Source organism: Bradyrhizobium sp. AZCC 1578 (genome assembly GCF_036924675.1).
GTDB lineage: Bacteria > Pseudomonadota > Alphaproteobacteria > Rhizobiales > Xanthobacteraceae > Bradyrhizobium.
In genome coordinates, this window is sequence record NZ_JAZHRZ010000001.1 from 2608126 (window position 1) to 2665796 (window position 57671).

General features: G+C 64.0%; 51 protein-coding genes (2 of these 51 only partly in view). 39 read left to right on the plus strand and 12 right to left on the minus strand.

What is annotated here, in order from left to right; all coding sequences use genetic code 11:
* The 4 genes from V1290_RS12565 to V1290_RS12580 form a co-directional block, all read left to right on the plus strand.
* Positions 1-173: the final stretch of a TRAP transporter small permease gene (locus V1290_RS12565; RefSeq protein WP_334364692.1), read on the plus strand. The gene continues 373 nt to the left of window position 1, outside the view; 173 of the gene's 546 nt are visible here — the last part of the coding sequence; its start codon lies beyond the left edge, outside the window; its stop codon occupies positions 171-173.
* A gap of 1 nt (position 174) precedes the next feature.
* The gene (locus tag V1290_RS12570) at positions 175-1482 is read left to right on the plus strand and encodes a TRAP transporter large permease (protein ID WP_334364693.1); all 1308 of its coding nucleotides are present in this window, start codon (positions 175-177) and stop codon (positions 1480-1482) included.
* A gap of 14 nt (positions 1483-1496) precedes the next feature.
* Positions 1497-2471 carry a TRAP transporter substrate-binding protein gene (locus tag V1290_RS12575; protein WP_249734513.1) on the plus strand — a complete coding sequence of 325 codons (975 nt, stop codon included), beginning with the start codon at positions 1497-1499 and terminating at the stop codon, positions 2469-2471.
* Positions 2472-2910: 439 nt separating this feature from the next.
* Positions 2911-3702 carry a calcium-binding protein gene (locus V1290_RS12580; protein ID WP_334364694.1) on the plus strand — a complete coding sequence of 264 codons (792 nt, stop codon included), beginning with the start codon at positions 2911-2913 and terminating at the stop codon, positions 3700-3702.
* A 65-nt stretch (positions 3703-3767) separates the two neighbouring features.
* Here V1290_RS12580 and V1290_RS12585 read toward each other — a convergent pair whose 3' ends face one another.
* Positions 3768-4535, minus strand: a complete 768-nt coding sequence (locus V1290_RS12585; RefSeq protein WP_334364695.1) for an SDR family oxidoreductase — start codon at positions 4533-4535, stop codon at positions 3768-3770.
* Positions 4536-4568: 33 nt separating this feature from the next.
* On the opposite strand from V1290_RS12585, the gene V1290_RS12590 reads away from it, so the two are divergent.
* Positions 4569-4712, plus strand: a complete 144-nt coding sequence (locus tag V1290_RS12590) for a hypothetical protein (RefSeq protein ID WP_334364696.1) — start codon at positions 4569-4571, stop codon at positions 4710-4712.
* Here the strand turns inward: V1290_RS12590 and V1290_RS12595 are convergent.
* The gene (locus V1290_RS12595) at positions 4705-5340 is read right to left on the minus strand and encodes a TetR/AcrR family transcriptional regulator (protein WP_334364697.1); all 636 of its coding nucleotides are present in this window, start codon (positions 5338-5340) and stop codon (positions 4705-4707) included. The two genes, V1290_RS12590 and V1290_RS12595, sit on opposite strands and share 8 nt — an antisense overlap.
* 260 nt (positions 5341-5600) lie before the next feature.
* Between V1290_RS12595 and V1290_RS12600 the strand changes: the two genes are divergently transcribed.
* The 23 genes from V1290_RS12600 (at position 5601) to V1290_RS12710 (ending at position 31379) form a co-directional block, all read left to right on the plus strand.
* On the plus strand, positions 5601-6602 hold the full coding sequence (locus tag V1290_RS12600; protein ID WP_334364698.1) for an alpha/beta fold hydrolase: 1002 nt from the start codon (positions 5601-5603) through the stop codon (positions 6600-6602).
* A 249-nt stretch (positions 6603-6851) separates the two neighbouring features.
* Positions 6852-8015 carry an MATE family efflux transporter gene (locus tag V1290_RS12605; protein WP_334364699.1) on the plus strand — a complete coding sequence of 388 codons (1164 nt, stop codon included), beginning with the start codon at positions 6852-6854 and terminating at the stop codon, positions 8013-8015.
* Positions 8016-8224: 209 nt separating this feature from the next.
* The gene (locus tag V1290_RS12610; protein ID WP_334364700.1) at positions 8225-9475 is read left to right on the plus strand and encodes an ABC transporter substrate-binding protein; all 1251 of its coding nucleotides are present in this window, start codon (positions 8225-8227) and stop codon (positions 9473-9475) included.
* Between the two features lie 139 nt (positions 9476-9614).
* Positions 9615-10442, plus strand: a complete 828-nt coding sequence (locus V1290_RS12615) for an AraC family transcriptional regulator (protein WP_065745730.1) — start codon at positions 9615-9617, stop codon at positions 10440-10442.
* A gap of 129 nt (positions 10443-10571) precedes the next feature.
* Positions 10572-11582 (plus strand): branched-chain amino acid ABC transporter permease, encoded by a 1011-nt coding sequence (locus tag V1290_RS12620; protein ID WP_334364701.1) that lies wholly within the window; start codon positions 10572-10574, stop codon positions 11580-11582.
* Position 11583: 1 nt separating this feature from the next.
* Complete coding sequence (locus V1290_RS12625) at positions 11584-12666, plus strand: branched-chain amino acid ABC transporter permease (RefSeq protein WP_334364702.1); 1083 nt, start codon at positions 11584-11586, stop codon at positions 12664-12666.
* Positions 12659-13441: an ABC transporter ATP-binding protein gene (locus V1290_RS12630; RefSeq protein ID WP_334364703.1), complete on the plus strand. Its 783-nt coding sequence runs from the start codon at positions 12659-12661 to the stop codon at positions 13439-13441. The genes V1290_RS12625 and V1290_RS12630 overlap by 8 nt, the downstream gene beginning before the upstream one ends.
* Positions 13434-15662, plus strand: coding sequence for an ABC transporter permease (locus V1290_RS12635; protein WP_334364704.1), 2229 nt, complete (start codon positions 13434-13436; stop codon positions 15660-15662). The genes V1290_RS12630 and V1290_RS12635 overlap by 8 nt, the downstream gene beginning before the upstream one ends.
* A gap of 2 nt (positions 15663-15664) precedes the next feature.
* Positions 15665-16498 carry a phosphoenolpyruvate hydrolase family protein gene (locus V1290_RS12640; RefSeq protein WP_334364705.1) on the plus strand — a complete coding sequence of 278 codons (834 nt, stop codon included), beginning with the start codon at positions 15665-15667 and terminating at the stop codon, positions 16496-16498.
* Between the two features lie 24 nt (positions 16499-16522).
* The gene (locus V1290_RS12645; RefSeq protein ID WP_334364706.1) at positions 16523-19432 is read left to right on the plus strand and encodes a flotillin family protein; all 2910 of its coding nucleotides are present in this window, start codon (positions 16523-16525) and stop codon (positions 19430-19432) included.
* A 9-nt stretch (positions 19433-19441) separates the two neighbouring features.
* Positions 19442-19879 (plus strand): SRPBCC family protein, encoded by a 438-nt coding sequence (locus V1290_RS12650; protein WP_057842976.1) that lies wholly within the window; start codon positions 19442-19444, stop codon positions 19877-19879.
* Position 19880: 1 nt separating this feature from the next.
* On the plus strand, positions 19881-20324 hold the full coding sequence (locus V1290_RS12655; protein ID WP_213289246.1) for an SRPBCC family protein: 444 nt from the start codon (positions 19881-19883) through the stop codon (positions 20322-20324).
* A 16-nt stretch (positions 20325-20340) separates the two neighbouring features.
* On the plus strand, positions 20341-21159 hold the full coding sequence (locus V1290_RS12660) for an FAD binding domain-containing protein (protein ID WP_334364707.1): 819 nt from the start codon (positions 20341-20343) through the stop codon (positions 21157-21159).
* Positions 21160-21165: 6 nt separating this feature from the next.
* Positions 21166-21645: a (2Fe-2S)-binding protein gene (locus V1290_RS12665; protein ID WP_334364708.1), complete on the plus strand. Its 480-nt coding sequence runs from the start codon at positions 21166-21168 to the stop codon at positions 21643-21645.
* Between the two features lie 10 nt (positions 21646-21655).
* The gene (locus tag V1290_RS12670; RefSeq protein ID WP_334364709.1) at positions 21656-23236 is read left to right on the plus strand and encodes a xanthine dehydrogenase family protein molybdopterin-binding subunit; all 1581 of its coding nucleotides are present in this window, start codon (positions 21656-21658) and stop codon (positions 23234-23236) included.
* Between the two features lie 2 nt (positions 23237-23238).
* Positions 23239-24261, plus strand: a complete 1023-nt coding sequence (locus V1290_RS12675; RefSeq protein WP_334364710.1) for a xanthine dehydrogenase family protein molybdopterin-binding subunit — start codon at positions 23239-23241, stop codon at positions 24259-24261.
* A gap of 8 nt (positions 24262-24269) precedes the next feature.
* On the plus strand, positions 24270-25151 hold the full coding sequence (locus tag V1290_RS12680; protein WP_334364711.1) for an AAA family ATPase: 882 nt from the start codon (positions 24270-24272) through the stop codon (positions 25149-25151).
* Complete coding sequence (locus V1290_RS12685; protein ID WP_334364712.1) at positions 25148-26266, plus strand: vWA domain-containing protein; 1119 nt, start codon at positions 25148-25150, stop codon at positions 26264-26266. Before V1290_RS12680 ends, V1290_RS12685 begins: the two co-directional genes overlap by 4 nt.
* Positions 26263-27153, plus strand: coding sequence for an amidohydrolase family protein (locus V1290_RS12690; protein WP_334364713.1), 891 nt, complete (start codon positions 26263-26265; stop codon positions 27151-27153). Before V1290_RS12685 ends, V1290_RS12690 begins: the two co-directional genes overlap by 4 nt.
* Positions 27154-27206: 53 nt before the next feature.
* Complete coding sequence (locus V1290_RS12695) at positions 27207-28055, plus strand: MBL fold metallo-hydrolase (protein ID WP_334364714.1); 849 nt, start codon at positions 27207-27209, stop codon at positions 28053-28055.
* A 19-nt stretch (positions 28056-28074) separates the two neighbouring features.
* Complete coding sequence (locus V1290_RS12700) at positions 28075-29652, plus strand: isochorismatase family protein (RefSeq protein ID WP_334364715.1); 1578 nt, start codon at positions 28075-28077, stop codon at positions 29650-29652.
* Positions 29653-29665: 13 nt separating this feature from the next.
* On the plus strand, positions 29666-30292 hold the full coding sequence (locus V1290_RS12705) for an FMN-dependent NADH-azoreductase (protein ID WP_334364716.1): 627 nt from the start codon (positions 29666-29668) through the stop codon (positions 30290-30292).
* A 73-nt stretch (positions 30293-30365) separates the two neighbouring features.
* On the plus strand, positions 30366-31379 hold the full coding sequence (locus tag V1290_RS12710; protein WP_334364717.1) for a zinc-dependent alcohol dehydrogenase family protein: 1014 nt from the start codon (positions 30366-30368) through the stop codon (positions 31377-31379).
* 36 nt (positions 31380-31415) lie between these two features.
* Here V1290_RS12710 and V1290_RS12715 read toward each other — a convergent pair whose 3' ends face one another.
* Positions 31416-32300 (minus strand): DUF2066 domain-containing protein, encoded by an 885-nt coding sequence (locus tag V1290_RS12715; protein ID WP_334364718.1) that lies wholly within the window; start codon positions 32298-32300, stop codon positions 31416-31418.
* 529 nt (positions 32301-32829) lie between these two features.
* Here V1290_RS12715 and V1290_RS12720 point away from each other — a divergent pair.
* Genes V1290_RS12720 through V1290_RS12735 form a run of 4 tightly spaced genes read left to right on the plus strand, consistent with a single transcriptional unit; the run spans position 32830 to position 36978 of the window.
* On the plus strand, positions 32830-33900 hold the full coding sequence (locus V1290_RS12720) for an efflux RND transporter periplasmic adaptor subunit (RefSeq protein WP_334364719.1): 1071 nt from the start codon (positions 32830-32832) through the stop codon (positions 33898-33900).
* A 47-nt stretch (positions 33901-33947) separates the two neighbouring features.
* Positions 33948-34628, plus strand: coding sequence for an ABC transporter ATP-binding protein (locus V1290_RS12725; RefSeq protein ID WP_028347190.1), 681 nt, complete (start codon positions 33948-33950; stop codon positions 34626-34628).
* Complete coding sequence (locus tag V1290_RS12730; RefSeq protein ID WP_334364720.1) at positions 34625-35785, plus strand: ABC transporter permease; 1161 nt, start codon at positions 34625-34627, stop codon at positions 35783-35785. The genes V1290_RS12725 and V1290_RS12730 overlap by 4 nt, the downstream gene beginning before the upstream one ends.
* Before the next feature lie 2 nt (positions 35786-35787).
* Positions 35788-36978, plus strand: a complete 1191-nt coding sequence (locus V1290_RS12735) for an ABC transporter permease (RefSeq protein WP_334364721.1) — start codon at positions 35788-35790, stop codon at positions 36976-36978.
* Between the two features lie 5 nt (positions 36979-36983).
* Here V1290_RS12735 and V1290_RS12740 read toward each other — a convergent pair whose 3' ends face one another.
* Positions 36984-37961 (minus strand): Bug family tripartite tricarboxylate transporter substrate binding protein, encoded by a 978-nt coding sequence (locus V1290_RS12740; RefSeq protein WP_334364722.1) that lies wholly within the window; start codon positions 37959-37961, stop codon positions 36984-36986.
* A 224-nt stretch (positions 37962-38185) separates the two neighbouring features.
* Between V1290_RS12740 and V1290_RS12745 the strand changes: the two genes are divergently transcribed.
* The 4 genes from V1290_RS12745 to V1290_RS12760 all read left to right on the plus strand — a co-directional run bounded on the left by V1290_RS12745 (position 38186) and on the right by V1290_RS12760 (position 43814).
* On the plus strand, positions 38186-39130 hold the full coding sequence (locus tag V1290_RS12745) for a LysR family transcriptional regulator (protein WP_334364723.1): 945 nt from the start codon (positions 38186-38188) through the stop codon (positions 39128-39130).
* A 350-nt stretch (positions 39131-39480) separates the two neighbouring features.
* On the plus strand, positions 39481-42159 hold the full coding sequence (locus tag V1290_RS12750; RefSeq protein ID WP_334364724.1) for an alpha/beta hydrolase fold domain-containing protein: 2679 nt from the start codon (positions 39481-39483) through the stop codon (positions 42157-42159).
* Positions 42160-42355: 196 nt separating this feature from the next.
* The gene (locus V1290_RS12755) at positions 42356-42856 is read left to right on the plus strand and encodes an L-2-amino-thiazoline-4-carboxylic acid hydrolase (protein ID WP_334364725.1); all 501 of its coding nucleotides are present in this window, start codon (positions 42356-42358) and stop codon (positions 42854-42856) included.
* 106 nt (positions 42857-42962) lie between these two features.
* The gene (locus V1290_RS12760) at positions 42963-43814 is read left to right on the plus strand and encodes a phytanoyl-CoA dioxygenase family protein (protein WP_334364726.1); all 852 of its coding nucleotides are present in this window, start codon (positions 42963-42965) and stop codon (positions 43812-43814) included.
* Between the two features lie 177 nt (positions 43815-43991).
* Here V1290_RS12760 and V1290_RS12765 read toward each other — a convergent pair whose 3' ends face one another.
* Together V1290_RS12765 and V1290_RS12770 are read right to left on the minus strand one after the other, a co-directional pair.
* Positions 43992-45656 (minus strand): flavin-containing monooxygenase, encoded by a 1665-nt coding sequence (locus V1290_RS12765; RefSeq protein ID WP_334364727.1) that lies wholly within the window; start codon positions 45654-45656, stop codon positions 43992-43994.
* A gap of 169 nt (positions 45657-45825) precedes the next feature.
* Complete coding sequence (locus V1290_RS12770; RefSeq protein ID WP_334364728.1) at positions 45826-46557, minus strand: gamma-glutamylcyclotransferase; 732 nt, start codon at positions 46555-46557, stop codon at positions 45826-45828.
* Between the two features lie 204 nt (positions 46558-46761).
* Between V1290_RS12770 and V1290_RS12775 the strand changes: the two genes are divergently transcribed.
* Positions 46762-48354, plus strand: coding sequence for a gamma-glutamyltransferase family protein (locus V1290_RS12775; RefSeq protein ID WP_334364729.1), 1593 nt, complete (start codon positions 46762-46764; stop codon positions 48352-48354).
* Positions 48355-48493: 139 nt separating this feature from the next.
* Here the strand turns inward: V1290_RS12775 and V1290_RS12780 are convergent, their stop codons facing one another.
* The 5 genes from V1290_RS12780 to V1290_RS12800 all read right to left on the minus strand — a co-directional run bounded on the left by V1290_RS12780 (position 48494) and on the right by V1290_RS12800 (position 53274).
* On the minus strand, positions 48494-49708 hold the full coding sequence (locus V1290_RS12780) for a DUF1236 domain-containing protein (protein WP_334364730.1): 1215 nt from the start codon (positions 49706-49708) through the stop codon (positions 48494-48496).
* Between the two features lie 114 nt (positions 49709-49822).
* A complete protein-coding gene (locus tag V1290_RS12785) occupies positions 49823-51115 on the minus strand; it encodes an NAD(P)/FAD-dependent oxidoreductase (protein WP_334364731.1) in 1293 nt (430 codons plus the stop codon).
* A gap of 10 nt (positions 51116-51125) precedes the next feature.
* Positions 51126-51857, minus strand: coding sequence for an amino acid ABC transporter ATP-binding protein (locus V1290_RS12790; protein WP_334364732.1), 732 nt, complete (start codon positions 51855-51857; stop codon positions 51126-51128).
* Positions 51854-52507, minus strand: coding sequence for an amino acid ABC transporter permease (locus V1290_RS12795; RefSeq protein WP_334364733.1), 654 nt, complete (start codon positions 52505-52507; stop codon positions 51854-51856). Before V1290_RS12795 ends, V1290_RS12790 begins: the two co-directional genes overlap by 4 nt.
* Positions 52507-53274, minus strand: a complete 768-nt coding sequence (locus tag V1290_RS12800; RefSeq protein ID WP_334364734.1) for an ABC transporter substrate-binding protein — start codon at positions 53272-53274, stop codon at positions 52507-52509. The genes V1290_RS12795 and V1290_RS12800 overlap by 1 nt, the downstream gene beginning before the upstream one ends.
* Before the next feature lie 161 nt (positions 53275-53435).
* Between V1290_RS12800 and V1290_RS12805 the strand changes: the two genes are divergently transcribed.
* Positions 53436-54131 (plus strand): cupin domain-containing protein, encoded by a 696-nt coding sequence (locus tag V1290_RS12805; RefSeq protein WP_334364735.1) that lies wholly within the window; start codon positions 53436-53438, stop codon positions 54129-54131.
* Positions 54132-54148: 17 nt separating this feature from the next.
* Positions 54149-56446, plus strand: coding sequence for a molybdopterin-dependent oxidoreductase (locus tag V1290_RS12810; RefSeq protein WP_334364736.1), 2298 nt, complete (start codon positions 54149-54151; stop codon positions 56444-56446).
* A 154-nt stretch (positions 56447-56600) separates the two neighbouring features.
* Here the strand turns inward: V1290_RS12810 and V1290_RS12815 are convergent, their stop codons facing one another.
* Positions 56601-57671 carry the 3' portion of a D-amino acid dehydrogenase gene (locus V1290_RS12815; protein WP_334364737.1) on the minus strand. 195 nt of this gene lie beyond the right edge of the window, so the window shows 1071 of its 1266 coding nt (coding positions 196-1266); its start codon lies off the right edge, out of view; it ends in the stop codon at positions 56601-56603.

A 57671-nucleotide genomic window follows, 5' to 3' on the forward strand; every position in this document is an offset into this window, starting at 1 on the left:
CGGTGCCGCTGTGGATTCCGCAGCTCGGCTACAGCGGCGGCCTCGCGATTCTTTTCATCGCCTTCGTGGATGAGCTGATCCATGTGCTGCGCGGCTTTGCGCCGCGCTACGAATTGCCGAAGGCGCAGAGCGCCGAGGAAATCGTCGAGCGTGCCATGCAGAGCGGGGTCTGAGATGGAGCTGCTTTCCATCGCCGCCATCCTGCTCGGATTCCTGGCGCTGCTGCTCGGCGCCGGCGTCTGGATCGCCGTCGCCCTGATGGCGACGGGATGGGCCGGCATGCAATTCGCCGCCGGCGGCATTCCGGCCGGCAGCGTGCTGGCGACGACGGTGTGGGGCAACAGCGCATCCTGGTCGCTCGCGGCGTTGCCGCTCTTCATCTGGATGGGCGAGATCCTGTTCCGCACGCGCCTGTCGGAGGAGATGTTCCGCGGGTTTGCGCCGTGGCTGAACTGGCTGCCGGGCCGGCTCATGCACGTCAATGTCCTCGCCTGCGGCGTGTTCGGTTCGGTGTCGGGATCGTCAGCCGCGACCTGCGCCACGGTCGCCAAGATCGCCCTGCCCGAATTGAAGAAGCGCGGCTATGACGAAGGCTTGAGCCTCGGCTCGCTCGCCGGTGCGGGCACGCTCGGCATCCTCATCCCGCCGTCGATCACCATGGTGGTCTACGCCGTGCAGGCGAACGTCTCCATCATTCAGGTCTTTCTCGCCGGCTTTCTGCCGGGCATGTTGGTGATGGCGCTCTATTCCGGCTACATCGCGATCTGGTCGCTCGCCAATCCGAAAAGCACGCCGCCGGCGGAACCGTCCATGAGCTTTCGCAGGCGCATTGCCGAGTCGCTCAATCTCATTCCTTGTCTATTGCTGATCATTTTCGTCTTTCTGTCGCTGCTGATGGGCTGGGCGACGGCGACGGAATGCGCGGCCTGGGGCGTGTTGGGGTCGCTCGCGATTGCATGGTGGCAGGGCGCGCTGACCTGGCAATCGTTCTGGGCGAGCGTCATGGGCGCGACGCGGGTCAATTGCATGATCCTGCTGATCCTGGCGGGCGCCTCCTACATGGGCACGTCGATGGCCTATACCGGCATCCCGATGGCGCTCGCGAACTGGGTGAACGGCCTCCAGCTCAGCCCCTATGCGCTGATCGCGGCGCTGACCGTGATGTACATCGTGCTCGGCACGGCACTCGACGGCATCTCCATGATCGTGCTGACCACCGCCATCGTCATTCCGATGGTGAAGCAGGCCGGCTTCGACCTGGTCTGGTTCGGAATCTTCCTGGTGCTGGTGGTGGAAATGGCGGAGGTCTCTCCGCCCGTCGGCTTCAACCTGTTCGTCCTGCAGACCATGAGCGGCAAGGATTCCAACACGGTCGCCAAGGCGGCCCTGCCGTTCTTCTTCTTGCTCGTTCTGGCGGTTGCCATCATCACGGTCTTTCCTGATATCGTGATGCTGCTGCCGCGGATCGCGTTCCCTGGCTAGAGAAAGGTATTGTCATGTTCAGACTTATAAAGACGTGCGCATTGGCCGCCTGCATCGCGGCGCTTGCCGCCCCCGCAATGGCGCAGACAAAATGGAATCTTCCGGCGGCCTATCCGGCGGACAATCCGCATTCGGTGAATCTGATCGCATTCGCCAAGGACGTTGCCGACGCCACCGGCAACAAGCTGCAGATCACCGTGCATCCCGCCGCGTCGCTGTTCAAGGCGCCGGAAATCAAGCGCGCGGTCGCAACCGGGCAGGCGCAGGCCGGCGAGGTTCTGATTTCGCTGCATGAGAACGAAGATCCGATGTTCGGCATCGACGTGATCCCCTTCCTGGCGACGAGCTATCCGGCAGCCAAGAAGCTGTGGCTCGCCTCGAAACCCGCCATCGAAAAGAAGCTCGCGTCGCAGGGACTTATGCTTCTGTTCGCGGTGCCGTGGGGGCCGCAGGGCATTTATGCCAAGAAGGACCTCAACACGGTCGAGGATATGAAAGGCTTGAAGTGGCGCGCCTATAACGTCGGCACCTCGCGCATCGCCGAACTTGTCGGCGCGCAGCCCGTCACCATCCAGGCGGCGGAACTGCCGCAGGCGCTGGCCACCGGCGTCGTGAACGCGTTCATGACCTCGGGCTCGACCGGCTACGACAGCAAGTCCTGGGAAACCATGACGCATTTTTACGATACGCAGGCCTGGATCCCGAAGAACGTCACCTTCGTGAACAAGGCCGCTTTCGATGCGCTCGACAAGCCGACGCAGGACGCGATCCTCAAGGCAGCGGCGGTCGCCGAAGAGCGCGGCTGGAAGCTCGCGGAAGAAAAGGCGAAGTGGTATCTCGAACAGCTTCAGGCCAACAAGATGAAGGTGCTGCCACCACCTCCGGCGCTGAAGTCCGGCCTCGAGAAAATCGGCGAGCAGTTGACGGCCGATTGGCTCAAGAAGGCGGGTGCTGATGGCGAAGCCGTGATCGCCGCCTACAAGAAGTAAGACCAGCATTATCTTGCGCTCGCAGCGTCCGGCGTTGATTGCCGGACGCTGCCATTTCACGGACGACGCCCGCTTACCCGAAATGATAATGCTGCCGACAAGTATCCTTCGATACATCCTTAGGTAGACGAGTAATTATTTCTTAGGAGCATCGCGATACCGTTCTGGCATCTTCACAGCGTGTCGCCGCTCGCAGAGGGCGGCAACCGGGTTTGGAAATGCCGCCATGAGAGTGCTCTACAATCCTCTTTCCCCATCGTTCCGACCCTGGCAATTGCCGCAGCCGCCGGAGCCGCCGCAGCTTTTAGCCACGCTGGCGTCCAACCATCAGGCTTCATCGAACGAGAAAACGCAAAGCGGGCCTTCAACCCCGTCCACCGGCAGCATCGGGCAATCACCGGTGGTACAGGCGTTCTTGCTGCGGTTGCAGGAACTCGGAATGTCATATCGCCCGGGGACCGACGGCGACGACGCGCTGTCCGGTTGGAGCAGGACTCTCGCCGATGGCGGCGACGGCAACGATACGATCGATGCCTGGTCCGATAGCGTCGTCGATGGTGGCGCAGGTAATGACACGCTCCGTGCCTGGTCGGGATCGGCTGTCTATGGCGGCGCCGGCAACGACCAGATCGACGTCTGGTCCGATAGCGCCGTGGATGCCGGCGATGGCGACGACATGGTGCGCGCATGGTCAAATACCGTGACGATGGGTGGCGCCGGAAGCGACACGATCAGCGCCTGGTCGGAGAGCCTGGTCGATGGTGGCGCAGGGAATGACACGATCTCGGTATGGTCCGACAGCCGCGCCTATGGTGGTGACGGCAACGATTCCATCTCAGCTCTCGTCGGCAGCTATGTCGAGGGCGGTGCCGGCAACGACACCATCGATGCGGACAATGGAACGATCGTTGCCGGCGGTACCGGCGACGATACGATTCGCGCTGACCGGGGCTCCACAATCCTGTTCAACGTCGGCGACGGCAAGGATACCATCTTCACCAACCGCGACGTTACCATCAAACTGGGCGAGGGCTTTTCGGCCGAGAATATGAACGTCACGATATCAGGAAACGTCGCAACAGTGTCCTTCGGAGACGGGTCGGACCAGTTGACGTTGGATATCGGCTTCTATCCGGTAAACCTCTCCTTCGCCGATGGCTCAAGCGCCGAAATCAAGGTCGACGCGTTCAGTGCCTTGCGTGCGCGGTCAGGCGAGGCGAAACCGGCTTGACCGCAGCCAGGCGCGAAATGCTCCTTGAAGACTTGTGCCGGGCGGCGTGAAAGAAGCGCCAACAATTAAAGACAGGTCGTGATGCCGCCGTCGACGTAGAGCGTATGCCCGTTGACGAAGGACGAGGCATCTCCCGACAGAAAGACGGCGGCGCCTATCAGTTCGTCCACGTTGCCCCAGCGCGAGGCCGGCGTCCGCTTTTCAAGCCACGCTGAAAATTGGAGATCGTCGACCAGCGCTTGATTCAGCGGGGTCTTGAAGTAACCCGGCGCGATGGCATTGATCTGCAGTCCGTGCCTGGCCCAATCGGCGCACATGCCGCGCGTGAGGTTCTTGATCGCTCCCTTGGTAGCGGTGTACGGGGCAATGCCCGGGCGGGCCAACTCGCTCTGAACCGACGCGATGTTGATGATCTTGCCCTTTCCGCGCGGGATCATGTGGCGCGCGACGGCCTGGCCGACGTAGAAGGCGCTCGAGACATTGGTCCTGAGCAATTGCTCCCACTTCTCCGCGGGAAAATCCTCAAGCGGCGTGCGAAACTGCATGCCGGCGTTGTTGACGAGAATGTCGATTACCCCGACCGTCCGTTCGATTGTCGCAACTCCTTCGCGGACATCGTCGGCCACGGTGACGTCGAAACCGGCGACCGCAACCTTGTGCCCGGCTGCGGTCAAGCTTGCGGCGGCGGCCTCAAGCTTGCTGCGCTCCCGTCCGTTCAGGACCACGGAGGCGCCATGCTCGGCGAGCCCTCGCGCGATGGCAAGGCCGATCCCCTGGGACGATCCTGTGACGAGCGCTCGTTTGCCGGCCAGATTGAACAGTTCAAATGCCACGGCGGACCTTCTCCATGCGTGCAGGTGGGTCGGATGGACGTAGAAATACCGCACACCGCGGTCAAGCCAAAACGGCAGATCATCCAAGATGGTGAGCGTACCGGCGAAGTTGCCGGCCGCACGAATCTTCTTGACCGCAAAATCCACCCGCCGGCGAAGACAGGCGATTTCACCTGAATTTTGGATAAATGTTTAGAAACCCTGTCGTTGCCGCGTGGGCCCGCCGCGCGATTTCGGCGGCACTCGGGCAATCGGCCACTTGAAGCAGCAGGCCGGTCATCAGGTCGCCCCAGAGCAGCCCCAAGAATTGTTCTGCCATCGCGGCAGGATCGCCATCGCACAGCCCGGCCGACTTGGCGTTCGCCATGATCTCTCGCAATGAATCACGCGTAGGCCGGCGAGCGAGCGAATCCAGCGCTTGTGCAACCTTTGGCGCGTGCACCGTCTCGGATATCGCCAGCCGGAACACAGCAACGACGACCGGATCGGTCGTTTCCGTCAAAAGCCTCGTTCCAAAAGCAGTAAGCACGTTGGCCAGGGTTTCCCTGTCGCGCAACTCGGGCAGATCGGCCGGCGCTTTCAACCGCCGGGCGCGCTCGGTGATGCAGGCGACCAGCATCGCTTCCTTGTTGCCAAACAGCGAATAAAGCTCGCGTTTCGACACGCGTGCGCGCGTCGCAATCTCCAGCGTGCTGGTCTGCGCATAGCCGCCCTCCATGAATGCCGAAAGCGCCGCGCCGAGAATCCGCTTCCGGACTGCGGCTCCATCGGTTTCTTCCTCGCGCGGCTTCATCTTCGGACTCATCGACGTCATTTCCCTCTTGACTTGGTACCTACTGGTACCATACATCGCTCATTGGGTACCAGACAGTACCAAAACTGGTTGTGACGGTAAAGGATCGGCGGCGTTCACCCACTCGCTGCGAGTACGCCGGCTTGGCCTGAGGAAAGACCATGAACAGACGCCAGCTACTAGCGGCGGCCTTGGCACCGCTCGCATTGCGAGTTGCCCCAGGCGCGATCTCGTCAAACGCATCAGCAGCAACTTCGGAGCGGGATGGAAAAATGAGCAAGGCCACGCAACGAATCATCGAATGCAACGGCATCCGCATCAATATTGCCGAACAGGGCGAGGGACCGCTGGTGCTGCTGGTGCACGGCTTTCCTGAATCCTGGTTCTCCTGGCGGCATCAGATCGATGCGCTTGCTGCCGCCGGCTTCCGTGTCGTCGCTCCGGACCTGCGTGGTTACGGCAAGAGCGACGCGCCGCAAGCGATCGATCAATACACGATCCTGCATCTCGTAGGCGACATGGTAGGCATCCTTGACGCCTTGGGTGCGGCGACCGCCGTCATCGCCGGTCATGATTGGGGTGCCAGCATCGCCTGGCAGGCAGCTCTCATGCGGCCCGACCGCTTCCGGGCGGTCGCAGCCCTCAGCGTCCCGTTCCGCCCGCGCGGCAAAGTGGCGCCGACCAGTCTCATGCCGCGCACGGAGACGGCGCAATTCTACCAGCTCTATTTCATGGAGCCCGGACCGGCCGAGGCGGAATTGGGGCGCGATCCGCGCGCGACCATTCGCAACATGCTGTTCGGAGCGTCCGGGGACGGCGTAGCCGCGGCTCGCGCGGCCGTCGCTGCGGGCGAGCCCGCGCCGAACCTTGGCATGGTGCGGAAGGGCGGCGGATTTCTGCAAGGACCCGGCGCCCTCAAAATCCTGCCATCCTGGATCAGCGAAAGCGACATCGACTTTTATGGCGAGGAGTTCAAGCGAACCGGTTTCCGGGGCGCGCTCAATTACTACCGCAACATCGATCGCAACTGGGAAATCACGGGTGCTGTGGCCGGCATGCAAGTGTCTGTACCGGCGCTCTACATCGCGGGCGATTGTGATTTCCTGCTCTCGTTTCCCGGAACGGACCAGTTGCTCGCCAACCAGAAGAACTTCGTTCCCGGCCTGCGCAAGATTCAGATGCTGCCCGGCTGTGGCCACTGGACCCAGCAGGAGCGGCCGAACGAGGTCAGCACCGCGCTGATCGAGTTTATTCGAACCCTGCCGAGCCGATGATGACGACCCTGACGCCGCAATCGTCGTTGCCGCGACCGGTGGCCGTGGCCGGCAGCGTGAAAGAAAACGAAGCGGCGAAGGTCAAGCAGAGGTCGATGCTCGAGGGCCCCGTGCTGCCGACGCTGCTGACGCTCGCTCTGCCGACGCTCGTGGTCATGGTCGTGCAAACCCTGGTCGGGGTCGCGGAGACCTATTTCGTCAGCTTCCTCGGGACGGAAGCGCTGGCGGGCGTCAGCCTGGTGTTTCCCGATGCAGATGATGTCGAACGGCGGCATCGGTGGTGGTGTTGCATCGGCAATCGCGCGTGCGATGGGCGCCGGCAAGGTGGCGGAAGCCGAGGCGCTGGCGCTCAACGCACTCGTTCTCGCCATTGCTTTCGGAGTGATCTTTGCCGCCGCCGAGTGGCTGTTCGGCGAGGCTGTCTACCGCTTGCTCGGCGGTCAGGCAGGAGCCCTCGGCGCAGTTCTCGAATATGGCCACGTTATCTTCTTCGGGGCGATCTTTGTCTGGATCGTCAGCCTTCTGGCGGCGGCTCTTCGTGGCGCAGGCAACACGGTCGCGCCGGCGGCCGTCATTCTGCTGGGCGTGTTCGTGCTGCTTCCGCTTTCGCCGGCCTTGATCTTCGGCTGGGGCCCCTTTCCGCGGCTCGGCGTACCGGGAGCCGGCGTTGCCGTCGTCGTCTACTATCTCGTTGGTGCGCTCGTGTTGATCGTTTACATGCGCTCCGCCCGGGCCTCGTTGCGACTGCCGTTCGACGTGCGCCTCATCAAGTGGCGGCAACTTGGCGATATTCTTGGCGTCGGCGGGTTGTCGGCCATCGGCACCATTCAGTCCAATTTGACTGTCGTCCTGGTCACTGGCGCCGTCGGGCTGTTCGGCACTGACGCCATCGCAGGCTACGGAATTGCATCGCGCCTCGATTACATCCAGATTCCGCTGCTCTTCGCGCTTGGCAGCGCAGCGCTCACGATGGTCGGGGTCAACATCGGAGCGGGCCAGATCAGGCGGGCGGAGCGCATCGCCTGGGTTGCCGCGTTTTTTGCGGCCGGTGTCACCGAACTCCTCGGACTTGTCGTGACGATATTTCCACACGCCTGGCTGACGCTGTCTAGCACGGAGCCTGAGGTTCTGGCCGCCGGTTCGATCTATTTCCGCAATGTAGCCCCCTTCTACGGCGTGGCGGGTCTTGGAATGCTGCTCTACTTCGCGGGCCAAGGCGCCGGCCGCGTGATGTGGCCGGTTTTCGGCGGAACCGTCCGGCTGCTCGTCGCGGCGGGAATTGGCTGGCTCGTCGTTGCCTATCTTGGCGGCGGATTGCGGGAGCTCTTCATTACCGTTGCCGCGGGCTCGATCGTTTCCGGGGGCATCGTCGCATCTGCGCTTTGGCTCCGTGGCTGGGGGCGGACCGGCTAGGCTCCGCTGGCTTCGCCAGCCTCGGCATCTCGTCGCGGCGCAGCATGCAAAATGAGACTACCGGTCAAGTTGCAGCGGGCGAAGCTGCGTGCGCCGCCCCAGTCATCGGCTAGCTTTTCGCCCGGCGGTCCCGGTCGCAATGCACTGTGAAGGGCATGGCGATTTCGGAACGACCTATAGAAAAACTGGCGATACAAGGGAGGGGTTCGATGTTTAGAAGCTGTGCGGGACTGGTCGCGCTGAGCAGCCTGTTGCTTTCCGGCGCCGCCTTAGCTCAAGAGAAGATCAAGGTCGGCGTCACCGCGACCCTCGAAGGCACCTATACGGTGCTCGGCGAGGACGGAATCCGCGGGCATCAAACGGCGATCAACACGCTCAGCAAGAAGGTCGGCGACAAGGAAATCGAATTCATCATCGCTTCGACGGATGCCACGCCAGACTCCGCTGTCCGCGCCGTGCGCAAGCTGATCGAACAGGACAAGGTCCAGATCCTGCTCTCGCCCTTGTCCGGAGACGAAGGCATCGCAGTCAAGAACTTTGCCAAGACGCGCCCCGAGCTGACCTTTGTGAATGCTGCTTCCGGCGCGCAGGAAACCACTTATGTCGATCCGGCGCCGAACTTCTTCCGCTACAACATGGACGGCGCCCAGTGGCAGGTGGGCCTCGGCAAATACGCTTACGAAACCAAGGGTTACCGAAAGATCGCAACGGTGGGCGAAGACTATTCGTTCATCTACACCCAGGTGTTCGGACTTGTGCTCGAGTTCTGCGGGGCCGGCGGACAAGTCACTAACCGGCAATGGGTGCCGCTCGGCACCAAGGACTTTGCCTCCGTCATCGCCGCCCTGCCCGACGACGTTGATGCAATCTATCTCGGCCTTGGCGGCGCGGATGCCGTCAATTTCCTGAACCAATATCAGCAGGCCGGCGGCAAGGCGCATCTGATGGGCGGCTCGATCATGGTCGACCAGACCATCCTCTCCGCCAAGGGCAACGCCAAGAATGCGCTGCTCGGCACCATCGCCGCGAGCGGTCAGGCCGATACCTGGGAGGATGCGGGCTGGCAGAAATTCGTGAAGGCTTATCAGGACGCCTTCCCGCCGAACAAGCGGTTCCCGAGCCCGTCACTGCTCGCCACCAACTACTACAACTCGACGATGGCGCTCATACTCGCGCTGCGCCAGGTCAACGGCGACCTCAGCAACAATCAGGCCAAGCTCAAAGAAGCCCTCGCCAAGATCGAACTCGACGCGCCCAACGGCAAGATCAAGCTCGACTCCAACCGCCAGGCGATCGGAACCAACTTCGTCACCGAAGTGGTGGATGACGGCAAGGGCGCCCTCTTCAGCAAGGTCGTGAAGGTGATTCCGAACGTGAACCAGACGCTCGGCTACGACCCGGCAGTGTTCTCCAAGATCGGGCTGCCGAGCCGGACGGTTCCGGAGTGCAAGAAGTACTGAGTTCTTCGCATCTGCGAACGGGCCCCGGTCACGCCGGGGCCCCGGGCGCGGCCGGGCAGCATGTGATCTTCCCTTGCATTCTCGCGGCGGATGTTGAACGCTGATTGAAAAGACAAGAACATCCCGCGGGAGGGAAGGCATGAGCAAGGCTCTCGCCGTCTTCCACGGCCGGTTCGGTCGCGCGACGGTCTATCAGTTGAACCGCCCCTTCAACATGCATGCGCATCGCGAAGGGCACCTGATTTTTCATGTCGGTGGAACGCCAGCCCGCATTGATGTGTGCGATGAGCGATGGCTGCTTGCGGAAGACTCCATCGTTGCCGTCAACCCCTGGGAACCGCACAATTTTGTTCCGACGGACATGGAGAACGGGGCGATCTTCTTCGTGCTTTACGTTAACGCCGAATGGTTCGCCCCCGACGCGGCCCGCGCCCACAGCCTGCGGTTCGGCCGCACCTGCTTCAAGCGTACGGCCACGCTCGACAGGCATATTCGCCGCTCTGCCGCGCTGGTGTGCGGCGCGCCTTCGCTGAGCAGCCTCGACTGCGAACTCAGGCAGTTGATCGACAGTTGTTATGACGAAAGCTGGCAGACGTCCGAGCCGGTGCAGGAGACGCGCACCGCCACCGCCGTCACCGACTTTCGCGTCCGCAAATCCATCAAGCTGATGTCCGAAAGCCCGGGCGCCGAGATCGAGCTGGATTCGATCGCGCGGGCCTCCGGGCTGTCGCGCCCGCACTTCTACCGGCTGTTCCGCACCCAGACCGGCGTCACGCCAAACCTCTACCTCAATACACTGATCATGGAACAGGCGCTGGACGCCCTGGTCGCGACCGAAGTGCCGATCGCCGATATCGGCTTCGATCTCGGCTTCTCCTCCCAGAGCGGCTTCACCCGCTTCTTCGCGGCCAATGTCGGGATGGCGCCGACTGAATACCGCCGCGCCGCCAAAGTCTTGCGCCCCTGAGCGTATCCGGCGCGAAAAGATACTGACAATCAAGTGCAAGGTCCGCGGCGCCGTTAGGATGCCCCAAAACGCGAGCCGAAACGGCCGCGGCGTCTGGGAGGACGGTATGGCGACGGCCGGGCTGCTACCGTGACAAGATTTATCGAACGCCATCCGGCATGGGCGCTGATCCTGCTGATCGCCGTCGCGGTGCTGTTGTGGCTGATCCTTGCCGTCTGGCCGCCCGGCCTTGAAGAGGCGATCGGCAGGAAGCGGGTCTTTCTCAACGCCCTGTTCAACGGCATCACGCTCGGCAGCCTTTACTTCCTGGTGGCCAGCGGCTTCACGCTCATCTTCGGCCTGATGCGCAACGTCAATCTGGCGCATGGCTCGCTTTATCTGTTCGGCGGCTACATCGGTTACGCCATCAGCGCCTGGACCGGTTCCTGGATCCTCGGCTTCATCATCGCATTTTTCGGTGTGGCGCTGGTCGGCATCGTCCTGCAGATCGGCGTCTTCCGCCGCATGGAAGGGCAGGATCTGCGCCAGACCATGGTCACGATCGGGCTCTCGATCGTGTTTGCCGATCTGATGCTGTGGGCCTTCGGCGGTGACTTCTATCAGATCCAGACGCCGAGCTGGCTGGTCGGCCCGATCGAATTGCCGCTGGTCACCGCGGTCAGATCGTCGGGTGAGGCGGTCTATTTGCGTTATCCGCTGGTGCGGCTCGTGATCCTGGTCGCGGCGATCGTGATCGGCATCGCGATGTGGCTGGCGCTCAACCGAACCCGCGTCGGCATGATGGTGCGCGCCGGCGTCGATGACCGCGACATGCTGGCGGCGACCGGCGTTCCTATCCAGCTCGTCTTCGTTGCCGTGTTCGCGCTTGGCGCCGGCCTTGCCGGCATCGCGGGCGTCGTCGGCGGAACCTTTCAGTCGCTTTCGCCCGGCGAGGATACCCGTTTTCTGCTGGCTTCCCTCGTCGTCGTCATTGTCGGTGGCATGGGATCGATCCCGGGCGCGGCGCTGGGCGCCGTCATCATCGGCCTCGCCGAGCAGCTCGGCTCCGTCTACATCCCGACTTATGCGATTGTCGTGACCTTCCTCATCATGGTGCTGGTGCTGGCGCTGCGGCCGCAGGGCCTGCTTGCGAGGCGCTGACATGTCGCTGCTCCAGGACGCCCATCCTCAGACCAGTCAGCCGGCAGAAGCGCGAGCGGCGTTGTTGGCGTGGCCGGAATTCAACAAGCCGGCTGTCTGGCTGGTGGCCGTGATCCTCTTGATCATGCCGTTCATCGCCAGCGGCTTCTTCCTGATCGAGATCTTTGCCACGACGCTGATCCTCGGGACCGTCGCGCTCAGCCTGATGTTCCTGGCGGGCTATGGCGGCATGGTCAGCCTGATGCAGCTCACCGTCGCCGGCTTTGCCGCTTACATGGTTGCGGTGTTCGGGATGAGCGCCAACACCAATATCAGCCTCGGCTGGCCGTGGTGGCTCGCAACGCCGATGGCGCTCATTCTGGCCACCGCGTTCGGCACGCTCGGTGGCGCGCTCGCGGTGCGCACCGAGGGCATCTACACCATCATGATCACGCTCGCGATCGGCGCGGCCTTCTACTATTTCACCAACCAGAACTGGGCGATCTTCGGCGGCCACACCGGCATCAACACCATCGCCACGCCGCGCTTCTGGGGCATCGACTGGCGCTCCGATATCCCCTTCTATTACGTCACGCTGGGCGTCGCGGCATTTTGCTACTTCGCCGTTCAGTATGTCTCGCGCGCGCCGTTCGGCCTCGCGCTGCAGGGCGTGCGCGACAATCCCCGCCGCATGGCGGCGCTCGGCTTCAATGTTAACGCGCACCGCGTAGCGGCCTACGCCTTCGCGGCCTTCATCGCCGCACTCGGCGGCGTGTTGCAGGTCTGGAACTACCGGCAGATTTCGCCCGGCTCGGTCAGCGTCGGCGCCTGCATCGACATCCTGATCATCGCTGTAGTCGGCGGCATCACCCGCCCCATCGGACCCTTCATCGGCGCCTTCATCTTCGTCATCCTGCGCACCTTCGCGCTCGATCTATTGGTCAAGCTCGGGCTCGACGGCAATCGCTTCCGGCTGCTGATCGGCCTCGGCTTCCTCGCCATCGTGTTCTGGTCGTCGGATGGCGTGATCGGGCTATGGGAGCGGTGGCGCCGTGGCGCAGCCGCCGTCGATAAACGTGCGGGCGGAGGCCACGGCCATGGATAGCGCCGCGCCACGCTTTTCTGCTGTCGGCGCCGGCGCCGCGCTGGAGCTGCGCGGCGTGACCCGGCTGTTCGGCGCGCTCGCGGCGCTGACCGACGTCACCATCACGGTTCGTCCGGGCGAACGCCGCGCCGTTCTCGGCTCCAACGGCGCCGGCAAGACGACACTGTTCAATTGCGTGACCGGCGACTTTCCGCCGTCCTCCGGCACCATCCGCTTCTTCGGCGAGGACATTACCCACTTCCCGCCTTATGAGCGTATCAGGCGCGGCTTGCGCCGCACGTACCAGATATCGGCACTGTTCCCCGGCCTTACGGTGAGGGACAACGTCTACCTCGCCTGCCGCGGCGTTTCTCGCGGGCGATTCTCGCCGCTGCGCCCTGGGGCGAACGATGCCCTCATGCATGCGACAGAGGCACTGATCCAGGCGGTGCACCTGACATCAATCAGCGAGCAACGGGTCGCGGAACTCGCCCATGGCCAGCAGCGGCAGCTCGAGATCGCGCTCGCGCTCGCCGGCGCGCCGCGCTTCATCCTGTTCGACGAACCGGCCGCGGGCCTGTCACCCACCGAGCGGCGCGAATTGATCGATATCCTGACGTCGCTGCCCGCCCATATCGGCTACATCATCATCGAGCACGACATGGATGTCGCGCTTCGCGTCGTCGAAAGCGTCACGATGATGCACAACGGCCGTGTCTTCAAAGAAGGCCTGCCGCACGAGATCGAAGCCGACCCGGAGGTGCAGGAACTCTATCTGGGGGCCGGCCATGAGTGATTTCAGCCGTTCAGCACCTGCACTCGAAGTCCGGGGTCTCGACGTTTACTACGGCCATTCCCATGCATTGCAGGGCGTCGACCTGACTCTCGATTCCGGCGTGTTCTCGGTGGTCGGCCGCAACGGCATGGGCAAGACCACGCTGTGCAAGACCATCATGGGCTTGTTGCGGGCGAGCGGTGGTTCGGTTCGCGTCCGCGGCGAGGACATCACCCGCCTCAGCCCGGCCCGGATCGCGCAAGCAGGCGTCGGTTACGTACCGCAAGGACGACGGCTGTGGCGCTCGCTCAGCGTGGACGAACATCTGCGGCTGGCGGCCGGGATGCGGCGCGGCGTCTGGACCATCGATCGCATCTACGAGACGTTTCCCCGCCTTGCCGAGCGCAAAGATCATGGTGGCGGCCAGCTCTCGGGCGGCGAACAGCAGATGCTGGCGATCTCGCGCGCGCTTCTCACCAATCCGCACCTCCTCATCATGGACGAGCCGACCGAAGGCCTTGCGCCTGTCATCGTCGCCCAGGTCGAGGAAATGCTGGTGCGGCTTGCCGAAGACGGCGAGATGTCGGTGCTGGTGATCGAGCAGAACATCGGCGTTGCCACGGCGATTTCGAAGAACGTCGCGATCATGGTCAATGGCCGCATAAATCGCATCATCGACTCCGCGCGCCTTGCCGCCGACCGCGAGTTGCAACAACGTCTGCTCGGTGTGGGAGTCGTTGGAGTCCACGCCGAGCCGGAAGCGGATATTGAAGCTACCGATGCGAGCGCGGAGAAGGCGCGCCCCTCCCCGCCGCGCGCCCCGGGCACGGCGCCAATCCGCATCTATATCTCCAATCCCACGCTGCCGACGCGCTGGTCGCAGCCGGCACCGATTGCGCGCATTGAGGCTGCAGCGCGCACGCTTTCGACCGGAGTTACGCGTATCGAAGACGCAGCTCGGCAAAAGCGTCAGATAGGCGCGAGCGTCGTATCGGGACCGCCCGTCGTGCTCGTCGTTGGCACTCTCGATACCAAGGGCGAGGAGCTGCGCTTCGTCCGCGACGTGATCGCCGGACACGGTTTGCGGACGCGCCTGGTCGACGTGTCCACCAGCGGCAAGCTCGCCACCTGCGACGTCTCCGCCCAGGAAATCGCGCTCAACCACGGCCGCGGCGGGTCGAGCGTGTTCGGGTCCGACCGCGGCGCGTCGGTGACCGCGATGGCCGATGCCTTCGCCAATTGGCTGCGCCGTCAGAACAGTGTCGCAGGCATCATTTCGGCCGGCGGCTCCGGCGGCGCCTCGCTGGTCGCGCCGGGCATGCGCGGCCTTCCCGTCGGCGTGCCGAAACTCATCATCTCATCCGTCGCATCGGGAGACGTCGGCCCTTATGTCGGACCTGCCGATATCGCGATGATGTATTCGGTCACCGACGTGCAGGGGCTCAACTCGATCTCGCGTGCCGTGCTCGCCAACGGCGCCAACGCCATCGCCGGCATGGTGAAGGCGCGTCTCGAAAATCAAAGCGCGGCCGAGCGTAACGCGCGGGTTGCGTTGCCCGCTGTCGGCATCACCATGTTTGGCGTGACAACACCAGCCGTGCAGAAGATCGCCGCCGATCTCCGCAGTGATTTCGAGTGTCTCGTCTTCCACGCCACCGGCGTCGGCGGCCGCTCGATGGAAAAGCTGGTCGATTCCGGAATGCTCGCGGCCGTCGTCGACCTCACGACGACGGAAGTCTGCGATCTCCTGATGGGTGGCGTGTTCCCGGCAACCGCCGACCGCTTTGGCGCGATCATCCGCAGCCGCGTCCCCTTCATCGGTTCGGTCGGCGCGCTCGACATGGTCAATTTCGGTGCGCCCGACACCATCCCCGAACGCTACCGCCAGCGCAAATTCCACGTTCACAATCCGCAGGTGACCTTGATGCGCACCACGCCGGAAGAGAACGACCGCATCGGCCGCTGGATCGGCGAAAAACTCAACCGGATGGACGGGCCGGTGCGCTTCTTCCTGCCGGAAGGCGGCGTTTCCGCGCTCGACGCCCCTAGCCAGCCGTTCTGGGATCCGGAAGCCGACGCGGCGCTGTTTACAGCGCTGGAACGCAGCGTGCGCCAGACCGGCAACCGCCAGCTCATCCGCATCAGGCGCCACATCAACGAACCCGAATTTGCATCCGCCATCGTCAACGCGCTCCGTCCTCTGATCGGACGCCCGGGGACACGTCGGAAAGTCGCGAGGTGACCATGGCGAAGTTCGAACGTTCAACCATCCTGAAGAAGTTTCGCAACATGGCCGCCAAGGGCGAGCCGATCGTGGGCGGCGGCGCGGGCACCGGCCTATCGGCCAAATGCGAGGAAGCCGGCGGTGTCGACCTGATCGTGATCTACAATTCCGGCCGCTACCGCATGGCAGGACGCGGCTCCCTCGCCGGACTGATGCCCTATGGCGACGCCAACGCGATCGTGCTGGAGATGGCTGGCGAAGTGCTCCCCGTCGTCACCCGGACGCCGGTACTGGCGGGCGTCAACGGCACCGACCCGTTCCGCGACATGGACAGTTTTCTCGATCAGTTGAAGGCGCTCGGCTTTGCCGGCGTGCAGAACTTTCCGACCGTCGGCCTGATCGACGGCGTATTCCGTGCCAACCTCGAGGAAACCGGAATGTCCTATGCGCTGGAGATCGACATGATCGCCAAAGCACGCGACAAGGACATGCTCACGACACCCTATGTGTTCAGCGAGAGCGAAGCCGCGGCAATGGCGATCGCGGGCGCCGACATCATCGTCTGCCATCTCGGCCTGACCACCGGCGGCGCGATCGGTGCGCATACCGCGCCGAAGCTCGAAGACTGTCCGGAACAGATCGACACCTGGGCAGCAGCCGCGCTCAGCGTCAATCCGGACATTTTGGTTCTGGCCCATGGCGGCCCGATCGCCGAGCCCGCCGACGCCGACTTCATCATGAAACATACGCGCAAGTGCCACGGCTTCTACGGCGCCTCCTCGATGGAGCGCCTGCCGGTGGAGCGGGCGCTCACCGAACAGGTTCGTAAATTCAAGGCGATCGGCGCGCGATAACGCCGAGACCAAAGGGAGGAAGAGATGTCGGGGACTCTGGTTGGCGAATTGATCCTCTGGCTCATCGTCGCGATCATCGTGATCGCCATTGTCGTTTATATCGTGAACTGGCTCTACCACCGATCGTCGAAGGAAGTGTCCTTCGTCCGCACCGGTCTCCTGGGCGAGCGCGTGGTGATCAACGGCGGCGCCTTCGTGCTGCCGTTCATTCACGACTACACGCCCGTCAACATGAACGTGCTGCCGATGGGCATCGTGCGGGCCAAGCATGATGCGGTGATTACCCGCGACCGCATGCGGATCGACATCGAGGCCGATTTTTACGTGCGCGTGCAGCCGACCCGTGAAGCCGTCGCGATCGCCGCCGCCACGCTCGGGCGGCGCACTCTCGAGCCGGAGCAGTTGCACGCCCTGCTTTCCGGCAAGTTCGTCTCCGCCATACGTTCAGTGGCCGCCGAAATGACCATGGAGCAGATGCACGAGCAGCGCGGCGAATATGTCGCGCGAGTGAAAGCTGCCGCTGCCGAAGCGCTGGCCCAGAACGGACTTGAACTCGAATCGGTTGCCATCACCGATCTCGACCAGACGGACCTCGAATATTTCAATCCGTCGAACCGCTTCGACGCCGAGGGCCTCACCCGGCTGATGGAGGACATCGAGGCCAAGCGCAAGCTGCGCAACGACATCGAACAGGATTCGATGATCAAGATCCGAGCCCGCAACCTCGATGCCGAGCGGCAGGCATTGGAGATCGAGCGCGAGAGCGAGACCGCCCGCCTCGAACAGGAACGCGACATCGAGATGCGCCGGGCGCTGCAGCGCACCGAAGTAGCTCGCGAGCGCGCGTTGCGCGAGACCGAAGCCGAGCAGGCGCAGATCGCCGCCCGCGAGGCGATCGAAAAGGCGCGCATCGCCAACGAACTCGCCATTGCCGAAGCGCGGATCGCCTCCGAGCGCGAAACAAGGCACCGCGAGATCGAGCGCACGCGCGCCGTCGAGGAGAAGGAGCTGCTGGCGCGCGAGGAAATCGAAAAGGCCAAGATCGCCAATCAGCGCGCGGTCGATACCGCCCGCATCGCTTCCGAGCGAGAGGTGCGGCAGCGCGACATCGAGCGCACGCGGACCGTCGAGGAGGCCGAGATCACGGCACGCGAAGCAATCGAGAAGGCGCGCATCCAGCAGGACCGCGCCGTCACCGACGCGCGGATCGCCAACGAGGAAGAAACCCGCCGGCGCGAGATCGAGCGCACCCGCGCGGTCGAAGAAGCCGAGATCGCGGCGCGCGAGGCGACCGAAAAAGCACGCATCGCCCAGACCACGATCGTCAACGTCGAACGCATTGCGTCCGACGAGCGCACCCGCGCGCTGGAAATCCAGCAGGTCCGCACGATCCAGGAAGCGGAGATCGAGGCGCAGAAGGCCGTGGAAGCCGCACGGATCGCACGCGAACGGACACTCGCAGCCGAGCGGATCGCCGCCGAGCACACCACGCGCAAGCTGGAAATCGAGCGCAACCAGGCGCTCGAGGTCGCAAGTATCTCGGCGCGAGAGGCGACCGAAGCCTCCCGCATCGCCCAGGAAGAACGCGTTCGCTCGCTCGAAATCGCGCGCAACCGCGCCGTCGAGGAGGCCGATATCGCCTCGCGCGAAGCGATCGAGGCCGCCCGCATCTCCCAGGAGAAGGTCGTCGCCGCGCAGCGTATTCGGGCCGAACGAGAAACAAGGGGACTCGAGATCGAGCGTACCGAAGCCATCGAGGCCGCCGAACTCAAGCGGCGTGACGCGATCGAGCGGCGCCGCGTCGAGGTCGAGCTGGCGCTCGAAGCCGAGCGTATTGCCTCGTCGAAAACCCGCGAGGTGCTCAATATCGATCAGAAGAAGGCGGTCGAGATCGCCGACGAGGAGCGCGTGATTGCGCTCGCCGCCAAGCGCTCCGAGCGCATCGACGCCGATCGCCAGGTCAAGCAGGCCGAGATCAACGCGCGCAAGGAAGTCGAGACCACGGACGTCTCGCGTGAACAGGCACTGGAGGCCGCCCGGCTGGCACGCCGGCGCGCGATCGAGCAGCTTGAAGTCGGCCGTGTCCAGGCGCTGCAGGAAGCCGAGATTGCTTCCCGCGAGGAAGTCGAGCGGGCGCGCATCGCCGCCGATCGCGGCCTCGACGAAGCCCGTATCGGCCGCGAGCGAGACTTGCGGAAACTCGAGGTCAATCGCGAGAAGGACGTCGAAACGGCGCTGATGGAGAAGGCGATCGCCCTTTATCAGAAATCGCTGGAGGAGTCTGCCGCCAAGGTGGCCGCCGAGGATGCGCGGGTGCGGGCGACCGAAGCGGCCGAGCGCGTCGTCACCGCCCGCGAAAGCGAGATCGCCAAACGACAAAAGACCGTCGAGGTGCTGCTGGCGGAGAAGCGGGCCGAGGAGACCCGTATCGCTGCCGACGCCGAACGCGTGCGCGCCGCGGTCGAAGCCGAGGCGCAGCGGCTGCTCAACGAGGCCGAGAACGTGCTCACCGACCAGGCGCGCTACTCGCTGTTCCGTCGCAAGCTGCTCGACCGTATCGAGGGCATCGTGCGCGAGAGCGTCAAGCCGATGGAGAAGATCGAGGGCATCCGCATCCTTCAGGTCGACGGCCTCAATGGAGCCGGCGGCGGTGGCAATGGCGGTCGCAGCGCCACCGACGAGGTGATCGACTCGGCGCTGCGCTACCGGGTGCAGGCGCCGCTGATCGACTCGATCCTTTCCGATATCGGCGTCGAGGGCGGAAGCCTTGCCAAGATGCCCGGCCTCATTCGCGAAGCGCGCGATATGCAGGGCATCAGGGACTCCGCGCGTAAGGGCGGCCAAGGGAAGCTTGAAGGCAAGTCCGAGGCGCCTCCTGCGGTCCCCGGCCCCGGCGAACCCGCCCCTGAACGCGGACCGCGCAAGAAAGGGTGAGCACGCGTCATGGCCCGGGTGTACGTTTCCACCGTCGTCAACGCCCGCAACGACCGCGTCTGGGCGCGCGTGCGCGACTTCAACGGGTTGCCGAACTGGCATCCCGCGATTGCGGAGAGCCGCATCGAGGGCGGCGAGCCCGCGGACAAGATCGGATGCGTGCGGGATTTTCGCCTGCGCAACGGCGATCGTATCCGCGAAAAGCTGCTCGGGCTCTCCGACTATGACATGTTCTGCACCTACTCCATCCTGGAGTCCCCGATGGGCGTGGAGAACTACGTCGCGACGCTGCGGCTGACGCCCGTGACCGACGGCGACCAGACCTTTCTGGAATGGACGGCCGAGTTCGACTGCGCTCCCGAGCGTGAGAACGAACTCGTCAGCAACATCGGGACCGGCGTGTTCCAGGGCGGCTTTGATGCGCTCAAGCGTGCCTTCGGAGGCTAGCGTGCCGCATATCGTCAAAAGCACGATCCTCGACGCGCCGACAATCGCGGTCTGGAATGTGCTGCGCGATTTCAACGGGCACGACCGCTGGCATCCTGAGGTCGCCACCAGCACGATCGAGCGCGCACAGGCCGCCGACAAGATCGGCTGCGTGCGGCGCTTCAAGCTGCAGGACGGCTCGGAGCTGCGCGAACAACTGCTCGCCCTATCCGACCTCGAACAGACCTTCAGCTATTGCCTGCTCGATACGCCGATCCCGATGTTCAATTATGTCGCCCATGTCCGCCTGCTGCCGGTCACCGACGGTGACCGCACGTTTTGGCATTGGGAATCCAGGTTCACCACGCGGCCTGCCGATGCCGAGCGGCTGACGCAGATGGTCGCGGAACAGATCTATCAAGCCGGCTTCGACGCCATTCGCCGGCACCTGAAGGAGGCCGCATGAAAGCGGAGGTGAAGCCATGCCCGTCACGGTGAAGACATTCGCGAATTTTGGCGAGGCGGCGTCGGCGTTGTCGTCCGACCGCAGCGCGCGCTATCTCGGCGGCGGCACCCTCGTCATGCGCGCCCTCAACGAGGGCGATGTCTCGATCTCCACCGTCGTGCGCGCGACCGACCTGGCGCTGACCCGCATCGACGTCGCAAGCTCGCGCGTCACGATCGGCGCCGGCGTCACTTTTGCGAGAATTCTGGCCGAGCGCGAACTCGCCTTTCTGCACGCGCCTGCGCGCTCGATCGGCGGGCCGGCCGTGCGCAACATGGGCACCGTAGGCGGCAATCTGTTCGCGCCCAGCCCCTACGGCGACTTCACCGTCGCCCTGCTGGCGCTCGACGCGACAGTCTCCGTCCAGGGCGGTCTTGGCGCCCGCGACATGCCAATCGAAGAGTTCCTGCAATCCCGCGAACGGCAGAGCGGCGCGCTGGTGCTGGCGGTCGCGTGTCAGCGGCCTGCAAGCGCCGACGCCTTCCGCTATCGCAAGATCGCCCGCATCAAGCCGAAGGGCGGCTCGGTGATTACGCTGGCGGCGCACCTGCCTTCGAGCGGCGGCCGCGTCTCAGGTGCGCGCATCGCGCTCGGCTCGATGGCCGCAACGCAAATTCGCGCAAGGGCCGCCGAGCGGGCGCTGGAGGGCCGCGCGCTTGACGACGCGGCGATCAACGCCGCTGCGGCGGTAGCCGCCGAAGGCGTGTCACCCTCAGATAATGCCCTTGGCAGCGCCTGGTATCGCCGCGAGATCGTCGGCGTTCATCTTCGCCGCCTGTTGTCCGGCCTGGAGTAAGCCTTCATGACCAAGACCGCCCTGCAATTTCGTCACAATGGCCGCGACGTCGCGCTATTCGTCGACGGCGGCGTCAATCTGCTGGTCGCGCTCCGCGAAGGAATCGGCGACATGACGCCGAAGTTCGGCTGCGGCCAGGGCGGCTGCGGCGCCTGCAGCGTGCTGATCGACGGCGAGTTGCATCTTTCCTGCCTGACGCTGGCGGAGACCGTGAACGGCCGCTCGATCGAAACGCTCGACGGGCTGAAGGACGGACCCAACCTGCATCCGCTGCAGCGCGCCTTCATGGAGCAGTTCGCGGCCCAGTGCGGCTACTGCACGCCGGGCATGCTGATGGCCGCCAAATCGCTGCTCGATCGCAATCCGTCGCCAACCCGCGCCGAGGTCATCGAGGCGATCTCCGGCAATATCTGCCGCTGCACGGGCTACGAGCCGATCATCAATGCCGTGCTCGCCGCCGCCACGAGCGGACGCGCCCGCGCCTGAGGGAACCGCCATGCTGGAACTGCGCAAGGACATCTTCGCCGACGAGCGCGACGATAACCTGAAGGAGATCGGGAAAGGTACGCAGCGCCAGGACATGCTCGGCCATGTCACGGGCACTTCGACCTATTTCGACGACCATAAGCTGCAGGGCATGCTGCATCTCAAAGTGCTGCGCAGCCCGCACGCGCATGCCCGCTTGCGCCGCATCGATACGATGGAAGCGGAACGATCCCCCGGCGTGCGGCGCATCATTCGCGGGGCCGACGTGCCGCGCAACCTCAACACCCTGCTCAGCCTGATCAATTTCGGCAAGGACGACGAGCCGTCGCTCGCGGTCGACAAGGTGCGCTACAAAGGCGAGCCGATCGTCGCCATCGTTGCCGACAGCCCGCGCGAAGCTTACGAGGCGATGGCGAAAGTGCGCGTCGACTACGAGCCGCTGCCGACGGTGTTCGACGTCGAGGAGGCGCTGAAGCCGGGCGCGCCCGTCGTCAACGAGACCTACCCAAAAAACACCTTCATCTATCACGACGTCTACGATCATCAGAAGCTGCGCTTCGGCGACGTCGAGCGCGGCTTTGCCGAGGCCGATCATGTGCTCGAACAGCGCTATCAGATGTCGCCGATCGAGCATGCGCCGACCGAGACCAACGGCTCGATCGCAGCCCCCGACACCAACGGCCGCTATGTCGTCTATACCTCGACGCAGGCGCTGTTCTTCTCGCTCGACACCTGCGCCAAAATCCTCGACGTCCCCTCCAACACCTTCCACTTCATCGGCGGAACCGTCGGCGGCGGCTTCGGCGGCAAGGTGGACACGCTCACCGAACCACTCGCCATTCTCGGCGCGATGCTGACCGGACGCCCGGTGCGCTATCAGCTCGGCCGCGAAGAAGAGATGCAGTTCGGCTCGCCGCGCGGAGCCGAGCGCATCTACATCAAGGACGGCGTGATGCGCGACGGCCGCATCGTCGCTCGCAAGATCCGCGCCTATTTCGACAGCGGTGCCTATACAAGGCTTTCAAGCTACGCCGTCGTCAAATGCGTGGCCCACCTGCCCGGCCCCTATACGATCCCGAACGTCCACGGCGACGTCTACTGCGTGTTCACCAACCGGACGCCTGCTACCGCCATGCGCGGCTTCGGCGTCACGGCAATGGACTTTGCGCTCGAATGCCAGATGGACAAGCTCGCGCATCTCGTCGGCATCGATCCGATGGAGTTCCGCATCCTCAACGCCTATCGCGACGGCGACATGAAGGCGCACCGGCGCGAGGCCAAGAACACCGCGCTGATCGAATGCGTCCAGGTCGCCGCCGAGAAAGCAAAATGGCCGCTGCGCGAAGAGGTCAAGCAGATGTCGTCGCGCAAGGATGGCGGCGGCATCCGGGCGGCGATTTCGCCGACGCCGCTTGAACCTGTTCTCCAACGCGCCGCGGCTGTGCAGCAGCGAACCACCTACGATCGCGCGCCTCCTGCAACGACCCAGCAACCGCCGCCCCCCACGCCGGCGCCGCCTCCCCCGCGGCCACCGGCGCCGTCGCATGGCGCCACCCGCTTTTCTACCGTCTTCGGCACCAGGAGGCGCTGACCATGGCAAAGCATCGTGGACGCGGCATCGCTTCGGTCAACTATCCAATCGGCATGAACCTTGGCGGCGACCCCAGCCAGGCGTTGGTGCATTCCAACCCCAGCGGCAAGTTCACGGTGTCGCTGTCATCAATCGACCTCGGCCAGGGCATGAAATCGGTGACGCGGCAGATTTGCGCCGAGACGCTCGGCGTGCCGGTCGAGGACGTCTATGTCGACACCGCCGATTCCGACACCGGACCGCACTGCATGGGCTCGTTCGCCTCGCGCGGCACGCATCGGGTCGGCAATGCGGTGATGGCGGCGGCGAAAGAGGCGCGTGGCGTCATGATGGAAGCCGCTGCGGAGGAATTGGAGGTCAACGCCGCCGACCTCGAAACCGACGGTCGCGGCAACATCCATGTCAAGGGCGCGCCGCATCGCTCGATCTCCACCAAGGATGTCGCGATCGCCGCGCAGTTCAAGCAAGGCAAGACGATCTCAGGCCGCGGCATCTTTCTGGTGCCGCTGTCCGAGGTGAACCCCGAGACCGGCGAGATGTCACCTGCGACTTGCTATGCGCACGCTTGCCTGGTCGCCGAGGTCGAGGTTGACGACGAGACCGGCGAGGTCGGGATGGTGCGCATGGACAGTGCATACGAACTCGGCCGCGCGCTCAATCCGCGGCTGGTGGAGCAGCAGCTCGTCGGCGGCGCCTGGATGGGAATCAGCCACGCGCTCTTTGAAACACCCGAACCCTATTATCCCGACCCGGCGCATGGTCCGCGCGATTTCGTCGAATATCTGATGCCCGGCCCCGGCGACACCTGTCCGCACGATATTGCGGTGCTGGAACGCCCTGCGGCCGACGGCCCGTTCGGCGCCAAGGGCCCTGGCGAGATGTGCGCAAACCCGGTGCTGCCTGCGGTCGCCAACGCCATCTTCAACGCGGTCGGCGTGCGGATGGATGAATTGCCGATCACGCCTGAAAAAGTCTTGCGGGCCATCAGGGCACAGGGCGGCGCGCGGCCGCAAGCGAGGCGCTGAGGTCAGGCATGACGGTCCGCGGCAATATCGTCGGCATCGACAGCCCGGAGGCGCTCGAAAGGGCGCTGCGGACGGCGTACTACCTCGCCGACGATGGCTTGGCGACGGCGGCCTATCTTGCACTCGCGCTCGGCAAGCCGCTCCTGCTCGAAGGCGCGCCGGGTGTCGGCAAGACCGAAGCTGCAAAAGCCATCGCCGCCGTGCTCGGCCGCCGCCTGATCCGGCTGCAATGCTACGAGGGCATCGACGCATCAGCCGCGCTTTACGAATGGAACTACCCGCGCCAGATGCTCGCGATCCGCCAGGCCGGCGAAGAGAGCATCGACATCTATGGCGAGACTTTTCTGATCGAGCGGCCGATGCTGGCCGCCTTGCGCGCGCCCGACTCCACCGTGCTGCTGATCGATGAAATCGACCGCGCCGACCAGGAATTCGAGGCGTTTCTGCTGGAATTCCTCTCCGACTTCCAGATTTCGATTCCCGAACGCGGCACCGTCCGCGCCGCCGAGCGCCCCGTCGTCGTGCTGACCTCGAACCGCACCCGCGATCTGCACGAGGCGTTGCGCCGCCGCTGCGTCTACCACTGGATCGAATATCCCACCGCCGAGCGCGAGGCGCGGATCGTCATGATGCGGGCTTCCAGTGTCGCCGAGGCGACCGCGCGCGCGGTCGTCGCCGCCGTCGGCCGGTTGCGACGCGAACCATTGAGCAAGGCGCCAGGCATTGCCGAAGCTGTGGACTGGGCCGAAGCCGCCACACTACTGCACGCGCGCGGCGCCCGCTGGCCGGACGCGTTCAAGCGCTCGATCGGGGTTGCACTGAAGGACGAGGAGGACCTCACCTTCATCTCCGGCCGGCTCGACGCCCTTATTGCGGAGGCTGCCGCGTGAGCGACGAACCTCAATTGCCACGTGCTGCCGGCGTCTTCGTGTCCTTTGTCGCTCTATTGCGCGCCAACGGTTTTGCCGTGGCGCCGGAACAGACGACGACGTTCCTGGCCGCCATCGAGTTGCTGGGTCCGCGCAGCCTCGAAGCCATCCGGCAGGCCGGATTGGCAACGCTCGCGCCGCCACCCGAGCGGCGCGCGACCTACGACCGGCTGTTCGACATCCATTTCCTCGGCAGCGAGGCGATCGACCATGCCGGCGCCGAAGATGAGGAAGTGGTTCGCCTGCACGAGGAAGGACGCGGCGAGGATGAAACGTTGCTCGCCGATGACGCTAACGAGTCAGGGCTTGCTGCGGCCCGCGCGGAGGCGCTGGTCGAACGCCGCTTCGCGCCAAGCCAAATTGGCGAGGCCTTGCGTCGGCTGTCACGCGAAGCCCCTGCCCGACTACCGCGACGCCGCGGCCACCGGCGCAGGCGCGCCCGGCGCGGGCCCTGGGCCGATCTGCGGCGAACCTTGCGCGACAGCGTGCGCGACGATGGCGAGGTGCTGCGGCTCGGCCGTCTCAAGCGGCGCACCCGTCCGCGCAAGGTGCTGCTCTTGATCGACGTCTCGGGTTCGATGAAAGGGCGCACGGACGACAATATGAAGCTCGCCCATGCCGTGGTGCATGCGGCTCCCAACGTCGAGGTATTCACCTTCGGCACAAGGCTCACCCGCGTGACGCGCGCCCTCCGTCTCAAGCGCCGCGAGCAGGCGCTGTTCGCCGCAGCGCATCTGGTCAGCGATTGGGACGGCGGCACCCGCATCGGCGATGCGCTGCAGGCGTTCCTGGCGGTACCGCGGTTCGGCAGCTATGCGCGCGGCGCCGCCGTCGTCATCCTCTCCGACGGCCTCGAACGTGGCGATCCCTCGGCGCTACGCGACGCGGTGGCAAAACTATCGCGGCGCGCCTGGCGCCTGAGCTGGCTGACGCCGCTAGCGTCAGGCCCCGGCTTTCAGCCGCAGACCGAAGCCCTGATCGCGATTCGCCGTTTTGTGGACGATCTGGTCGATGGCGGATCCACGGCCGCGATCGTTTCGCATGTACTCTCGCTTGGACAAAGGAAGGCCGCGTGACCGATATCGTCGATGCCCATCACCACGTCTGGCGTCAGGCCGACCTGCCGTGGCTGGTTGGCCCGATGCAGCCGCGCATCTTCGGCCCCTACGAGCCGATCCGACGCGACTATCCGATCCAGGAATATCTCGCTGACCTCGCAGGTTCCGGCGTAACGCGTTCGGTCTATGTGCAGACCAACTGGGCCAACGACCGTTTCGAGGATGAAACGGCCTGGGTGCAAGAGACCGCAAAGGACCATGGCTGGCCGCACGCCATCGTCTCCTATGCCAATTTCAACGTCGACGATGTCCGCCCGCAACTCGACCGTTTGGCCCGCTATCCCCTCGTGCGGGGCGTGCGCATGCAACTGCACTGGCACGACAACCCGCTTTATCGTTTTGCGGCGCGGCCCGACCTCTGCGCCGATCCAAAGATCCGGCGCAACATCACGCATCTCGCCCACTATGGTTTCAGCTTCGATCTGCAGGTGTTTGCGCCGCAGATGGCCGATGCCGCGGGTCTCGCCGAAGCGTGTCCCGATGTGACCTTCATCCTGCAGCACGCCGGCATGCCGGAAGACCTCTCGCCGCAAGGCCGATCCGCGTGGCGCGCCGGGATGACCCGACTTGCGGCCTGTCCGAACGTCGTCTCAAAACTGTCCGGCCTCGGCACGTTCATCCACCGCAACGACCCTGCGCATGTAGCCGGTGTTCTCACCGAGACGGTCGCGATCTTCGGTGCCGACCGCTGCCTGTTCGGCTCCAATTTTCCGATCGAAAAACTCTGGACAACTTATCGTGAACTGATCGACGCCTATCTCGCCGCGACGGCTTCGCTTCGCGCCGATCAAAGCGATGCCATTCTGAGAACGACGGCCGCGCGCGTCTATCGGCTGGGAGCGTGAGCGATGACGGCGCACGCGCAGACCGCCAATTAAAAGAACGTGGGAGGGAACATATGCCGCTTGAAATCAAAATCCTCGACTATGGGGATATCGAACTGGAATCGAGCTTTCTCGTGCTCGGCCGCGATTGCGGCCGGACCCGCCGCGTCCTGACGCTGGGCTTCCTGATCGTCGGCGGGCCCTATCCGGTGGTGGTCGACACCGGCTACCGCTCCAACCAGATCATGGAAACGCTGGGCATGCGCGGTCTGCAATACCACGAGAACATGATCGAGAATCAGCTCGCGCGCCACGGCGTGCGCATGGGCGACGTCCGCTTCGTCTGCCACACCCATCTGCACATCGATCATGCCGGCAAGGACGATCTGTTTCCGATGAACACCACCGTCGTGCTCAACCGCAAGGAGCTGGAATATTCCGTCTCCGGGTTGATGCATCCGCAATATCCGGCGCCCGATATCAAGCACCTGATCGACCGCCTGCACACCAGGAGCGCGCTGCGTTTCCTCGATCTCGAAGTGACCGGCCCAATCGAACTGATGCCGGGCGTCTATTGCGATGCCGCCAACGCCCACACCGAAGGTTCGATGAACATTCATGTTCATACCGCTGACGGCATCGCCACCATCTGCGGCGATGTAATCTACGACTTCAACGACCAGATCGTCACGCCCTTCAACGAGATTCACGATTGGGAACCGCGCACGACAGGCAATCACGGTACCAGCAAGCGGGCGGAGAAGGCGGCCATCAAAAAACTCCTGAGCAACTCGCGCTATCTGCTCCCGGTCCACGACCGGCCGGCCAAGATCGAAGGCGGCATGGTGGTCGGCCGGCTCCATGACCAGGTGCCAGGCCCCGTGGTGCAGAGCCTGCCGCAACGCAATTGGTTTCCGGCCTGAGCGCTGAAAGGACGGACCGATGACGCACGTCACGCTGCGCCCGGAATTCGAAACGTTGATCGACCCCTATGCGCCGGTCGGCCAGGTCGGCACCGGTTTCGAATTCACGGAAGGGCCGATCTGGCATCCGATTCATCAGTATCTGCTGTTTTCGGACATGCCCGCCGACGTGCGCCGGCGATGGGACGCCAAGCGCGGTGTCGTCGAGGTCAAGCGCCCCTCCAACAAATGCAACGGCATGACCTATGACGCCGGGCTCAATTTGATCGTCTGCGAGCACGCCACCTCGTCATTGATCCGCGAACGTCCCGACGGAAGGCGCGAGGTGATTGCCTCGCATTTCGAGAATCAGGAGCTCAACAGCCCGAACGACGTCTGCGTGCATTCGAGCGGCGCGATCTATTTCAGCGATCCCTGGTACGGTCGCATGCCGGTCTATGGCGTCGAGCGGCCGCGCCAGCTCGGCTTCCAGGGCGTTTTTCGCGTGCCGCCCGGCGGGGGCCCACCGAAACTCGTGGTCGATCGGCACATGTTCGATCAGCCGAACGGCCTTTGTTTCGCGCCCGACGAGCGCCTGCTTTACGTCAACGACACCACGCAGGCCCTGATCCGCGTCTTCGACGTCGAAACTGATGGCGCGCTCGCCAACGCGCGCGTCTTCGCCAGCGGCATTCATTCCGAGTTCGAGCCCGGCCTGCCCGACGGCATGAAGTGCGACCAGCGCGGCAATGTCTGGGTCACGGCGCCCGGCGGTGTCTGGGTCTATTCGCCATCAGGCGAGTTGCTCGGCAAGGTGCGCGTTCCCGAACTCGTCGCCAATCTCACCTGGGGCGGACCCGAGTTTCGCACGCTCTATCTGACCGCCACGCATTCGGTCTATGCGATTCCGGTCAAAGCCGGGCCGCGCCATGAGCCCTATATGAGCGGGCGGATTTCGACCGGCCCCGATATCGGTGCCGCGCAGCCCGCCTCACCACAACTTACCAGCGGCGACATGCAACTCGATCCGCGCCGCTGCGCCATGATCATTCAGGATTTGCAGAACGACGTGATCATGGAGGGCGGCGCGTTCGCCGATTCCGGATCGCCCGTCCATGCGCGGCAGCAGCGGGTGGTCGACAATGTCCGCCGCCTTGCCGAGGCCGCACGGGCCCGCGGCGTCGTCATCATCCATGTCTGGTTCATCGTCGAACCGGGCGCGCCCGGCGTCACGCTCAACGCTCCCTTGTTCGAGGGGCTGGTCGATAGCGGCGCGATGGTGCGCGGAAGCTGGGGCGCCGCGCCGGTTCCGGGGCTTGAGCCGCGCGCCGGCGATTTCGTGGTCGAGAAGATGCGCATGAGCGCCTGGGAAGGCACGCGGCTGGAAACCATCCTGAAGGCGACCGGCCGCGACATGATCATCAACACCGGCGCCTGGACCAACATGTCGGTCGAGCACACCGCCCGCACCGGCGCAGACAAGGGCTACTTTATGGTCGTGCCGGAAGACTGCTGCTCGACCATGAACGCCGACTGGCACAACGCCTCCATCAATTTTGCCATGCAGAACGTCGCCGTCGTCACCAACGCCGATGCGGTTATCAGGGGATTAGGATGACCAGAGCGCGGCCATGCCAAAACTCTTTCACCTGAGCTGCTCGCCGCGCGCGGACTCGGAATCTTCGGCCGGCGCGCACGTTTTTATCGACCGCTTCCGCCAGGCGCGGCCGGACTGGGACATCGACGTGATGAACCTGTGGCGGGATCACCTGCCGGAATTCGAGGGTTATGTACTGGAGGCCAAATATGCCCGCATCAATGGGCGGGCCTTCACCGATTCACAGCGCGACGCCTTTGCGGTCGCCGAGCGCATCGCGCTGCGGTTCGCGCTCGCCGACCGCGTGCTGATTTCGACGCCGATGTGGAATTTTGGGATTCCTTACAAGCTGAAACAATGGATTGACGTGATCACGCAGCCTGGGCTTACGTTCCGGTTCGATCCCGCGCAGGGATATCTGCCCTTGGTCGCAGACAGACCGACGGTGGTGATCCTGGCAAGCGGCAGCGACTTCGTCACCGGCATGAATCGCGGCCGCATCGACATGGCGACGCCCTACCTGCGTGAGGCGCTGCGCTTCATCGGCGTCAGCGATGTGCGTTTCGTGCCGATCGGACCAACGACGGGGCCGCTCGAACCGATCCGGGCGGCTCGCGAAGGCGCGCATCGGCGGCTGGCCGAGATGGCCGCGCGATTCTGACTCGCAAGGTTGGCGGAACCGGAACATTTGCGGCAATATAGCGCTCACCGGACCGCGTCGAAGGAGATCTCCGTTGAAGTGCTACGAACTACAGGGACCGAGCGGAATCGATGGACTTGCCCTCGTGGACAAGCCTGTGCCGGAGCCCGGCGACGGCCAGGTGCTGGTTCGGCTCAGGGCGGCAACGCTGAACTATCGCGATCTCATTACGGTCAAGGGCGGTTACGGCTCGCGTCAGAAATTTCCACTCGTGCCGGTTTCGGACGGCGCAGGCGTCATCGAGCGGGTCGGCCCGGGCGTGCGGGAATTCGCAGCCGGCGACCGCGTCATCGGCAGCTTCTTCGAAAGCTGGATCGGCGGCGAACCGAGCGAAGCAAAAATGCGCTCAGCCCTCGGCGGCGCGGTCGACGGCGTCCTTAGCGAGTATCGGGTCTTTCCGAAGCACGCGCTGGTCCGAACGCCGGAGCACCTCAGCGACATCGAAGCCGCCGCGCTTCCCTGCGCCGGGCTCACGGCCTGGAGCGCGGTCGTCAAGCTCGGTGGCGTGAAGCCTGGTCAAACCGTTCTGACGCAGGGGACCGGCGGCGTATCCCTGTTCGCAGTTCAGTTCGCCAAAATGTGCGGCGCGCGCGTCATCGCGACCTCATCCAGCGACGCGAAGATCGAACGCCTCAAGCAGCTCGGTGCCGACTATACCTTGAACTACAAGACGACACCCGACTGGGGGAAGAAAGCCCGCGAATGGAGCGGTCACGGCGTCGACCTGGTCGTGGAGGTCGGCGGGGTCGGCACGTTGAATGAATCGATCCGGGCGACCAGGATCGGCGGCACGATCGCGTTTATCGGCGTGCTCGCCGGGCCGCCACCGTCCGACCTGCGGCTCCCCCTGATGGTCATGCAGCAGCAGCGGCTGCAGGGCGTCACCGTCGGATCGGTCGAGGATCTCCAGGCGATGGTGGACGCGATCACCACCAATGGCATGAAGCCAGTGATCGACAGAGCGTTCCGTTTCGATCAGGTCAGAGACGCTTTTGCGCACATGGAGAGCGGCGCGCATTTCGGCAAAGTGGCGATCCAGATCGGGTGAGCCCATAAGATCCTGCCAAATCTGCGGCCAATTCCGTCAGCGTCGGTCGCGGCCGCCCGGATCGCCGTTATCTGATAGAATCTGAGCCGCGCCGCCGACGCCACGTCGGAAAGCCTCGTCGAAAGTCACGCCGCGGATTTGCCAGCGGTGCGTCCGGCCTTGCCAGTCCATTCGCCAACGCGTGATCCACCCAAGCTCGCGATCATTCCAGACCAGATGTCCGACCAACGCGAGTTCCCCGCCCTGCTCGGTCGCGAGCGGCCCCAGAGTCGACGATGGCGCAGTCTCGAGCTTCGCGCCTTCTAGGTTCGATTTCGCCAACGCAGCCATGCGGGGCAGCACGACGTTCATCCCGCGCCGGTCGGCGGCTGCGAGCAACGCGTCGCGCTGCAAATCGGACTGAGCTCCATCCGCCGTGACGATAAAGTTCCTCGGGCCGTTCTCCATCTCGACAAAGACGGCAAGGCGCGGGCGATGTGAAAGCCACGGCTTCAAACCAAGCGCCTTGAGAATGTCGTCGATTTTCTTTTCCTCGAAGTCGACGGTCAGATCGTAGGGCCGATCTCGGGTGCCCTGCTCGTCACGAATTGGCTTACCCAAAAATTGGTCGCGATAACTGAATGCTCTGACGAAACTTTTCGCGTTCGATTTGTACGCCGCCAATCGACGGTCACCTGCAAGTTTCTGTGCGCCGGACACCTTGATCAGGACGTCCTCCAGACAGGAGGCAAAGCCGATGATGCGGTTGGCCTCGTCCTGTCCCGTGACGACGGTCTGCACCCGATACAGATCAGCTCCCGCCGCCGCCATCGCGCTCGCGCACCAAACCAGGGTTACTGCTAGGAGTATCCTGACGATGGCGCTGATAGCACCAAGCCACATCAAAACAGGCTGGCGTCTCGTCATAGGCAGATCAACCATGATGAGGCTTCCGCGATTCCTCAAGCTCTTGTCTTGGAACATTTGTAAATGCGAGCGCCAGAAATATGGTCTTAAGAAAGCCCTGCCGGCTGGTGGGCTTTCAACCCTAGCATTATGTATCTTTGCGCCGAAAATCATACGCGCGGGTCCAATGACAGGGTTCCGATTGCAAGATTTTTGCCGGGTTTTGAGGTCATTTCACGATCATAGGCGTCTACGCAGGGATCCGCGATGCTTAGCTTGGCAATTGGCGGTGCGACGCATACAACTCTTGCTGGTTCCAAGAATTGCTTCTATCGCCATTAGGCTTTAGATTTCCGCAATTCGCTCGTCGAAAATGGGCGCCGCCTGGCGCGCGCGAGAGCTGAACGTGATCTACAACCGAGCCGGGGTCGCCGCCTCACGAAAAAGCTGAGGGCTCGACCGCTGCTATGGCGAGACGTGCAGATCGGCTGTAAGAGAGACCGCCCGCGCGAGGACGACGTCGCCCGCGCGGAAGCTGCAGCGAGCAGCCGGATGGAAATGAACGATGCGCGAAGACAAGAGCAAATTGCTGAGATCGCTGACCATCGATCGCAGCGCCAGCAAGGTGGAGCGACCGAAGAGCCGCTGGCTGCCGATCTCGGCGGCCGTTGCCGCCTGCGTCGTCGTCGCATTTGCGGCCTTTGCCGCCTTCGAATTGCGCAGGCAGGACCAGCCCAAAGAGACGACATCGCAAACCGCACCGCAGCCTGCCTCACAGCCGCAAGCGCAGCAGCCTCAGCAGCCCGCAACGAATGGCAAGGCGGCCGGCAGCCTGGCGGCCTCCGGCTATGTGGTGGCGCGCCGCAAGGCAACCGTTGCGGCCGAAATTACCGGCAAGGTGGTCGAGGTCTTCACCGACGAAGGCAGGACGGTGACCGAAGGGCAAGTCGTCGCGCGGCTCGACAGCGTGCTGGCTGAAAGGGACTATGAGCTGGCGCGCTCGCGTGTCGAGACCGCCGACGCCGCCGTGGCCGCGATCAGCGCCGATCTTGAGGATGCGACCCGGATCATGTCGCGGGTACAGACCTTGTCGCAGAAGAACTTTGCCACCGAGGCCGATCTGACCAAGGCGCAGGCTCGGGTCGGCGTGCTCAGTGCGCAATTGCGCCAGGCGCAGTCGCAACTCGAGACCGCCAAGATCGACGCCAAGCGCAGCGGCTCGATGCTCGACAAGCACCAAATCCGCGCACCGTTTGCCGGCGTCGTCATCGACCGCAGCGCTCAACCCGGCGAGATGATTTCACCGATGTCGGTCGGCGGCTACACCCGCACCGGCATCTGCACGATCGTCGACATGGATTCGATCGAAATCGAGGTCGACGTCAACGAGGCCTTCATCGGCCGCGTCACCCCCGGCGGTCCCGTGAATGCGGTGCTGGATGCCTATCCGGACTGGACCATTCCCGCCTCCGTCATCGCGATCGTGCCGACTGCAAACCGCGAGAAGGCCACGGTGAAGGTCCGCATTCGCTTCGAAAAGAAGGACCCTCGCATTCTGCCCGACATGGCCGTGAAGGTGAATTTTATGCGCGAGGCCAAGGCGAACGGCTCCGCCGACGCCAGCGCCGCGAACTAGCTCCCGACCGATTCAAAGAGGAGACAAACGTGACAGCCGAACACCCGATGGTCCGCCTTACCGGCGTAAGCAAGCGCTTCACCAAGGGCAAGGAAACCATCTCGATTTTCGACCATCTCGATCTTGCGATTCCCCGCGGCGATTTCGTCGCCATGATGGGGCCATCGGGTTCGGGCAAGACGACGCTACTTAACCTGCTGGGCGGCATCGATCGCGTCGACGCGGGCGAGATTGCGGTGGCGGACCATCGCATCGACGGCCTCTCCGAGGGCGAACTGGCGGCCTGGCGGGCCGCCAATATCGGCTTCATTTTCCAGTTCTATAATCTGATGCCGATGCTGACGGCCGCGCAGAATGTCGAACTGCCGCTGTTGCTCACCAAATTGCGGAGCAAAGAACGCGCCGAGCGTGTTCACACCGCGCTTTCCGTGGTCGGGCTCGCCGATCGCGTCAAGCACCGTCCGCGCGAAATGTCGGGCGGCCAGCAGCAGCGCGTGGCGATTGCGCGCGCCATCGTCTCGGACCCGAACCTGTTGCTGTGCGACGAACCGACCGGCGATCTCGACCGTCAATCCGCCGACGAAATCTTGTCGATCCTGCAACTGCTCAACGGCGAGCTCGGCAAGACTATCGTGATGGTCACCCACGATCCCGCGGCGGCAAACTATGCCAAGCGCGTCTTGCATCTCGACAAGGGCCGCTTCGTCGAACGGGAGCTTGCCGCGTGAACGACTTCGATCTGGTAAGGAAAAACCTGTTCCGCCGCAAATTGCGCGCGAGCTTGATGATCGTGTCGATCCTGATCGCCTTCATGATCTTCGGCGTGCTCGCCGGATTTTACCGTGCCTTCACCGCCGGCGAGGATGCCGCCGCCGCTGATCGGATGATCACGGTCAACAAGATCAACTTCACCCAGCCGATGCCGATCGCCTATTTCAACCGCGTAAAAGCGGTGGAAGGGGTGCGGCAGGTGACATTCGCCAACTGGTTCGGCGGTTACTATCAGGACCCCAAGAACTTCATCATGGCGCTCGCGATCGAGCCAAACACCTACTTCGACGTCTATCGCAGCGAAATCGACGTTCCTCCCGAGCAGCTTCAGGCCTTCATCCGCGACCGCGGCAGCGCGGTGGTCGGTGAAACGCTGGCGCAGAAGTGGGGCTGGAAGATCGGCGATCGGATTCCTCTCAATAGCAACATCTTCAGCCAGAAGAGCGGTGGTCATACCTGGGATCTCACCATTGTCGCCATCGCCAAGGGCAAGGCCCAGCACGTCGATACCAACTTCCTCCTGTTCCAGTATCCCTATTTCGACGAGACCCGCAGCTTCGGAAAGGACACCATCGGCTGGATGATCCTGCAGACCACCTCGCCGGAAAACAACGACCGCGTGGCCAAGACCATCGACGCGATGTTCGCCAACTCCACCGCCGAGACCTCGACCGACACCGAAAAAGCATTCGGCAAGGCGTTCGCGGCGCAGTTCGGCAATATCGCCCTGATCGTGCTATTGGTGGTCGGCGCGGCCTTCATCACCATCCTGATGATCGTCGGCAACACGATGGCGCTCTCGATCCGCGAGCGCACCCGCGAGATCGGCGTGCTGAAGACGCTCGGCTTCTCAGGTCCGCGGATCCTGACGATGGTGCTCGGCGAATCCGTGCTGCTGGCGCTGCTCGGCGGCATTCCGGGCCTTGCGATTGCAGCGCTGATTGCGATGGCGCTCCGCACCAGCCTCGCCAACATCGCGCCCGCGTTTGCAGTATCGCCGACGATAGCGCTGCAGGGATTGGCGCTGATGATCGCGCTTGGATTGATCACCGGGATCATCCCGGCGCTCAATGCCATGCGGCTCAAAATTGCAACCGCGCTCGGACGGGGATAGGCATGCGTTCGCTTTGGCTTCAAGTGGCGGCGGTCACCGCCATCAATCTCAAGAGCATTTCGCAGCGCCGCTGGCTTTCGCTCTCGACGGTGATCGCAATCGCACTGGTAGTGATCGTGCTGCTCGCATTCCTGGCGATGGCGAACGGCTTCCAGCGCACCATTGCGGGATCCGGTGCCGACGACATTGCCATCGTGCTGCGGGCCGGCTCGCAGGCCGAGATCAACAGCACCGTGAGCCGCGATCAGGTGCGGCTGATCGAGGATGGACCTGGGATTGCGCGCGGTAGCGACGGCAAGCCGCTGATCTCGCCGGAACTCTATCTTGTGGTCGACGGCATCAAGCGCACGACCAAGACCAAGGCCAATCTGCCGCTGCGCGGGATCGGCGAACAGGGCTCCGAGTTGCGCAAGGACGTTCGCATCACCGCAGGCCGCATGTTCAGTCGCGGCAGCAACGAAGTGGTGGTCGGCAAGGCATTGCTGCGGGAATTTGAGGGGCTGGACCTCGGCTCCACAGTATCGTTTGGCGCCACGCGCTGGACCGTCGTCGGCGTGTTCGAGGCCGGCGGCAGCGTGTTCGAATCAGAGATCTGGGCCGATCTTTCCGTGGTCCAGAGCCTGTTCAACCGCAACAACATCGTCCAGACCGTGCGCGCGCGGCTCACCGGACCGGCTGCACTGAATGAGCTCAAAAGCTACAGCGACAACGATCCGCGGCTGAAGCTCGATGTCAAATCCGAAGCGAGTTACTTTGCCGAGCAGGCCTCGCAAACCTCCGACCTGATTCAGAAACTCGGCTGGCCGCTGGCGATCGCGATGGCGCTCGGAGCGGTCGCCGGAGCGCTCAACACCATGTATTCGTCGGTCGCCGCGCGCGCGACGGAAATCGCAACGCTACGCGCCATCGGGTTCGGCGGTTTCCCGGCTTTTGTCGGAACATTGGCCGAATCGCTGTTGCTCGCCGTCATCGGCGGCCTGTTAGGCGCGGCCGCGACTTACCTGATATTCGATGGCGTCACGGCGTCGACGCTTGGCGGCAACTTCACCCAGGTGGTGTTCGACTTCAAGCTGAGCCCCTGGCTGATCGCCGAGGGCGTGGCACTCGCGCTGATCGTGGGCCTGATCGGCGGACTGTTTCCGGCGCTGCGCGCCGCGCGATTGCCGATCGTCGAAGGCCTGTATGCGAACTGAACGCCCTATTCGCCTTTGAGGCCTGCGGCGCGGATCACCTCGCTCCATTTCCGTGTCTCGTTGTCGATGAACCTGCCGAATTCGGCGGCCGAGCCGGCGCGGGCTTCCAGCCCCTGGGCCAGCAGCTTCTGTTTCACCTCGGCGTCGGCGAGCGCGCGATTGATCTCTTGCTGCATCCGCTCGACGATCGGCTGCGGCGTCCCTGCCGGCGACATGAAGCCGAACCATCCCGAGGCCACCACGTTGGGAAAGCCTTGCTCGCGCAAGGTCGGAGCCTGCGGGTAGATCGCGCTGCGCTCGGCGGAGGCGACACCGAGCACGCGGAAATCGCCGTTCTGGATGTGCGGTAACGCCGTGCTGATTGCAGTCAGGGTGGCATCGACGCGGCCGGCGAGCAACTCCGTGTAGGCCATCGCATCGCCGCGGTACTGCACGTTGAGACCCTTAACGCCGGCGTCTCTCAGCAGCAACTCGGCCGCCAGATGCGGTTGAGAGCCCGCGCCCGGCGAGGCGAAGGTCAGGCCGTCCGGCTGCGACTTGCCGTAGGCGATCATCTCCTGCAAATTCTTGAAGCTCGCCTTGGCGTTGACGATCAGGAACAGTGGCGCCATGACAGTCATCGCAACCGGCTGCAGATCCTTGCGCTCGTATTTCAGTTTTCCGAACAGCGCTTCGGCGGTGGCATAGGGCGCGGCGGCATAGAGGAAGGTGTATCCGTCCGCTGCTGCGCGCGCGACCAGCTCGTTGGCAATGCGCGTGCCCGCCCCCGGCTTGTTCTCGACGATGAACTGTTGGTTAAGGCTGCGCCCAAGCTGCTCGGCCAGAATACGCAGCGAGATGTCGTTGGCTCCGCCGGCGCCGTAGGGCGACACCAGCCGCACCAGCCGTGACGGCCAATCGCCTTGGGCAAATGCCTCGAAGCTGGGGCTTGCCGAGAGGCAGGCGGCGATGGTCCCGAGCAAGGTTCGGCGTGTGACTTTCATGAATGCCTCTTTTTGAGCCGCCTGAAAATGCGGGGCAGCTCGTCGCGTCCATCCCATTTTTATTCGAGCCACATTGGCGCGATCGCACGGCTGGATCGCCGGGCCCTTCATCCTATAGAGGATGCAACGATAGATACGCGCCTTCTATCGAACAATGTGTATTTTTTGACCAATTGATAAGCTCGCCCTATGAATACAGAAACGACGATGCCGGGGGACGCGGTATGGCGATGGATGTGACAGTGCGGCAGTTGCGCGCCTATGTGGCCGTGCTGGAGACCGCGAGCTTCTCGGAAGCCGCCAAGGCCATGCACTTGTCGCAGGCGGCGCTGTCCGGCCTGATCAAGGAACTCGAGAGCCGCGTCGGCGTCCGCCTCTTGGACCGCACCACCCGCAAGGTTTCTGCGTCTATCGTCGGCGAGATCTTCGCCCCGATGGCGCGGCGCGTGCTGTCGAACCTCGACGAGGCGCTGGAGAGCCTGACCAACCTGAAGGAGCTCCGCCGCGGACTGGTGCGCGTAGCCGCGCCCGAGACCTTATCGTGCACGCTGCTGCCGGAGCTGATCGCTGAATACAACAACAGCCATCCCGGCGTGGACGTCCGCTTTGACGACGTGCCGATCCAGGAGGTGCTGGCTGGCCTGCAGAACGGCTCGACCGACATCGGCTTCGGGCCGGCAGGCGTCGTTCCCGATCAATCGATGGAGGTGCACATGATTTGCGCCGACCCGCTCTGGGTGGCGCTGCGTAGCGATGATCCGCTGGCAAAGGGCAAGTCGGTCAGTTGGAAGGATCTCCGCGAGCGGCCCCTGCTCAACTACATGCCCAACATCGCCGTCAATGTGTTGAGCAACGTGCCGCCTAGGCATCACCCGAAGGAGCTGGTTCCGGTGCACCGGGTGAACACCGCGCTATCGATGCTGCGGGTGAGACAGGGCGCCGTGATCTGCCCCTCGATGGCGGAGCCGCTGGTGCGCGGCTTCGGACTGGCGTTCCTGCCGCTCACACAACCCACGGTCAAATGGAAGATCGCGATGTTCGTCCGGAACAGCGCATCGCTGTCACCCGCCGTGGAAAGTTTTCGTGACTTCACACTCGATTTCAGCCTGAATTGGGCGCCCCGCGGAATAGAGCGCCGGCGCACGAATGAGCGACGCAAGCGCGTCTAGCGAACGAGCGCGCGGCATACTCGATGTCGTCCCTGCGAACGCAGGGACCCCTAACCACCGGCGGACGTTTTGCGAAAGACGCCTGCGACGCTGCCTTATCGAGAGATCACGCGGTATGGGTCCCTGCGTTCGCAGGGACGACATCGGGGATGCAGTCCGGTAGAAGATGTAGAGCGAAAAGCGTTGCGGTTAAGTCGCTGCCACTCGCGGAGAAATTCGCGAAATCGCGGACTCGGAGCCGCCGCAGCGCGCGTCTGCAGCAAACACTCAACGATTGCATATGTCCTGATGACAAACTGAACACGCAGCAGTAGCCTCCTCCCAACCATAAAACATACGGGAGGAGTGGCATGCCAGACGCAGCGGTCGCAGCACGTTCTTCTGAAGCGACAAACAGCGGTACGACACAACAGGTCGATGTCGCGGTCGTCGGCGCCGGGTTTGCCGGCCTCTATCTCCTGCATCGCTTGCGCAAGGCCGGCTTCTCGGCGGTCGTGATCGAGGAGGCCGGCGATGTCGGCGGCACCTGGTACTGGAACCGCTATCCCGGCGCACGCTGCGACATCCAGACCATCGACTACAGCTACACCTTCGATCCCGAGCTGGAAAGCGCGTGGCAATGGTCAGAGAAATACGCAACGCAACCCGAGATCCTGCGCTATCTCGGTTTCGTCGCCGACAGATACGATCTGCGGCGCGACATCCGCTTCGGTACCAAGGTCACGGCGGCAAATTGGGATGAGGCGGCCGAACGCTGGCGGCTCACGACCAGCAATGGCGCTGATGTTTCCTCTCACTATTACATCATGGCGACCGGCTGCCTCTCTGCGCCCAAGCCGCCGGAGATCGACGGCGTCAAGGACTTCAAGGGCGAGATCTATTTCACCGGCCGCTGGCCGCACGAAGAGGTCAAGCTCGCCGGCAAGCGCATCGCCGTCATCGGCACGGGATCATCGGGCATCCAGTCGATCCCGCTGCTCGCCGAGCAGGCCGCGCATCTCAGCGTTTTCCAGCGCACGCCGAATTTCGCCCTTCCCGCCCACAACGGTTCCGCGCCGGCGGACCGGCTCGCACTGCTGCAGGGCGACCGCGCCGGCTATCGCGAGCAGGCGCGGTGGTCGCTCGCAGGCGTCCCCTATCCGCAGCAGATGGCGGTGAGCTGGCAGTTGAGCGATGCCGAGCGCCGCGAGCGGTTCGAGCAGGCGTGGGCCGCCGGCGATCTCGTCTACATCCTGACTCAGCTCTGGGCCGACCAGGGCGTCGACGTCGACGGCAATGCGCTGCTCGCCGACCTGATCCGCGAGAAGATCCGCGAGATCGTCAAGGACGCCGAGACGGCGGAAGCGTTGACCCCGCGCGACCATCCGTTCGGCGCCAAGCGTCCCTGCCTCGATACCAACTACTACGCTACGTTCAACCGCCCCAACGTCACGCTGGTGAACTTGCGAAAGGAGCCGATCACAGAGATCACGGCTTCGGGCATCACGACCGGCAAGCGCACGTTCGACGTCGATGTGATCGTGTTCGCCACGGGTTTTGACGCCATGACTGGCGCCATCAAGGCCGTTCATCCGATCACAGGCCGCGATGGCAAATCGCTGTCCGACGTCTGGGCCAACGGTCCGCAGACCTATCTCGGGCTCACGGTCTCAGGCTTCCCCAATCTGTTCCTGATCACGGGCCCGGGCAGCCCGTCGGTGCTGTCGAACATGGCGGTCTCGATCGAGCAGCATGTCGACTGGGTAGTTGACCGGCTGGCGGCGATGCGCGAGGCCGGCTTCACGACCATCGACGCGACCGAGACGGCGCAGGCCGGCTGGGCGCAGCACATGGCCGACTGTTCGACGCTGACGCTGCATCGGCTCGCCAACACCTGGTATACGGGCGCCAACGTGCCCGGCAAGGCGCAAGGCGTGATGCCCTATACCGGCGGCGTCGGCCCCTATCGCAGCATTTGCAACGAGGTCGTCGCCCGCGGCATGCTCGGCTTCAAACTCACCGGCCCGAACGTTGCGGAGCAATGCAATGACGGCCAGGTCGTGCGCCTGCAGCCGGACGTGCGGCTGGTGCTGGGCATGCTGGCGGAGATGAACCTGCCGGCGATCGAGTCGCTCGGCGCACAGGGCGCGCGCGACTTCCTCACCGAGTTCAACAAGGGACGGCCTGCCGGGCGGCCGGTCGGCGAGGTCGGCGACGGCGTGCTGCACGGCGCCGATGGCCTGCTGCAGTATCGTCTTTATCGGCCGGCAACGCCTGGGCCGCATCCGATCGTGGTCTATTTCCACGGCGGCGGCTGGGTGTTGGGCGATGAGCAATCCGACGATCCGTTCTGCCGCGACATCTGTCGCCGCAGCGGCATGATCGTCGCCAGTGTCGGCTACCGCCACGCGCCCGAGCATCGCTTCCCCGCCGCGGCCGAGGATGGCTATGCGGCAACGCGCTGGATCGCCGAGCATGCCACCGAACTCGGCGGCCGGCCGGGACCCGTGCTGGTCGCGGGCTGGAGCGCCGGCGCCAATATCGCCGCCGTCACCTGCCAGCTCGCACGCGACCGCGGCGGCCCGCAGATCGCAGGCCAGCTCCTGGTGTGCCCGGTCACCGATTGCCAGTTCGACCGTCCATCCTACACCGACAATGCGATCGGCTATTTCCTGACGCGCGCGCTGATGTTCTGGTTCTGGGATATCTATTGTTCGCCCGCGGACCGCACCGACCCGCGCGCCTCGCCGCTGCGCGGCAATCTGGCGAACCTGCCGCCGGCGTTCGTGGCGACCTGCGAGTTCGATCCGCTGCGTGACGAGGGGATCGAATATGCCGAGGCGATGGCCGCCGCAGGCGTGCCCGTCGAGCAACTGCAGGCGCGTGGCCACATCCACACGTCCCTGATGATGGTGGATGTGGTGATCACCGGCGTCAGCCCGCGTGCCAGGATGGCCGAAGCGTTGCGCAGTTTTGCGGGGTTGCCGCGAAAGCTGGAAGAGAGCGGCGAAGGCGCTTCGCCGATCGCGGTCAACGCGGCTGCGGGATAGGCACGAGGCAACGGCCGCTCGGCTTCATCCGAGCGGCCAAAAGATTTGAACCGCTTACGACGGGCGTTTGCGCGGCCTTGGCGCTTTGCGTGTCATGCATCAGATTTTCTAAGTCAATCGTTCAATTTATCTCGGTTGCGCTCGCCTCGCCGGCAGCCGAATCTCGCTGAAGGTCGGGAAACCAAAGGATACTGCGATGAACGTGCTCGACGATTATATGGTCGATCCTCGCCTGTCGCTGTTGGACAAAACGCGGATCCAGGCGCAGGTGCTGGTGCCGATGCTGCGGGCGCTGCGCGCGGAACTGGGCCAGGAAAAGGCTGACGCGATTGCGCGACAAGCCTTGCGCGACTGGTCGAAGGCGCTGTTCGCCGCCATCGGCGAGAACGTCGAGGGCAGCGCGCGGCGCAAATGGGCCACCATGCATACCGCGCTTGCCGAAGTTACCGAGCGGGAAGTAACGGTCGAGATGCGCCGGCACGATGAGGCGGCGCTGGAATTCGACGTCACGCATTGCCGGTTCGCGGAATTCTTCCGCGCGCTGGGCGAGCCGGAACTCGGCGCTCTGCTGGTCTGCGCCACCGATTTCGATATCGCGGCAGCCGGCGGCAACGAGGTCAGCCTCAGGCGCGACCAAACGCTGATGCAGGGCGCGCCGAGCTGCACGTTCCGCTACGCATTCGCACCGCGATCATGATCTGCGCCACCGTCGACGCTGCAGAAATCTCGTGAAAAACGCCTTTAGTTGCGTATGATATGCCGCAAGAGGCCTGGCTTGACCGGGCTCACGAGGGAGAGCGCAGATGGCAGCGGCAGCGAAGCAGGTTTTGCCCTGGCTCGGGGCACGCTCATTCGCCTCCTTAAAGGAAGAGTTCGACCGCAGCGGTTACCTGATCTTCGAACGTGTTCTTGCGCCCGACCGCGTGGCCGAAATCCGCGCGGCGCTGGCGCCGCATCTGGCGCGCGATCTGTTCGGCCGCAACGATTTCGAAGGTACCAGAACCAACCGCGTGTATGCTCTGCTGGCGAAAGCGCCTGTCTTCGCCGAGCTCGCGATCCATCCGCTCGCGATGGCCTTTGTGGAAGCCGAACTCGGCGAGAGCTGCCTGTTGTCTGCTCTGCTCGCGATCAATCTCCATCCCGGCGAGACCGTCCAGCCCTGGCATTTCGACGACAGCGGCGTGAAGATTCCGCGCCCCCGCCCCGCCCTTGGCATCAGCACGTTCTGGGCGATCGATGATACGACCGAGCAAAATGGCGCCACCGAAATCATTCCCGGAAGCCATCTGTGGGACGGGCAATATATCGAGGGCGCGGTGAAGCCAACTCATTTCACTAACGAAGCCGGTCACGAGGAAGGCGACAGGCCTGACGCCGTGAAGCTGATCATGCCATCCGGCTCGCTGGCCATCACCAAGGGAACGCTATGGCACCGTGGTGGCGCCAACCGGTCGGACCAGCCGCGCCTGATCATCACGCCGCAATATTGCGTGGGCTGGGTGCGGCAACTCGAGAACATGGCGCTCGCGGTCCCTGCCGAGGTCGCCAGCAAATTGCCCGAGCGCGCTCGCGAATTGATCGGTTATTCGATCCATCCGCCGTTCATGGGCTATGTCGATGGCGTTCATCCCAGGCGGCTGCTGCGGGCGCAGTGACGTGATGCAAGCAAAGGCGCGAGCGCGACGATCGAACTCGAACTCGTAGGATGGGTTGAGCTCTTGCGAAACCCATCGCCTTTCCAAAGACGATGGGTTTCGCGGAGTCCTTCACCGGGCCGGCCGAAGGCGGACCTGTAGGCTCAACCCATCCTACGCTCAGCCTTTATGCGTATTTTACTCCGCGGCGGCCGCGGACCTCGCCGCTGCCCGTGCGCCCGCATCGAACACGATTCCCTCATACCCGCTATCGGCAACTTCGGTGATCGCCGCGACATATTTCGGCGTGCCGCCATTATAAACGAGATACCGAGTCTTGCCGTGCTCGTGGCCGGGGATATTGGAATTGTAGCCGGTGAACCACGACTTGGCTTTGCGCATCAGCATGATGGCGTACATCTTGGTCACGTGCGCGGTCCAGCGCGCCTGCGCTTCGGCCGTTGGCTCGGCCCGCGTGTAGCCGCGGTCCCACATGTGGCCGAGCAGGCCCATGCACCAGCCGACGCCGTTCTCGATGCCGCGCGGAAAATTCGTCGAAGCCGAACCGCTTTGCGGCCCGGTCGGCATCAGCAAGTTCGGAAAGCCATGCGCCATCATGCCGAGAAAGGTCGAGGGTCCCTCGCGCCATTCGTCGGCGAGCTTCACTCCGCCGACGCCGGCGATGTCGATCGCGTCGAATGCACCGGTGATGGCATCGAAGCCGGTGGAGTAAACGATGATATCGAGCTCGTAATCGCGCGCGCTGGTGCGCAGGCCCGTTTCGGTGACTCGCAGAATCGGCGTCTCGCTGATGTCGACGAGATGCACATTGTCACGGTTGTAGGCCTCGAGATAATTGGTCTCCAGCGGCACCCGCTGCACGCCAAAACCGTGATCCTTCGGAATCAGCTTTTCCGCCGTCACCGGGTCCTTCACGCGGCTTCGGATGCGATCGGCGACGTAAGCGGAAAACTCGGCATTGGCCGCCTCGTCGGTAAAAATCTCGCGAAAATTGCTGAGCCAGATCCCGAAGCCGGGCTCGTCATAGAGCTTGTTCCACAGCGCGATCCGCTCCTCGCGGGTGGCTTCATAGAAGCCGCGCCGGTCCGGCTCGTGCTCGAAGCCGCCGGGCGTGCGCTTGCAGGCGGCAAAGATTTCATCGTAGCGCGAACGGATGTCGGCCATTTCCTCGTCCGAGATCGGACTATTGTTCAGCGGCGCGCTCCAGTTCGGACGCCGCTGAAACACAGTGAGTTCGCCGACCTTGTCGGCGATCTCGCCGATCACCTGGATCGCGGTGGCGCCGGTGCCGATGATGCCGACCTTCTTGCCGGAGAGTTCAACCGGCTCGTGCGGCCAATAGAAGGTATGGAACGAACGCCCCTTGAACGTCTCCATGCCCTCAAGCCGCGGCAGCGTCGGTACCGAGAGCAACCCGACCGCAAGAATGAGGAATCGGCAGCTCAGTTCACGCCCATCGTCGAGCCGGAGCCGCCACAGATGACAGCCCTCGTCGAACGCCGCCGCTTCCACCTTGCGGTTGAACCGCATGTATTTGCGCAAATCGAACTTGTCGGCGACATAGTTGAGGTAGCGAAGATTCTCCGGCTGGCTCGAAAACCGCTCCTGCCAGTGCCACTCGTTGAGCAGCTCTTTCGAGAACGAATAGCCGTAGGTGTAGCTCTCGGAATCGAAGCGCGCGCCGGGATAGCGGTTCCAGTACCAGGTTCCCCCGAGATCGGGGGCGGCATCGAGCACGAGGGCATCCACGTCGAGATCGGCCAGCCGCTTGATCTGGTAAATGCCCGACACGCCCGCGCCGACGACAACGACCTCGTAGTGCGACTTGATCTCCCCAGTCATGCGCGCCCTCTCCATTGATTATTTCGGCGTCGATTGTCTCCGCGCGGCGGCTCTTATGATGCCAACTATCCGCGTCCAGCACTTGCGTCAGGATGCCGGATTGTGCGGGAAAATCAGCCTGAAACATTGTTTGAAAGTAGACTCGGCAGGCCGCCGTGAGGTGACCGCCTCAAGCACCGGGAGCGCCGCCGATCTGCGCATGCAACTGCGCGACATACGGATCCTCGATCTCCAACGCCTGCAACTGCGTCGCCAGTTGCAGGAGGTATTCGCGGTTGGTGCCGAGAACGCCCTTCCCGGTCGCGATCATCGCGGCGGTCTCGGCGAGCGGCAGTTCGCCGACATAACTCGGGTGCGACCGGTTGGAGGTGAAGGCGAGTGCGGTGATTGGTCCCTGCGGCGTCGTCATCGGCACCATCGCCGGCGCATAGCCGCCGCGCAGCATTTCGCGGCGCCACAGGATCGCGGTCTCGGCATGGACGGAATCGGCCGCAATGCGGAACGCCAGCCCGCGGCAACATCCCAATTGCGGCTCGAGCGAGAGCATCAGCGCCGGATAGTCGTGCGATCCCCGACCGAGATTGATCTTCAGCGTGAAGCGGCGCTGATAATTTTCGACGTCGGCGAGCCGGACTTCGGCGAAGTGAAAGCCGGGGTCCCACATCAGCGAACCGTAGGAGTAGACCCAGAGGTCGTCGCCATCAGGATGATCGCCGAGCACCGCAAGCCGCGACGCCTCGATCGCTTCGTCCGACAGCCGCCAGCCTGCCGGCCATCCCGCGGCCCGCGCCCGCTGCTCCCACATCGAAAACATCTTTGGCGTCAGGCGCAGCAGCGACTTTTCCGGGTGCGTTACCCGGGCCCGCAGCTCCGGCAGATGAATAAATGCGTCGGCGGTCAAGCCAGTATGCTCCTTTGTGGATACGGTCATCGTTCGCAATGTGCCATTGTCCGACGCAAGACGCCAACACGAAGACGGGCGATGCGAATTCCCAGCATGTCATTCTGTCATGGCTGGCCTGAGATTTTTAGGGTGTAATGACGTCGACGAGATCTTCTGCCCGACCGGCAACCAGACACGTTACAGGGAATCAAAGGCAATCCGATGCGCGACCAGTTCTCCAATACCCAAGCGGTACGCAAGCCGGCCGTCACTTCCAGAGGCGGCATCGTCGCTGCGCAATCAAGCAGGGCGGCGCAGGTGGGGGCCGAGGTGCTGGCCGCGGGCGGCGACTGCATCGATGCCGTGATCGCGACGACGTTTGCGCTTGGCGTTCTGGAGCCCTGGATGAGCGGGGTCGGCGGCGGCGGCGCGATGGTGCTCTACCGGGCGGGCGAACGCCGCTATGAGGTGATCGACTACGGCATGCGGGCGCCGCTGAGCCTGCGGGTGGAAGATTATCCGCTGACCGGCGGTGGCGCGGCTTCCGACATCTTCCCCTGGCCGCGGGTAAAGGACGACCGCAACATTCATGGCCCCAGTTCGATCGCCGTGCCCGGCGTGGTCGCCGGCATGGAAGAGGCGCACCGCCGCTACGCCAAACTGCCGTGGAAGGAGTTGCTGGCGCCGAGCATTGCACTCGCCGGCGAAGGGCTTGCGGTCGACTGGTGGACCACGGTGATGATTTCGAGCGCGGCAGCAGACTTGCGGCGTTACCCCGCGAGCGCCGCCGCCTATCTCCAGGACGGCCTGCCACCGAATCCGCAATGGGGCATCAGGTCCAAGGTCCGCATGCCGCAGGATCGGCTCAAGGCCACGATGGCGCAACTCGCCAGCGCCGGCCCGCGCGACTTCTACGAAGGCGATCTGGCGCAAAGCCTCGCCGCCGACATTCAGGCCGCCGGCGGCGCGCTGTCGGCCGAGGATCTCAAGCCATTTCGCGGCATTGTGCGCGAGCCGCTGGCGATCCCTTATCGCGGCGGCGAGGTGTTCGCGACGCCCGAACTCACCGCCGGGCCGACGCTGACGCGCACGCTTCGTCTGCTGCAGGAAAATCTCGAGCCTGCGCGCAGCGGACCGGACGCCGCGGCCTACATCGCCTATGCATCGGCGCTGCAAAAAGCGTATCGCGAACGCCTCAAGGACATGGGCGATGAAGACGGCAGGCGCGCGCTCGGCGCCGAAGCGCTGGCGCCTGCCTGCACCACGCATTTTTCCGCCGTCGACCGCGACGGCAACATGGCCGCGGTGACGCAAACCTTGCTGTCCACTTTCGGCTCCAAATTCGTGACGAACCAGACCGGCATCACCATGAACAACGGCATCATGTGGTTCGACCCGACCCCGGGCACGCCAAATTCGCTGGCGCCGGGCAAACGCTGCCTCACCAACTACACGCCCGTGCTGGCGCAGGCGGCGGATGGAAGACGCATCGCGGTCGGCGCCTCGGGTGGCCGGCGCATTCTGCCGGCGGTAAGTCAGCTTCTGTCCTTCGTGATGGACTACGGCATGGATCTCGATGCCGCAATCCATCAGCCACGCATCGACGCCAGCGAAGGCGCGATCGTGATCGGCGACGTCCGCCTGCCGCAGGCCGCGCGCGAAGCGCTGGGCTCGCGTTTCGATTACGAGGAGGCACGCATTCAGAACCTGCCGATGAAGTTCGCCTGCCCCAGCGCGGTGCTGCGCGATGGCGAAACCAACAGCGGCGCCACCGAGCCGTTCCACGCCTGGAGCGAGGCAGTGGCGGAGGGATAGAAAGCGGACAGGCCGCCGGGGAGCGGCGCGGCAATGACAAAAATGCCGCTCAACCGGAAAAGTGCGGCAGATCGGATGCCGCACTTTCCATTTCTAACCGGCTGACGTGGCGGCCTCTTGCGAGACCAGACGCACCCGCTTACCGCGCCTGTGGCTCAAGCGTAACCGTGCACTCGCCGCCTTGCATGGTGACCACGATCTGTCCTTCCGAGGCGCCCAGTGCAATCGGGTTCGTCGATCCCCCGCCGCCCGGCGCACGAACGCTTACGCTGATCGAATCCTGCGGTGCGGTCGAACCAACCGTCGTGGGCGAGACCTCAGTAAGATTGCCCGCGGTATCCCGCCGCATGATACGGCAGGGCGCACCGCCGGCCTGAGCCATCGCGTCGGCCGCACGTCCACTGCCGGCGGCCTCGCCGCCTGCAGCGCGAATGCGCGACGTGTCACGGGGGATATGGCTCACGATCCGCTGCGTGCGGGGTTCGACGATCACGATTTCCTCCTCGGTCGTGAAGTAATCGTAGCCGCGGTACTGCGGCTCGATCGACACGATCGTAAGTGGCAGCCGTTGCACCCGCACATGGCGCGGGAGCCGCTCGCCGACCCGGATCGAGATGTTGAGATTGCGCTGCGGCGGCGCGAGACGTTCGCGGGTCAGCGTCTCGGAGATGCGCACCTGCTTCTCGGTCGAGATCTGCTGGCGGTCCTGCGTCTGGCTGGTCTGGGTCTGTGTGCGCGTGGCGTCAGTCGCGGTCGCCGGCCGGTCCTTGCTCTGTTCAGCCGCATCCTTCGAGGTTCTGTCCTGTTGATCGCGGCTCGGCTCCTTCTGCGTGGTGGTTGTGCCCTCGCGCTCCTTCTGGGATGTCGTTGTTCCGCTCTTGGTCCTCTCGGACTCGGCGGTGCCCTTGGTTCTGTCTTTGGCACTATCCTTAGCGCTCTCCTTGGCATCGCGGCCGCGATCGGCCTCCCGATCGCCCGGGCGGGCGCCCTTAGTTTGCTCCGTGGCCCTCTTCGCGTCATCGCCGCGGCCACGCTTGCTGTCTTCGCTCGCAGCCGTTGGACGCTCGGCCCCAGGTGCAGCTTTGCCCTTCTCTCCTGCCTGCCGGGAACCGGGTCCTCTTTCCTCACGACCCGCCGCGCCTTGAGCCTTCTGTTCCGCACCCTTCTCGGCGCCCTTGGCGCGTTCCTGCGCTCGCTCGGCGCCGCGTTCTTGCGATGCAGCACCCTTGCCACGATCGCTCGGCTGCATCTGCTTCGGTTCCTCGCTTCTCCCGCCCGGGGCCTGGCCATACGACAGCCCCGGTGCCAGCATCAGGCAGATAATCCCAGTCGATAACAGTAACTGCTTGCGCATCTTGACCTCCTCGAAATCGGCCCTGCGCTAGCGAACGTTCGCGGGGGATGGAAGGTTCCGTCGAAGGCGGGCGATGTCTCGGTTTGGCTGTTTGAGGGCTGCGCGGCCGCGGCGTCAGATTCCCAGCCGGTCCCGCACCCGCCCGGCCAGTACGGCCGCGGTGACGCCGAGCGGCCAGAACGCGTGCATCGCCATCGGCTTGATGCCTGAGATCGGCATATCGATCACAGCATCTCTTCCGCCAACGAGACGGCGCGCGAGCTGTGCACCCATCGCGGTCGAGAGCGCGACGCCGCGGCCGTTGCAGCCGAGCGAGATCAGAAGATTCTCCGCCGGCTCATGCACATGGGGATAATGATCGGGCGTGATCGCGAGCCGACTATTCCAGCCGTGCGTCCAGGTCACGCCTTTCAGCCGCGGCCACAGCCGTTCGGCATAGCGGATGAGATAGGCGACATCGCCAGGCTTGCTGATCCAGCGCATCGGCCCACGTCCGCCCATCAGCAAACGATTATGCGCATCGATCCGGTAATACACCGTGATGTAGCCGCTCTCGTACAACACCGAGCGCGTCGGCATGATTTCGCGCGCGACCTCCTCGGATAGAGGCGCGGTGGCCGCAATCGATGAAAACACCGGCACGATAGTGCGGCGGAGGCCCGGCCACAGATCGTCCGTGAATCCGTTGGTTGCCAGCAGCACTTTTTCGGCGCGCACGATCCCGCGCGGCGTCTCGACGCGCCAATGCGCGCCTTCACGCGACAACGAAAGCGCCGGCGTCTCGCCATGGACGGCTGCGCCGGCCGCGATCGCGGCGCGCGCCAACCCGCGCGCATAGCTCAGCGGATGCAGGTCGCCACCGCGATTGTCCAGCATGGCGCAGAGATAGCGGTCGGTACCGGTCACCTCCCGCATCTGCTCGCGATTCAAGAGCGTCACCGGCATGCCGCGCCGGATGCACTGCTTTGCCGTGGTTTCGATTCCCCCGGCGCTCGCCTCGTTATAGGCCGCGCGCAGCGTGCCGTTCTGCCTTGCTTCGCAGGGAATCTGGTAGCGGCGGATCAGGTCGAACGTGTAGTTGGTGGTGCCGTAAGCGAACGCGATCATGCGGCCGCCCAGCTCGGCGCCGAAATCGGCCTCGATCTGGTCGGGATCGTGCTTGAGGCCCGGATTGACTTGGCCGCCATTGTTGCCCGAAGCGCCCCAGCCCGGCTGTTGCGCTTCCAGCACGAGCGCATTCACGCCCTGCTCGGCCAGATGCAATGCGGTGGACAGCCCGGTGAAACCGCCGCCGATGATTACGACCGCAACGTCCTTGTCTCCATCGAGCGGCGGCGTCCGTGCCGGCGCGACCGCCGTATCGGCGTAGAGACTTGGCGGCAGCGGTAGTCGGATGGGCGCATTCATGCTGGCGAACTCAGAGCGGGTGCAGAACGCGCCGCAAAAAATCCTGCGTGCGCGCATGCTGCGGTTGATTGAGCACGGACTTCGCCGGCCCCTGTTCGACGATCACGCCGCCGTCGATGAACAGTACGCGGTCGGCGACATCTCCGGCAAATCCCATCTCGTGGGTGACGACGACCATGGTCATGCCGTCGTCGGCGAGCTTGCGCATCACCGAGAGCACGTCGCCGACCAGTTCGGGATCGAGCGCCGAAGTCGGCTCGTCGAACAGGATCGCCTTCGGCTGCATCGCAAGTGCGCGGGCAATCGCAACACGCTGTTGCTGACCGCCGGAGAGTTGCGGCGGATAGCTGTCGGCCTTTTCGGCGAGCCCCACCTGCGCCAGCAGCGCGCGGCCACGCTCCAGCGCCTCGGCGCGCGGCTCCTTCTTCACATAGAGCGGCCCCTCGATGACGTTTTCCAGCGCGGTACGGTGCGGAAACAGGTTGAAGCGCTGGAACACCATCGAGACTTGCGTCCGGATCGCTACGATCGAGGGCGCGCTCCGATCGACCCGCGCGCCTTCGACGAGGATGTCGCCGCTGTCATAGCTCTCCAGCCCGTTGATGCATCGCAGGATGGTGGATTTGCCGGAGCCTGACGGGCCGATGACGCAGACAACCTCGCCCTTCTCGACGGAAGCCGTGATGCCCTTGAGCACCTCGACCTTGCCAAAACTCTTGTGAACGTTGGTGAGCTCGATCATTTGTGGCCCGCGCGCTTCTCGAAGTGACGGACCAGAAGAATGAGCGGGATGCTCATGGTGAGATACATCAGCGCCACAAGTGTGAACACGCTGGTGTTCTTGAAGGTGGAGGACGCGATCAGCTTGCCCTGCAGTGCGAGCTCGGCGACCGTGATGGTCGACGCCTGCGAAGAATCCTTCAGCATCATGATCATGATGTTGCCGTAGGGCGGCAACACGATCTTGACCGCCTGCGGCAGCACCACGCGGCGCATGGTCTGCCACCAGCCCATGCCGATCGCCTGCGCCGCCTCGATCTGCCCCTTGTCGATGGCCTCGATGCCGGCGCGGAAATTCTCCGCCTGGTAGGCCGAATAGGCGATGCCGAGGCCTAAGATCGCCGCCTGCAGCGCCGTCAGCGTGAGGCCGAGTTCGGGCATCACGAAATAGAGATAGAACAGGAGCACGATGATCGGGATGCCGCGGATCACGTTGATCAGCCCGGCGCTGAACCCCGAGAAAATGCCGATGCCGGATACCCGCATCAAGGCCCAGACCAGGCCGAGCGCGGTCGACAGCAAGAGCGAGCCGATGGTGACGATGACCGTCAACGCCACGCCGCTCATCAGGATCGGCAGGAACTCGGTCGCGTCGCGCCAGAACGCCTGCATCAGGCACCCTGCGCCTTGAGGCCCCATTTATCGAGGATCTTTTCGACCGTGCCGTTCGCCTTCAGCTTCGCCAGCGAGGCATTGATCTTGGCGAGCAGCTCGCTATCGCCCTTGCGCACGCCGATGCCGACAGAACCGACGGTCGCGGGCTTGTAGCTCTCGACAATGCGCGCCTCGGGGAAGCCGCCTTGCTTCAGGTTGTAGGCGAGGATCGGATAATCGGCGAAGCCGGCCTTCAGCCGGCCGGCGTTCACGTCGCGCAGAATATCGGGAATGGTGTCGTAGGCCTTCACCTCGCTGAACAGTCCCGACTTCTTCAGCGCATCGACGAACGCCGTACCGACCTGCGCGCCGACCACTTCGCCTTTCAGATCGTCCTGCTTGGTGTAGGTCTTCGTATCGCTCTTCGGCACCAGGAGGCCCTCGCCATAGCTGTAGAACGGTTCGGAGAAATCGATCACTTCCTTGCGCGCGGGGGTAACGAACATCGCCGCCGAGATGATGTCGATCTTGTTCGAGGTAAGCGAGGCAATCAGGGTCGAGAACTGCATCGGCTCGATCTGAACCTGGAAGCCGGCGTCCTTGCCGATCTCGGTGATGAGATCGACCATGATGCCCTGAATGCTGTTGGTCTTGGTGTCGAGGAAAGTGAAGGGCACGCCGGTCGGCGTCGAGCCCACCTTCAGTACTTTTTGCGCGGATGCCGGCATTGCGGCTGTGAGAACCAAGGCCGCCACCGCGGCCTGAACGAGACGCTTCAGAGCCATCGCACCACCTCCTGAAACTGCACGCCGCCCGGGCCCGCCCGCCTTAGACCAAAGAGTTGCGGGCAACGCCGTTCAGGCCTATTTTCACCAATATGAAATTGTGGTCACACTTCTCCAGGGTTTGCAAGCGATTTTCATGCACATGAAGGAAGCGGTCTGACGTGAGCGGCGGCAAGCGAATAAAGAAACCGGCGTTCAAGGCCAAGGCAAGGGCCAAGAAAAAGGCCGCCGGAAAGGCAACGGTCCGGCCGAAGGCGAAGACCGCCGTCAGGCCGGCCGAGCCGGCGATGGACCTTGCGGTCGGCCGCCGCATCCGCGACCTGCGCCGCGAGCACAAGCTCTCGCTGGAGACGATTGCGGCGAAGACCGATCTGTCGATCGGCTTTCTCAGCCAGATCGAGCGCGGGCTGTCGTCGCCTTCGCTCCGCGTGCTGGCGACGCTGGCCGACGTGCTTGGCGTCGGCATCGCCGCGCTGTTCGGCTCGCAGCCGAACGACGAGGCGGCATCCGGCGGTGTGGTGACGCGCGAAATGCAGCGCGCCGAACTGAAACTGTGGCGGACCGGCATCTCCAAGCAATTGCTGAGTCCGGCGGGTACTGAGAACCGCCTCAATCTGTTTCTCGTGCACATGGAGCCCGGCGGCAACACCGGCGATGAGCTTTACACGCATGACGGCGAGGAAGCGGGGCTGGTGCTGGAAGGCGAGATGACGCTGACCGTCGACGCCGAGTCCTGGTCGCTCAAGCGAGGCGACAGTTTTCGCTTTGCCAGCCGCCGCCCGCACCGCTTCTCAAATCCCGCGAAAGATGCGAAAGCGGTCGTGCTGTGGGTGAATTGCGTGACGCAGGCGTCATGAACAGTCTGGAACAAGGAATGGATCAAGCCCGAGAGGATTGGAGCCCACACAGCGCGCATTGGGGCGCCTTCGCGGCGCGGTGGAACGGCGCGACGCTGGATATCAAGCCGTACGAGCACGATCCGGCGCCCTCCCCGATGTTGCAGAATTTCAGCACGGCGATGCGCCACAAGGCCCGCATCCTGCGGCCGATGGTGCGCAAGGCGTGGCTGGAGCGAAGCGCACCCGCTCCGCGCACCTTCGACCAGAAATTTGTCGCGTGCCCCTGGGACGAAGTGCTCGACCTGCTCGCAGGCGAATTGGCGCGGATCCGAACCGAATATGGCGCCGCCGCGGCCTATGGCGGCTCCTATGGCTGGGCCAGCGCCGGACGTTTCCACCACGCGCAGAGCCAGGTTCATCGCTTCCTGAACACCGCGTTCGGCGGCTATGTGCGTTCGGTGAACAGCTATAGCGCCGGTGCCTCGGCCGTGATCCTGCCGCATGTCCTCGGCGGCTTCGAAGCCATCTCGCGCCACAACGTGACGTGGGATCAGATCGCCGAGCACACCGATACGGTGCTGGCCTTCGGCGGCATGGCGCTGAAGAACTCGGATGTCGCAAGCGGCGGCATCAGCCGGCACATCGAGCGCGACGCGATGCAGAGGGCCGCGCGCCGCGGCGCCGTCTTCTACGGCATCGCTCCCTTGCGCGACGATATGCCGGAAGCGGCCGGCGCCCGGTGGATGCCGATCAAGGTCGGGACCGACGTCGCCCTGATGCTGGCACTCGCGCACACGCTCCTCGTCGAGAATCTGTGGGACAGCGGCTTTGTCGCACGCTATTGTACCGGCTTCGACATCTTCGAACGCTATCTGCTCGGCCGCGACGACCAAACGCCAAAGGACGCGGCATGGGCCGCCGACATTACCGGCATTCCGGCCGGCACCATCGTCGACATCGCCCGCCGGCTGCCGCGCGGACGCACCTTGATCACGGTCTCGCATTCCCTGCAGCGGGCGCAATATGGCGAGCAACCGGTATGGATGGGCGCGGTGCTCGCGGCCATGCTGGGCCAGATCGGCCTGCCCGGCGGCGGATATAATTACGCGCTCGGTGCGCTCGGTCATACCGGACGCCGTCTCAACGCGGTTCCGATCCCGACGCTGTCGCAAGGCAAGAATGCTACCGCCGACTTCATCCCGGTCGCGCGTGTCGCCGACATGCTCCTCAATCCGGGACAAATGTTCGAATACAACGGCCGCACGATGCGGTATCCCGACATCAAGCTGGTCTACTGGGCGGGCGGCAACCCTTTCCATCATCACCAGGATATCAATCGGCTGCGGCAGGCCTTCAATGTCCCGCAAACCATTGTCGTGCACGAGAGCGCCTGGACGCCGATGGCTAAGTTTGCCGACATCGTGCTGCCGGCGACCATGACGCTGGAGCGCGACGATATCGGCGCCGCCGGCACCGATCCGAGGCTGGTCGCGATGCGCAAGGCCGTGGACCCGATTGGCGAAGCCCGCGACGATTTCGATATTTTTGCCGCGCTGTCGCGGCGATTGGGCGTCGAACAGGCCTTCACGGAAGGACGCGATACCAGGCAATGGCTGGCCCATCTTTACGAGCCGACGCGACGGGCGCTTGCCGATGCCGGTTGGGATGCGCCGGATTTCGACGAGTTCTGGCGGCGTGGCGAACTCGCGCTGCCATCGGCCCCTGATGACGGCGGCTTTCTGCGCGCCTTCCGCAACGATCCCGTCAAGAACAAGCTGCCCACGCCAAGCGGCAAGATCGAGATCTATTCGAAAACCATCGCAGGCTTCGATTACGACGATTGCCCGCCCCACCCAGCATGGCTGCCGTCAACCGAACCGCCAGATTCGCGCCACCCATTGACGATGATCGCCAACCAGCCAGCGACCCGGCTGCACAGCCAGCTCGACTTCGGTGCGTACAGCCAGTCCAAGAAAATTGCCGGCCGGGAAGCCGTCCGTCTCAACCCCGTCGATGCGACGCGCCGCGGCATCGCCAACGGCGATATCGTCCGCCTGTTCAATGATCGGGGCGCGTGTCTGGCCGCCGCCGCCGTTTCAGACGACGTCATGCCCGGCGTAGTGCAATTGTCCACCGGCGCCTGGTATGATCCGCAAGCCGGCACGGCAGAACATCCGCTCTGCGTTCACGGCAATCCGAACGTGCTCACCCGCGACATCGGCACATCGCGGCTCGCGCAAGGTTGCTGCGGTCAGGTGACGGTGGTCGAGTGCGAGAAGTATTCGGGCACGCTGCCTCCGATTCGAGCCTTTGATCCTCCCGATCAGGAGTGATGAAGGCAACGACACCCCGCATTGCGTGACGAGAGCTAGTCCGCTAATCCCGCCGTCATTGCGAGCGAAGCGAAGCAATCCATCGCCACTTACGGAGACATGGATTGCTTCGTCGCTACGCTCCTCGCAATGACGGGTTGGCTATCGTGCGTTACTACCCAAACCGCTGATCGTAACGGCTCACGCTGAGCTCGCTCACATCGATATCCGGCTTCCGTCCCGAAATCATATCGGCCAGCACCCTCCCCGAACCGCACGCCATGGTCCAGCCGAGCGTGCCGTGGCCGGTGTTGAGGTGCAGATTGCCGTAGCGCGTCGCGCCGATCACCGGCGGGCCGTCCGGCGTCATCGGGCGCAGGCCGCACCAGAAGCTCGCTTTGCTCAAATCGCCGCCGCGCGGAAACATGTCGGTCAGCGAATGATCGAGCGTCGCCCGCCGCGCCGCATCGAGCGAGTTCGAATAGCCGGAAATTTCCGCGGTGCCGCCGACGCGGATGCGATCCCCCAGCCGCGTGATCGCGACCTTGTAGCTCTCGTCCATCACGGTCGATACCGGCGCGCCGTCGGGATCGATGACGGGGACCGTGATCGAGTAGCCCTTCACCGGATAGACCGGAACAAAAACACCCAAAGGTTTGAGCAAGCGCGGCGACCAGCTTCCGAGTGCCGCGACATAGGCATCGGCCTGCAACAACCCGGCGCTGGTGACGACGCCGGTGATCTTGCCGCCATCCGCGACCAGCCGCTCGATCGTGGTATTGAACCTGAACTCGACGCCGAGCTTTTCAGCTTCCCGAGCGAGCGCCTGCGTGAACATGTGGCAATCGCCGGTCTCGTCCTGCGGCAATCGCAACCCGCCGACGAATTTTTCCTTCACGGCCGCGAGCGCCGGTTCCGCGCCGATGCAGCCGGTGCGATCCAAAAGCTCGTACGGCACGCCATATTGCTTGAGCACTGCGATATCGTCGCCGGTCGAGTCGAGCTGCTTCTGCTTGCGGAAGAGCTGCAGCGTGCCGCGGCTGCGCTCGTCATACGTGATGCCGATCTCGGCGCGCAGCGCGCGCAAGGAATCGCGGCTGTATTCGGCGATCGGGATCATCCGGCTCTTGTTGATCGCGTAGCGCTCTGCCGTGCAGTTGCGCAGCATCTTCAGCCCCCAGATCCACATCACGGGATCGAGCTTCGGCCAGATCACCAGCGGTCCGTGCCGCATCAATAGCCACTT

Excerpts from the sequence above, each read along its gene's own strand:
- V1290_RS12570 (WP_334364693.1), top strand. The coding sequence starts at position 175 with ATGGAGCTGCTTTCCATCGCCGCCATCCTGCTCGGATTCCTGGCGCTG.
- V1290_RS12575 (WP_249734513.1), top strand. The coding sequence starts at position 1,497 with ATGTTCAGACTTATAAAGACGTGCGCATTGGCCGCCTGCATCGCGGCG.
- V1290_RS12580 (WP_334364694.1), top strand. The coding sequence starts at position 2,911 with ATGTCATATCGCCCGGGGACCGACGGCGACGACGCGCTGTCCGGTTGG.
- V1290_RS12590 (WP_334364696.1), top strand. The coding sequence starts at position 4,569 with ATGGACGTAGAAATACCGCACACCGCGGTCAAGCCAAAACGGCAGATC.
- V1290_RS12595 (WP_334364697.1), bottom strand. The coding sequence starts at position 5,340 with ATGAGTCCGAAGATGAAGCCGCGCGAGGAAGAAACCGATGGAGCCGCA.
- V1290_RS12600 (WP_334364698.1), top strand. The coding sequence starts at position 5,601 with ATGAGCAAGGCCACGCAACGAATCATCGAATGCAACGGCATCCGCATC.
- V1290_RS12605 (WP_334364699.1), top strand. The coding sequence starts at position 6,852 with ATGCAGATGATGTCGAACGGCGGCATCGGTGGTGGTGTTGCATCGGCA.
- V1290_RS12610 (WP_334364700.1), top strand. The coding sequence starts at position 8,225 with ATGTTTAGAAGCTGTGCGGGACTGGTCGCGCTGAGCAGCCTGTTGCTT.
- V1290_RS12615 (WP_065745730.1), top strand. The coding sequence starts at position 9,615 with ATGAGCAAGGCTCTCGCCGTCTTCCACGGCCGGTTCGGTCGCGCGACG.
- V1290_RS12625 (WP_334364702.1), top strand. The coding sequence starts at position 11,584 with ATGTCGCTGCTCCAGGACGCCCATCCTCAGACCAGTCAGCCGGCAGAA.
- V1290_RS12630 (WP_334364703.1), top strand. The coding sequence starts at position 12,659 with ATGGATAGCGCCGCGCCACGCTTTTCTGCTGTCGGCGCCGGCGCCGCG.
- V1290_RS12635 (WP_334364704.1), top strand. The coding sequence starts at position 13,434 with ATGAGTGATTTCAGCCGTTCAGCACCTGCACTCGAAGTCCGGGGTCTC.
- V1290_RS12640 (WP_334364705.1), top strand. The coding sequence starts at position 15,665 with ATGGCGAAGTTCGAACGTTCAACCATCCTGAAGAAGTTTCGCAACATG.
- V1290_RS12645 (WP_334364706.1), top strand. The coding sequence starts at position 16,523 with ATGTCGGGGACTCTGGTTGGCGAATTGATCCTCTGGCTCATCGTCGCG.
- V1290_RS12650 (WP_057842976.1), top strand. The coding sequence starts at position 19,442 with ATGGCCCGGGTGTACGTTTCCACCGTCGTCAACGCCCGCAACGACCGC.
- V1290_RS12660 (WP_334364707.1), top strand. The coding sequence starts at position 20,341 with ATGCCCGTCACGGTGAAGACATTCGCGAATTTTGGCGAGGCGGCGTCG.
- V1290_RS12665 (WP_334364708.1), top strand. The coding sequence starts at position 21,166 with ATGACCAAGACCGCCCTGCAATTTCGTCACAATGGCCGCGACGTCGCG.
- V1290_RS12670 (WP_334364709.1), top strand. The coding sequence starts at position 21,656 with ATGCTGGAACTGCGCAAGGACATCTTCGCCGACGAGCGCGACGATAAC.
- V1290_RS12675 (WP_334364710.1), top strand. The coding sequence starts at position 23,239 with ATGGCAAAGCATCGTGGACGCGGCATCGCTTCGGTCAACTATCCAATC.
- V1290_RS12680 (WP_334364711.1), top strand. The coding sequence starts at position 24,270 with ATGACGGTCCGCGGCAATATCGTCGGCATCGACAGCCCGGAGGCGCTC.
- V1290_RS12695 (WP_334364714.1), top strand. The coding sequence starts at position 27,207 with ATGCCGCTTGAAATCAAAATCCTCGACTATGGGGATATCGAACTGGAA.
- V1290_RS12700 (WP_334364715.1), top strand. The coding sequence starts at position 28,075 with ATGACGCACGTCACGCTGCGCCCGGAATTCGAAACGTTGATCGACCCC.
- V1290_RS12705 (WP_334364716.1), top strand. The coding sequence starts at position 29,666 with ATGCCAAAACTCTTTCACCTGAGCTGCTCGCCGCGCGCGGACTCGGAA.
- V1290_RS12715 (WP_334364718.1), bottom strand. The coding sequence starts at position 32,300 with ATGGTTGATCTGCCTATGACGAGACGCCAGCCTGTTTTGATGTGGCTT.
- V1290_RS12720 (WP_334364719.1), top strand. The coding sequence starts at position 32,830 with ATGCGCGAAGACAAGAGCAAATTGCTGAGATCGCTGACCATCGATCGC.
- V1290_RS12725 (WP_028347190.1), top strand. The coding sequence starts at position 33,948 with ATGGTCCGCCTTACCGGCGTAAGCAAGCGCTTCACCAAGGGCAAGGAA.
- V1290_RS12735 (WP_334364721.1), top strand. The coding sequence starts at position 35,788 with ATGCGTTCGCTTTGGCTTCAAGTGGCGGCGGTCACCGCCATCAATCTC.
- V1290_RS12740 (WP_334364722.1), bottom strand. The coding sequence starts at position 37,961 with ATGAAAGTCACACGCCGAACCTTGCTCGGGACCATCGCCGCCTGCCTC.
- V1290_RS12745 (WP_334364723.1), top strand. The coding sequence starts at position 38,186 with ATGGCGATGGATGTGACAGTGCGGCAGTTGCGCGCCTATGTGGCCGTG.
- V1290_RS12750 (WP_334364724.1), top strand. The coding sequence starts at position 39,481 with ATGCCAGACGCAGCGGTCGCAGCACGTTCTTCTGAAGCGACAAACAGC.
- V1290_RS12755 (WP_334364725.1), top strand. The coding sequence starts at position 42,356 with ATGAACGTGCTCGACGATTATATGGTCGATCCTCGCCTGTCGCTGTTG.
- V1290_RS12760 (WP_334364726.1), top strand. The coding sequence starts at position 42,963 with ATGGCAGCGGCAGCGAAGCAGGTTTTGCCCTGGCTCGGGGCACGCTCA.
- V1290_RS12765 (WP_334364727.1), bottom strand. The coding sequence starts at position 45,656 with ATGACTGGGGAGATCAAGTCGCACTACGAGGTCGTTGTCGTCGGCGCG.
- V1290_RS12775 (WP_334364729.1), top strand. The coding sequence starts at position 46,762 with ATGCGCGACCAGTTCTCCAATACCCAAGCGGTACGCAAGCCGGCCGTC.
- V1290_RS12780 (WP_334364730.1), bottom strand. The coding sequence starts at position 49,708 with ATGCGCAAGCAGTTACTGTTATCGACTGGGATTATCTGCCTGATGCTG.
- V1290_RS12785 (WP_334364731.1), bottom strand. The coding sequence starts at position 51,115 with ATGAATGCGCCCATCCGACTACCGCTGCCGCCAAGTCTCTACGCCGAT.
- V1290_RS12790 (WP_334364732.1), bottom strand. The coding sequence starts at position 51,857 with ATGATCGAGCTCACCAACGTTCACAAGAGTTTTGGCAAGGTCGAGGTG.
- V1290_RS12795 (WP_334364733.1), bottom strand. The coding sequence starts at position 52,507 with ATGCAGGCGTTCTGGCGCGACGCGACCGAGTTCCTGCCGATCCTGATG.
- V1290_RS12800 (WP_334364734.1), bottom strand. The coding sequence starts at position 53,274 with ATGGCTCTGAAGCGTCTCGTTCAGGCCGCGGTGGCGGCCTTGGTTCTC.
- V1290_RS12810 (WP_334364736.1), top strand. The coding sequence starts at position 54,149 with ATGGATCAAGCCCGAGAGGATTGGAGCCCACACAGCGCGCATTGGGGC.